The organism is Rhizobium sp. SG741 (assembly GCF_012275435.1).
Taxonomy (GTDB): Bacteria; Pseudomonadota; Alphaproteobacteria; order Rhizobiales; family Rhizobiaceae; genus Rhizobium; species Rhizobium lusitanum.
This window is the reverse complement of record NZ_JAAZQP010000014.1, coordinates 56,833-114,503: the sequence shown is the minus strand read 5'-3', so window position 1 is coordinate 114,503 and position 57,671 is coordinate 56,833. Positions and strand designations below refer to the sequence as shown.

The window sequence follows — 57,671 nt, the reverse complement described above, 5'->3', positions numbered from 1 at the left end:
GCGAATATTGGATTACGCGAGGCGGCGGCGACACCGCCGCTACCCAAGTGTCGGAAACGACGGAATTGCAGCCCGGAGACGTTCTGGACGTTCGCTACAACATTTCCGGAAACCTGGACGGTACGGTGCTGTCCTCGGTCGATCCCACGCAATCCCAATGACAATCAAGACAATCAAACTAAGGTTGGGGAACAATTATGGCAGTTCACGAGATCGGTAAGGGCTTGCGCGGTACGCCATCGGATACCAAGCGCTCGGGGGGCAGCGAATACATCTCGTTTCGCGATATCTGGCGCTTTCTGCAGCGTCATTGGTTGATCTTCACCATTTTCACGTCGGCGGGACTCGGCATCGGTGGCTTCTATATGGCCACGACACAGCCGGTCTACCTGGCAACAACGCGCGTCGTCATGGACCCGGACCAGGGGCGTATAGTGTCCCAGGATGCGTTCACGGGCACTGTCATCATCGAGGCAGCCGAAATTGCCAGCCAAGTCGAGATCGTCAAGTCCGAAGCGACCGCGCGCGCCGTGGTCGAGAAACTCAATCTTAGCGAGGATCCGGAGATCGTCGGAGGCGTGTCGTGGCAAGCGGCCTTCCACGACAAGCTGCGCGCCTTCATCAGCTTTTTCAAGCACGGCGATGCCAGCGTCAAGGCCGTGCCGAGCGACGATGACTTGATGCGCCGCACCATGGCCTCCTTTCTCTCAAGGGTCTCCGTCACCCGGGTCGGCCAATCCTACATTCTTGAGATTGGCTATAGTTCCATCGATCCGGAAAAGGCTGCGCTGGCGGCGAACGCGATCGCCGAGGCCTATATCAAGACGGGGTTGTCGGAACGCGCCTCCGCGGCGCAAAGTGGTGCCAAATGGCTTGAAACACGGCTCATCGAGGTCGGTCGGCAGGCACGCGAAGCGGCCATGAGTGTGGAAGAGTTTCGCGCCAAGAACGGCATTATGGAGATCAGCAACTCTTCATCACTCGATCAGCAACAATTGTCCGAGATCAGCAGCCAGGCAGTCGCGGCGAAGGCGCAGACGGCGGCTGAGTCCGCCAAGCTTGCCACGCTCAACCAGCTGCTGGCGGGCGGCAAGGTCGAGGGCGACGTCGACGAGACAATCAACAATCCCCGCATCCAGAAGCTGCAGGAAGATCTCGGTGTGGCGACCACCAAGCTCAACAACCTTATCAGCCGATATGACGCCGACAATCCCGCCGTTATCGCCGCGCAGCAGGAAATTGACCGGCAGAAGAACGAAATGCGCAAGGAATTTGCCCGTATCCAAGCCGTCTATAGCGCGAATCTTGAGGTCGCCAAGACCCGGGAAGGGCTTCTGGGTGATGAATTGACCTCGCTAAAGGAAACCGGGACGGACAAGAACCTCGCACGCGTGGAATTGTCCGAAATGGAAAGCCGGGCAACGACATATCGCCGCATGTATGAAAGCATTCTCCAGCAATTGATCGGCGCCATGCAGAAGGAATCCTTCCCGCTCGGCAACGTCCGCGTTGTGACGGCCGCCGCCGCACCGCTGACCAAGGCCTGGCCGAAATCGTCCTTTGTAATCCCCTTCTCCGCCATGCTGGGCCTTACGGCCGGCCTGATGGCGGCACTCCTGCGGGATGGCCTGGATCGACGCGTCAGTTCAAGCGAGAAGCTGCGGCGGGAGCTGGGGCTCAGTTTGCTTGGTCATGTCCCCGTCTATACCAGCCCATCTTTCGTGCCCGGTAATATAGTGGCAGGAGGCTCTTCATGGCGGCGAACCATGTTGCCGCTGAGGTCCGTGCTCGACACGCCCTATTCGCAATTCTCCGAAGCGTTGCGTGGCGTCAAGCACTCGATCGATTCCTCCTTCCCGCCCAATGCGCCTATGGTGATCGGCATCACCTCGGTCGGCACCGGCGAAGGCAAGACGACGGTCGCGACCAATCTTGCGCAACTCTATCAGCACGAAGGCGCCTCCGTGGTGCTGATCGATGCCGATTTTCTCAACGCGCGGCTGAGTTGCGTGGCGATGGAATCCGGCATGGATTTCGGGATGGAGGTGCTGAGCGTAAATGATGTGCCGCGCCGCTATGCCGTAGCGCATGAAAGCGGCATGCTGGTTGCGAAGACCGATCATGAGCCCGAGGCCGAGAGGTCCTCCGCGCAGGCCCACGGCGGTGTTCCTGTCGTCACCGTCGACGAGACGGAGAAGTCGGTCGCCTCCTTCCAGCGGTACGGGCACCTGCCTGCCTTGAAGGCTGAGATCGACCTGTTGCGGCGGCGATACAAGGTCGTCATCGTCGACATGTCCGCCTTCGAGGACTCCGCCGATACACGGGTCATCTGCGCCTATCTCGAAGGTATCGTCGTTGTCGTCGGGCAGACCAACAAGATGACGGTCGAGCGGCTGTCTGATGCGCTCGCAAGCTTCGGCACCACGTCGATCAATATCCTCGGCATCATCGCCAACCGCAGCTACGAGAAGCGGCAACATGGCGAACGTCGCCGCTGGTGGCGCAAGTCACGGGGCCGCGAGACGCGCTTTTCCACCAGACGCCTCGTGGGTTATACGGCGGGTCGCCCTCTCAAGGTCGTCGTCGGCATCGCCAGCACCGGCCGGCGGGACATCCTGTCGTCCATCCTTCCCCATATCGCCAACCAGAGCCGCAAGCCGGACGAGGTCGTCGTCTGCCTTTCGTCGCCGGAGGATATCGATCCGAGCTGCCTTCGCAATCTCGACTTCCCCGTGCGGGTGCTCATCTCCGAACGTGGCCTTTGCCGTCAACGCAATCGCATCCTCGACAATATTCGGGATGCGGATATCGTCCTGTTCCTCGACGACGACTTCCTGATGACGCCGACCTATATCGAAGAAGCCGAACGGCTGTTTCAGTTCCAGCCCGATGTCGTCATGTGCACGGGCACAGTATTGGCCGACGGTATCACCGGCCCCGGCATTTCCGTTCGGGACGGCTTGCGGCTGGTCGAAGCCAAGCGCCGACGGCGCTCGGAGCCTACGATGCAGGTTCAGCCGGTCTACAACGCCTATGGTTGCAACATGGCAATCCGGATGGCCATCATCAACGCTACCGGCCTGCGCTTTGACGAGAACCTGCCATCCTATGGCTGGCTCGAGGACGTCGACTTCAGCCGGCTTGCCGCTCATTATGGTCAGGTGGTCAGTGCCAAGCAGCTCGAAGGTGTTCATCTCGGCACCAAGAGCGGCCGGTCGGCCGGTGTCCGTCTTGGCTATTCTCAGATTGCCAACCCCCTCTACCTGATGCGCAAGCGTACCATGAGCGTGCCGCACGCAACGGCGCAGATCGGCCGCAACCTGGTCGCCAATCTCTTCAAAACCTGGCGGCCGGAGCCCTGGGTCGACCGTAAGGGACGGCTCAAGGGTAACATCATGGCTTTCCACGACCTGCTGAAGGGCAGGCTGGCGCCACAAAACATCGAAATGCTGGAATAGCCCCGTGCGCCCCGCCAATCTCGATCGCGTCGTCATCATTAACGATCGCTCCGCCAGGATAGGGGGGGCATCGAACCTTGCAATCCTTTCGGCTGGTTTGCTGCAGGACGCAGGGATCCCGGTAACCTATTTTGCCGGAGATGCCGCCGGCTCCGATCCGCCGGCGGCCGATACCATCAATCTCGACGCCCAGCCGCTGATGCAACAGGCACGTATGCACGCCCTCGTCAGCGGCCTGTACAGCCGGCATGCCTATGCCGCCCTCCAGGGCCTTATCGCCCGCGTCGATACACCTGGCACCATCTACCATGTGCACGGCTGGACGAAGATTCTGTCGCCTTCGATCTTTCGAGCGCTGTGGCCTGTGCGCGAGCGTGTCATCCTGCACGCCCATGACTATTTCCTGTCCTGTCCGAATGGCGGATTTGCCAACTATCGCAAGAATCAGGTCTGTCCGCTGACGCCCATGTCGGTCCAATGTCTGACGACGAACTGCGACAAGCGCGGATACGATGAGAAAGTCTGGCGGTCGGCGCGTCATCTGCTGCGGGAATATTTTTATCCCACACGGCAGATACCCGCCAATATCGTTGTCGTGCACCAGCGCATGCTCGATTATTTCGAGCGCGGCCAGATGCGGACAGCCAATATTGAAATAATCCGCAATCCCGTCGAACCGTTTCTGAAACACCCCATGGATCCCTGGAAGAAACGCGATTTCTTCTTTGTCGGCCGGCTGGAGCCCGAAAAGGGATTTGAAGACGCTGCGATCGCAGCCCGGCTTGCCGGCGTGAAACTCCACGTCATCGGGGACGGTGCCGGCCGCGCGCGTCTGGAAAAAGACTATCCCGAAGTCGTCATTCACGGCTGGAAAACCAAGGATGAGATTCGGGACATCATTGCTCAAGCGCGCGCGCTCGTCGTGTCCTCGCGCGTTCCGGAACCTTTCGGGCTTGCCGCGCTGGAGGCCGTGACCAGCGGCATCCCCGTCATCCTTCCCGATGCAGCGCTTCTGGGCGACGAGCTCGAGGCGCTTGGATGCGGGTTGACCTTTCAGAGCGGCAAGGTGGAAACGCTCGCGAGCGGGATGCGTCGGCTGGCCAATGACGACATGCTGCTTCGTTGGATGAGCGTCAATTGCATCCGCCAGTCCGGCGAGCTGGCGCACACGCCGGCATCATGGCGCGATGCGCTGCTCGTCCTCTACGAGCACATCCTGAAGCGGGCAAACACCACCAGGACGGGCGAAAATGTGCCCGCGCACAGTGATTTTCCGGTCGCCCGTCAGGTTGTCGACGAGACAAGCTAAGCTGGCGGTCAGCCTTGTGTTCGCGGCTCTACGCCAATGGGACTAGGTCAATGCCCGTAGGGTCAATTGTAAAGGGCGATGGCAACTGCCAGCTTTGAGAAAAGGATTCAGCAGGTGGTAAGGGGTCTGAAACATGCTATCGGCTTTTGATGGCTTTGCCCATGGCGAGCAATCGCTTCGCGATTTGAAACGGACAGTACGGCGCAGCCGTTCGAAACGCCTTGTGGACCTTATTCTTTCGGGCGCGGGATTGCTGTTTCTTGCACCGGCGTTTCTCGTCATTGCAGTCGCATTGCTCCTGGTTGACGGCCGTCCCATCATCTATCGCCACACCCGCATCGGCCGTGACGGCCGACCATTTGAATGTCTGAAATTCCGCACCATGCGCAAGGACGCCGACTGGCGGCTGGCGGAACTGCTCGAACGAGATGCGCAGCGAAAACAGGAATGGCTTTCGACACAGAAACTGATGAACGATCCGCGCGTGCACTGGCTTGGGAAATATTTGCGCATGAGCAGCGCGGACGAGCTGCCGCAGCTATTGAACGTTCAGCGCGGCGAGATGAGCCTGGTCGGACCCCGTCCAGTCGTGGCCTCGGAACTCGAACGCTATGGCGCGCACCTCTACTGCTATCTGGCACTGCAACCGGGCATAACCGGCCTCTGGCAGGTCAATCGCCGCGCGGAGACAACCTATGAAGAGCGCGTGCAATTCGATGTGGATTATTACCACAGCCGCTCGCTGCGCATCGACCTGGCTATTCTCATCAGAACCGTCGGCGTCGTGCTGCTTGCCCGCAATGAAAAAGAACGTCTTACCAAATGAAGAACATGGCAACGGCGATCCATACGATCAGGCAGAATATCACGATCATCCAACGAACCGCGTATTTCCGATGCGATGGGCGTGCCCGCCCTTCGATGATGCGATCGCGATCCTGGTTGTCGTCTTTCATACGCTGCTCTGCATGGTGTTTCATGATAGTTACCGACAAGCCCATTCTCTCTGGCCGACAAACCCGATCCGGTCGCGGCTCCCAAGGCGGTATTTTCTATAAAACAAAGTCGTATAGTCTCGGCTTTTCCCTCTTAGACGCAGCACCCCATGGCATGGAATCATGTCCTGAATGGGAACCCTACAAATTTTTTCTGACGCAAAACTGGATTATTCCACCGATATTCACTCAATATAGTACCAATATTGGGAGGCCAAGGGTCGAGAGGGACATATTGTTCTTTCGCGACCTGGGACAGGCGGTGCGCTGATGGACGGCCTGCCGTTGCATCCCAAAATTTCCAGCCGAACCAGAGTGCAGCGGTGGCTTCTTTCCCGCCTGCCATCAATAGTCGGGGACGGTGCTTCGACGCTCGGCTCGAAGGTCGTCTCGCAGATCGTGCAGCTGCTCGTTTTCCTCGTTGCCGCACGCATGCTGGAATCGGCCGAATTCGGCCTTTACGCTTACAGTTCCGCCATCGTGGTCATGCTCGTCGTCATCGCGGAAGGCGGATGGGGCGAGTTCGTGATGAAGAGGGATTGCACCGATCGTGAACTCGATCAGATCGGGACGATATCGATCATCGCCGGCGTGCTGGTCACGATTGCCGGCCTGTCGGCTGCTGCTCTCGCCTGGTTCCTTTTGCCACGATCCGACGAGGCGCTTCTCCTTGTTCTCTTCAGCTGCTGGTTCCTGCCGTCATCACTCTATGTCGTCTATGACGGGCTATTGGTTGCGCGAGGGCTTTTGCGCAAACAGGCCGCCATCCGCATAGCGAGCGAAGTGGTCGGACTTTGCGTGACCATGCTCGGCCTATGGGCGGGATGGAGTGTATTTTCGCTCGCAGCCGGCCGGCTTGCGGCGCAATTGGTTTGCCTCGGCGCGTCCGCCATTGTGCTCAAATGGTATCCAAAGCTCCACCTGACATGGCCTTTCGCGCGGGAGATTCTCGAATTCTCCGGTCATATCCTGTCGAACCGGCTGATCCTCTTCCTGCGCTCCTATTCCGGCACGCTGGCGATCGGCAGTTTTCTAGGCCTTGCCGAGGCAGGCTACTACCGCGTCGCCGAGCGCATTATTGCGGCCTTTTCCGAGCTCATAGGCGAGCCGGCGCGCATGCTTGCCTGGACGCTGTTTCGCCGTTCCGCGATGATACCGGATTCCAACGGAACGCCTAAGCGCGATATCGGCGCATCCGCAACGGCTTTCATGACAGTCCTCATGGCGATTTCTGCGCCGATCTATCTCGGCCTCTCGCTCATCTCGTCCAATCTGATCGACATCGTGCTTGGCGATAAATGGGCGCCGGCGGCAATTCTCGTGACGATCCTGTCGATGAAGCAGGTCCTGCTGACGCCGGGTTACGTCACCGAGGCGCTCCTGTCGTTATCGGGCAATATCCGCCGCATGCCTCCGACCATGCTGCTCAATGCCGCGGCCTCGGTTGGCCTCATCTTGCTTCTGGCGCCCTTCGGTGTTGAAGCGGCCGCCTGGGGCCAATGTGCCGCCGCCCTGATTTCCTTTCTGACGTCGATGCATCTGCAGCGAAACTACGGCGGCCTTGGCTGGGGGCGCGTCATGCGCAAAAGCGGCTACATCGCCGTGGCGATCCTACTGATGGCGGCAACAGTCTATGCGCTCGGCTGCTGCGCCGAAGTCTGGAACATGCGGCGGATCCTGACGCTCATGCTGCAAGTGCTGATCGGAGGAGCGATCTACGTCCTGGTGCTTGCGGCTCTAAAGAAGCTGATCGGAGACACGGCTTCGATCCTGTCGCCCAGCCAACCGTAACGAGGAGATCACGATGACAACCCTATCCGTGTCCGGCAACACACGTTCTATTCTCAAGGGCGCGGCACAGAGGGCTGCACACGCGTTTTCACCCCTGCGGGCGGTAGTCGGGCGCCTACACTATCTTTCGCCTCTTCCACGACGATTTACAGGCGCCTACGGCACCTTTGAGGCGGCCATGACAGCCGCCCGCCGGCAGCCGATGGCCGGCTATGATCACGAGGAAATCGCAAGCGTCTCCTTTGCCAAAATGTGCCAGGTGGCGCCATGGGACTATCCGGTGCTGTTCTGGATGCGGAGCCTGATGCCGACAGTGGATGGTCTCATCGATGCCGGCGGGCACATGGGAACGAAATATCGCGCCTTTCGGCCGTTGCTGTCGCTGGATGGCTCCTTTCGCTGGATCGTCTACGATCTGGCAGCCATCGTTCGAGCCGGCCGAAGCCTGGCCGAGCGTGACGGATTGACCGGCCTTTCCTTTGTCGACCGGATCGAGGACGCCGGCGCAACGCCGTTGTTCCTAGGGTCCGGGCTGATGCAATATCTTGATATGCCACTATCCGATCTGCTGAAGCGCCTGCCAAGTCTGCCGCCCCACCTGATCCTCAACAAGGTTGCCCTTCGCAAGGGCGGAGCCGTTGTTACGCTCGAGCGGATCGGTAAGACTCATGTGCCTTATCATATGCGCGACGAGGCTACCTTTATCGATGATGTAACCCGGCTTGGCTACCGGCTGGTCGATCGCTGGTCGATCCCCTCGCTGTCGCACGTGATCGACACGCATCCGGAGCTGGGACGCAGCGAAAGCGCCGGCTTCTACTTTCGGTTGGACTAGGCCGCGGACTCACAACGCGCAGCCATAGGCGGATACAAACGAGCCTGACGAACGCGCCGGCGTTATCATCAACCCACCGCATCCATGATGACAGCACCGATAGCCTGATTTTGCTTCCGTGTTCGCGGAGCTATAGCCGCATATGCCGTTTGACGCCTCTCGGTCGAAACCGACAAAAGCAGACGATTATGTGCTAATCTCACGAGCTACCAAACGGACGGAGGGTGGTGCCAATGTTGGAAACGGACAAGGTATTCGCTGGCTCGATTCCGGAAAATTACGACCGTTATGTGGTGCCGTTGATTTTCGAGCCGTTCGCCGCGGATCTTGCACAACGAGCAGCGTCCTTTTCGCCAAACGCTGTTTTGGAAATCGCCGCGGGCACCGGGGTTGTCAGTCGCGCGTTGGCGCCAAAACTGTCCGCCGGCGCAAGCTATATCGTCACCGACCTCAATCAACCGATGCTCGACTACGCCGCTTCGCAGCAAGCTCCCGACACCCGCATCAAATGGCGCCAAGCGGACGCTCTGGCGCTGCCGTTTGAAAATGCGGTCTTCGACCTCGTTTGTTGTCAGTTCGGCGCGATGTTCTTCCCCGACCGCTCGGCTGCCTACCGGGAGGCAAGGCGGGTTCTAAAGCCCGGAGGACGTTTTTTGTTCAACGTGTGGGATCGCATCGAGGAGAATGTATTTGCGGATGAGGTGACGAATGCTCTCGCAAAGATTTTTCCGAACGATCCGCCGCGCTTTCTGGCACGCACGCCGCACGGCTACCACGATACGGCACTGATCCGCAGCGAGCTGGAGGACGCGGGTTTCTCCCGTGTGGTGATCGAAACGAGAGCCGAACAAAGCCGTGCATCCTCGCCCCGCCTTCCGGCCATTGCTTATTGTCAGGGAACTGTTCTTCGCAACGAAATCGAGGCCAGGGAAGCGGGAAGCCTGGAGGCTGCGACCGACTGCGCTGCATCCGCGATCGCAGCCAGACACGGTCCCGGCGAGGTTGCTGCCAAGATTCAGGCCCACGTTATCGTGGCTGTGGTCTAGGCGTCGGAATATGCCATTCCGGCACTTCGCGACATGCCGCTGCGAAGCAGCAATTGCGTAGCTTTCGGAATGAAGCGGATATGAACCGAATTTGTGGGTACACGCCCTAGCCCTAGGTGTGATGCGTCGATAACTGCCGGTCGCGGATAGACGCCTTAGGCGACTGCTCGATCTCGTGGCGGCGCTTGATATGATCGGCAAGCCGGATCGCCAGCGTCAGCAGCATCAATGTCGGATTGGCATGGCCGGGTGTGGGAAACACCGAACTGCCGGCGACAAACAATCCGTCGATGCCGTGGACCATGGCGTTGGGATCGACGACGCTGGTCAATGGATCGGTACCCATGCGGGTCGTGCATGAGGGATGGGCCATGTCCATGAAGGCGGCAGCGCCACTGTCGTCGGCTTCGATCCAGTCCGCCAATTGCGGCCGCGGCAAACCAACGCGATCAAATTCGTCCACCATGATTTGGGCGAACCGCTTGATGCTCTCGATTTCGCAGGAGCCGATCTTCCAATCGACGCGTGCCAAAGGCTGGCCAAGCCGATCCCGTTGCTTCGAGAGCGTAACGCGGCTTTCAGGATCGAGCCGTTGTTCCGCCATCGCGTCGAAACGCAGTTCTGTGGAGCGATGCGGCAGACCCCGCTTGCGGATCAGCCGGTTGTAAAGGCCGGACGTAATCAGGGCCGGAGACGTTCCGATCGCGAAAAGATCCTGCATGAATGCCCTGCTGGAACCATGAGCCAAGCGTTTAAGCGCCCCCCAGGGGTCGTGATCGGCGTGGATCTGCACGGGATAGGCAGCGCAATTGGTAAGACCCTCCCGCTCCTGCATTTCGGGGCTTAAGGACAATCCCCTCAGATAGAAATGCGTCCGGCCTTCATGCGTCAGACCGTAGAAATTGAAATGCTCGGCGATGGCGTCGATGTCATGCCCGGTGAAGCTGCAAAGCGAGGTGCGCGGGTGATCGCAAAGATAGCGGCCGACAACGTCATGCTGATTGCCGATGCCTGCACCCATCACCGAATTTGAGGCCAGCAGCAGACGCGCGTTCTCGATACCTCCGCCACAAAGGACGATCGTGTTCGCATGGACGGTCGCCTTTTTGCCGGCGAGGCTTTCCACGCTCAGCGATGTCGGCCTGAGGCCCTGATCGTCGAGATTGATCTGAGTCACCGTCGCGTGCGTCAAGAAATCTACATTTGCCGCAGCGATATCGCAGGCGAGGCGGTTGAAGCGTGTCGGCTCACCGTGTCGATCCAACGTGTGGCTGAATTGCCAGAAGAAGGGACGCAGAAACTGTTCGTCCAAGCCAAGTTCGCTTGGGCGCGAATGGAGCAGGCCAAAGAGCCGTTTATCATAGAAATTGGGGCCAAGGTTGAGCAGTTCCCCTGCCCGATCAAGGGCTGTCAGCAGTTGATAGCGTGCAATCGGCCAACCGGAAAGCGGGAGCCAGGGCCGGTGGGCGAAGTCGATCTCGTCGAAGGCGGCGCACTTGCCGATCCAGGTATGGCTGCTGCCGCCCAGGATACGGTCGCGCAGCTCGAAGGCCGCTACGTCGTTCAGCCATGCCAGGTTGCCGGCATAGCCGCGTCCCGTCGGCTCGACGCTTTTTGAGGCTCGAGGTTCCCCGATATTCTCAACCGCACTCAATGTCTGGGTCTCTGCCTGGTAGTCGGTACCGCCGCTCTCGATGACAAGGACGCGAATCCGTGTGTCGGCAAGCTCTCGAGCGATGGCGATACCTGCCGGCCCACCGCCGATGATAGCCACATCCGCAGCCATCTGAATATTATCTAATATTGATCTGAGATCGACGATCGCCATCATAGTATTCCCGTGTATTCCCGCGTGTTATTTTACTTTCTACCAGCATCGCAGCGATCCGGATAATCGTTCAATTGGCATAGGCGGCGACGACGACTACCGATTTCGGATAGGTATATTCATCGAACATCGCGCCCTTCTTAGTCGGAAAGCCATGCTGAAAACGGCGGGAACAAGCGCTAGGCTCTTCAGGAAAATGTCGATTTCCCTGGGGAGTGAGAGTTATGGCCAAAGTGGGGTTACGTGAATGGTTGGCGCTTGCGCCGGTATTTGCTTCCGGGAAGCTCGCGCGTTACAGCGACGAGACCGGTGGCCCGCTCGGACGCTTTGAAGCTGATTTCTGCGCCAAGTTTGGCGTGCGCCATGCGCTGACGATGAGCAGCGGCACGGGAGCCTTGATTTCGGCGCTGATCGCCGCAGGCGTCGGCCCTGGCGACGAAGTGCTGGTGCCGGCCTATACCTGGATTGCAACGGCCGCCGCCCCATTGGCGGCCGGCGCGGTCCCGATCCTGGTCGATGTTGACCAGACGCTGACCATGGACCCCGCCGACATCCTTCGAAAAATCACACCCCAGACCCGCGCGATCATTCCGGTCCATATGTCGAACATGGTTTGCAACATGGACGCCATCATGCGCATTGCCCGAGAACACAATCTGGCTGTTATCGAGGATGCCTGTCAGGCTGTGGGATTGCGCTACAAGACCAAGCGGGTCGGCACGATCGGCGATTTCGGTGCGTTCAGCTTCAATCAGTTCAAGAATATAAATTGTGGCGAGGGCGGCGCCGTCGTTACGAACGATACGCGCTTGTTTGCGCGTGCGCGGATGTATCACGACATCGGCTCGATGTTTCGCGGCCATCTCGACAATGCCAATGAGCCACCCATGCTCGGCGTGAATTTCAAGGCGAGCCAGATCCAGGGCGCCATGTTGAACGTACAATTGAAACGGCTCGACCCGATGATCGCGCGCATGCGCGAGCGTTACGACGTCATGAGTGAAATTCTTTCGAAGAACAAGCGGCTGCGCATTGGCCCGCACAATGACATCGGCAACGCTGCCGGGCTGCACGTCATTTTCGAAACGTCTGACGATGCCAAGCAATTTGCCGAGGAAAACAAGCGTGGCGTCTATCGCCTCTATGATTCGAGCCGTCACGTCTACACCAACTGGCAGCCGGTCTTGCAGCAGCGCACCGGCCACCCAGCGATGAATCCCTTTCTCTGGACGGATCGCCGGATCGAATATACGCCCGAGTCCTGCGCGCAAACGCTTGATATCTTGAAGCGCACCTGTCGCATCAGCCTTGGCGAGAACTACCCGGTGACCCTGGTCGCCTACATGGCGCGACGCATGGCGAGATCGACGCCACCGACCGCTGGCAGCCTCTTTTACGCAACGACCTAGCATGGAAGTCATTGGCCCCGATACGATCGACGTCTGGACCTGGAGCTTGGACGTGCCGCCGCCTGCACTTGGCGCCTGCACCGTGCTGCTATCAGTTGATGAATGCGCGAGAGCCATGCACTTCGCCCGTGAACGCGACAAGCGGCGTTTCGTCGCCGCAAGGGCGCAACTGCGTTCCGTGCTGGGACGATATCTCGGACTCTCGCCACAGTCGATATGCTTCACCTATGGCGATTATGGGAAGCCGTACCTTACCATCGACGGTACCCCGCCCTTCTACTTCAATCTCAGTCACAGCGCCGACCTTGCGGTCCTTGCCATATCCGATTGCTATGACCTTGGCGTCGATATAGAGGAGATCCGCTTCCTGAAGGAGGACATCGCAAGGCGTTTCTTTTCGCGTAAGGAATATCAGACCCTGCGGGGCCTGCCGGCGGCAACTTACCTTGATGGCTTTTATCGCTGCTGGACGCGCAAGGAGGCATTCGTCAAGGCACATGGACGCGGATTGTCGCTACCGCTCGACAGCTTCGACGTCACGTTCGACGGGTTGGCCGAGCCAAGACTTGAGCGGCTGGAAGGCGATCCGGATGCGCCATCGAACTGGAGCATCCTGGAGCTTGAGACGCCGGTCAATTTTGCCGGTGCCGTCGTCGCCTCGACAAAAGGGCATCCCGTCCATCTGCGTTATCGAGACGCGGACATGTAGCTAGAGCGCTTCCGTTCCAAACAAGGTCACGGCTGCGCTCTATCCTTTTGTTCTTGCGCATTTCCGCACGGAAAACCGCTTCACACTTTTTCAGGAAATGCTCTATGTGCCTAATCTGGCGTCCAGAATGTAACGGCCGTTTGTCGCATCGAAATGATGGCAGCCGCGCAATCCGGGTTTGAATCCGGGTGTGATCGTGCGAATGCAGCGCTCTCGATAATCGTCGAGCGTAAGCTCTTCAATTTCCATGATGTTAAGCCCGTAGCCGTAAACGCCGTTTGTATTGCGCTGCGACGGCCGCAAGAGCCTGCCGTCGTGTTCGAAGATGCGCCCCGCACCCCGCGCCACGGTGCTGCCGATCACGACGGGATTGTGTTTATGCGGTTCGATGCGCGTCAGTTCGGGACCGTCGACCTCGAACACATAGAGCTCGCTGCAGTGGTCCTCATAGGCATGATAATCCGAGAGGTTGGTGAACAGCCACCATTTGCCGTCGTGCCGCGTCAGGACACTATCGGCAGGCGATTGTCCTTCGAGAGCGGTAGCATGAAGTTCCCATTTCAGGGGAAATTGGCTACAGCGCCAAACCTCGAGACGCCGCGCCTGATGGGTTTCCGGTATCATGAAGATCTGATCACCGTCGCGGAACACGCAGGGATAGGAAAGATGATACGGGCGCTCCAGCGCCACGCCGACCTGTTCGACTGTATCACCGTTGAACCGGCCGACGGCGATATGCGCCTTGCGGTCGCCGCGCGCGTAGGCCTCGTAGAACAGATAGCACTCGCCTTCATGCTGGAACAGGAACGGATCGGCCTTGATGCTGCTTTCGGACGGAGGGATTTCGATCGCCTGGCTTGGATCGAAATCGCCGATGTGCCCGCGACCCGTATAAAGTGTCCAGATGGCGGAATCGGAACGAAGTCGAGCCTTGATGGCTCTGAATGCTCTGGCTGAGACCGAACCTGTCAAAATACGGGCGTAGCGAAGGAGATCGCTGAATGATGGGGCGGGAACATCCGGCTGCCCGTAGACGCGAGGCAGGTCGAACTGACGGGTATCGGCCAGACGCGTGAGCTCACGCAGCAGGAGCGTTACACCTCGCTCGCGCACGACGGCACTGCCCCTGGCGGCGCTGAGCTTGATGTTGAATGCCGCTCTGGCGATCTCGACCCTGGCAGCTTCGCTGCCGTATTTCGCATAGAGCAGCAGGTTGGTTGTCGGAGCTTTGGCGAGAATGTCGGCATAGCCGAACCAGTCTGTATCTGCGGACCGCTGGTCGGAAAAATTGAAGGCCCATTCGCCGAACGGCAGCAGGCGGATCGCGTCATCGGGCATGCCTTCCGGCGTCGTGCGTATGACGAGATCGAGGTTCAGGCGCTGCAGGAATGCCGGCGTCATGTTGCCGCCGGTGCCGTCTTGATTGGCGACGGCGTCGTAGCAATCTATGAAATGGCGGCTGGTGTCGAAGTGCTTTGAGACATAGGCTGGCTGTCTGGCGAAGGCTTTCGCCTCCAGCCACGCACCCCACGACAATAGTCGTGAGGTCTTGTGCTCATTGAACGCGCAATGATGGATGAGCACTGCCGCGAGTTCCAAACGCGGATCGGCAAGGATCCGATCGAGAACCATGAGTTCCCAATTCTCGAACGCGCGCCCGTGCGCAATGAGAACGCCAATCCTCAACGGCTTGGTCACATCCATAATTGTGTTTCCTTGCGTGGCCTCGCCCGTTGCCGCCCAAACTGCTGACATCTACTTGCCGATGAGCTTTTGAGAGAAGATCGATGCCAGATCGCGAATACCGTTGCTGGTAAGCGAATCCTCGTGCCAGCCATCGATATCGACGACCATGGTGTCTGCCGCGACGGCCTCGCCCCAGCCAAACAACAACTTGCGAGCCCGGGGATGGTTGGCGCGGCTGCGCAACAGGATCACGCTGGGGTCCCTGACTTGTGCCGGTTTGTAGCGGCGTGCGGCTATCACCAGTAATTTGGTGACAGCGTCGTTGGCCTGCTCCTCAGGGGAATATTCACCTGCCTTGACGCCAAACAGCCTCAGAAGAGCGAGAGAGATTTCGAACTCCTTGAGATAGTCGATCAGCCGAATGCGTCCCAGCAGCAGTTTCTTGGTGAAATAGGCAAGACGCTTGCTCCGCCGCTCCCGACCCCAACGTTTCTGCTCCCGTTTCGGCAGCGACGCGAAATAGCCCGGCGCCCATGCATCGATCATTGCGGTAAAGCCGACCTCGATGCCCTTTTCGCGTAACTGCCGGCTTACCTCCATCGCAACGATGCCGTTGACGCAGAGGCCGACGATCGCAACGGGCCCGGCGCTCGCATCGATTTGCATGGTGTCTATCGCATGGCGTGCGATATCTTCGATCGGGAGATCGGCCAGGCCGCTTTCGAGATCCGCATGAAACATGTTGACGTTGTGGACCGATACCGTAGCTGGCAATTCGTTGGCCAAACGGTAATAGAGAAACGGATGGTTGAGCGTATAAACCGCCGCCGTTCCGGTACCCTGCTTGCAGGTGACTAACTCCCACGGGTTCGCGGCTTCTTCGCGGGACGCCTGCGCTTCCCCACGGTCGAAGATCGCTGCAGCAAAGCCAGCAAACGTCGGCTTTTTGAATAGAAGTTCCAGTGTCGCCGGAGCATTGAACGTAGTTCGGACTGCCGAAAGAAGCCGTAGCGCCAGAAGCGAATGACCGCCGAGCGCGAAGAAATCATCTTCCGGTCGTATCTGCTGAACTTGTAGGATGTCTCTCCAGAGAGCAGCAAGCGTTTCCATTTGTGTATCGGTTGACGGGCTGCTTGCGGTGGAGCCGCCGACCGACGCATCCTTGACGTGGGTCGCTGTTTGCCGCTCAGGCGCAATGAGCGAAGAAAGCGGCGCCTCTGGGTGTTCGAGAGCAATTTCATAAGCTTGCCGCCACAACTGTAAGAGGCTTTCTATCGTCTCGACCTCGAAGAGATCGGCATTGTATTCGATCGACATGCGCCAGCCGGTCGGTCGGCCGATCATGATGAAACTGAGATCGTAGATGACGCCGGGCGATTGCGAGGCCGAGCTGATCAGCTCGAAGCCGCCATAGCGACGATCCTCCAGAAACGCTTTCTGCAGATTGAAATTCACAGAGATCAGCGGATTGCGGGCGGGATCACGAACGGGGTTGATCAGCTCGACCAGCTTGTTGAACGGCATACGCTGATGGTTCAAAACCCCTTCGACCGTTTCGCTGACCGCGTGGATATGCTCGGCGAAGGAAACATCGGAAGCAAAATCGAAACGCAGCACCAGATTGTTGATGAAGACGCCGATCAGATCTTCCAGATCACTGTGCTCGCGGCCGGCGACCTGCGAGCCGAACAGGACGGTCGGGGCCAGCGTCAGGCGATGGAGGACGGCGCTGACGATGGCCGCGCCGTAACTGTACTGCGAAACACGGTGTGCGCGGGCGGCGGCATCCATGCGCTCGCTGAAGGCGAGAGGCTGGGCGATCGACAGGATATTGCCGTGACTGGTCTTGACGGCGCCGCGCGGGCGATCGGGAGCGACCTCGAAATAGGGCGCATCCTTCAGCGTCTCTCGCCAGAACGTTTTTTCCGTCTCGAAGCCGTAGCCTTGCAGGTACTCCTGCTGCCAGAGCGCGTAGTCGCCATACTGCAACGGCAGCTCGGGCAATACCGGCTGCCTGCCGGCATCAATCGCCGCGGCGATTTCACCAACCTCCCGCCCGAGGACGCGGATCGACCAGCCGTCGAAGCAGCTCTGATGAGCTGTTATGAGCAAGACACCGCGCTCGTTTTCGGCCATCAGCAAGGTGACGCGAAACAAGCCGGGCGTGCTCAGGTCGAACGGGGCTTGCGCCGTCTCCTCGCCGATCGACAGGATTCTTGCCTGGCGCTGCTCGGGCGCCATGCCTCGAAGATCGATCACCGACATCTTGAAATTGATCTCGCTGACTGCCTGCTGGAAGGGATGGCCATTCCGTTCGACGAAGCGAGTTCTGAGAATCTCATGGCGCTGAACCACCTTGCGGAAAGCCGCCTCGAGGGTTGACGCCTTGAAGGCGCCGCGGATTTCCCAGCGAACCGCGACATTGAGTGCGGGATTGCCCGGGCTGAGCTGGTCGATAATCCAGCAACGCAATTGCGTCTGCGTGCACGGAAACTCGCCGATGATTTGCGGTTCGGTACGCGAACCGTCGGGGCTGTTGTCAAAGATGCTCATAGTGCTGTCCCCAGGCCGCGGCGTGCGCCGTTACGAAAATCTCGCAAGGATGGAACGTGGAGCTGAATAGGATCGGGTGAAGCCTCTTCCAAGCTGCCGGCAAAGGCCGCCAGCGCCGCAATCGATGGATGGCGAAGCAAGTGCTTTGCCTCCAGCGGCAGGCCATCGTCGCGCATCCGGGCAGCGATGCGGAAGATGGTAAGTGAATCGGCGCCCAGTGCGTAGAGATTGTCGTCGACACCGATGTCGCCGAGATCGAGCACATCTTGCCAGATCGTCAGCAGCCGCTCTTCCATCTCGGTTTTTGGCGGGGCCTTGGTCTGGGCCACTTCACGCTGCGGCACCCCACGTTGTTGCAGCGTCTTGCGGTCGAGCTTGCCGTTGGCGGTATGAGGCAGCTCGCTTTCCATCACCCAGAAGGCCGGAACCATATGAGCCGGGAGGCTGGACTGAGCATGGGCGGCGATATCGGCGGAGGAGATATCCTTGCCGTTGGCGGCCGGCACGATGTAGCAGACGAGCGAGCGGTCACCTTTCTGGTTTTCGGCCAGGACGACGGCGCATTGACGCACGCCTTCCGCTTTCGCGACGACGGCTTCTATATCGCCGAGTTCGATGCGGAAGCCACGCAGCTTGATCTGCTGGTCGCGCCGGCCAAGCAACTGTAAGGATCCATCGGCAAGACGCCGGCCGACATCACCGGTCTTATAGAGACGCTTCGGCTTGCCGACGGTAAAGCAATGCGGGACGAAGGCCTTTTCGGTAAGATCAAGGCGATCGAAATATCCTTCCGCCAATCCATCGCCGCCGATATGCAGCTCGCCGATGACGCCGATCGGCGCAACACTGTTGCTCCGATCGAGAATGTAGAGTTGCGTATTGGCAATCGGGTGGCCAATGGTGATCGGCTGATCGGCATCCGTGATGCGCTGCAACGATGACCAGATCGTCGTTTCCGTCGGGCCATACATGTTCCACAGCTGGCCTCCGATCGCCAACAGCGATCTCGCCAACTCCCGCGGCAAGGGTTCCCCGCCGCAGAGCATTTTCAGCGTCTTCCGCTCCTTGAGACCGGCCTCCACCAGCATCTGCCAAAGCGTTGGCGTCGCCTGCAAGACCGTGGCGTCGTGCTCCTCGATGAGCTTCACAAGTGCGAAACCGTCCTGAACCTGGTTGCGGTCGGCGATGACGACCTTTCCGCCCGATATCAGCGGCAGGTAGAGCTCCAACCCGGCAATGTCGAAGGAGATCGTCGTCACCGCAACGAGCGTGTCTTCGGCGCTGAAGCCGGGTTCCTTTGCCATGGAAAGAAGGAAGTTGGTGAGCGCCCGGTGAGAGACCTCGACCCCCTTCGGCATGCCGGTGGAGCCGGAGGTGAAGATGACGTAGGCCGGACCCGACGTGTCGAAGGATAAGGTCTTCAAGGGCGCGCCGGTCATCGAGCCGATCGCCTTGGCATCCTTGTCAAGGCGGATGACGGGGGTGTTGGCAGCGACCAGTCGAGCCATGTCGTCGCTGTCGCAAATCAGGCCCCCGATGCGGGCGACATCCAGCGTCTGACGCAGGCGCGCCTCGGGATGGGCCGGGTCCATCGGCACATAGACATGCCCTGCCTTCATGACGGCGAGAAGGGCGACGATCATATTTAGCGACCGTTCGACCAGAAGCGCGACACGTCGGCCGGGCTCGGGAATTGCCATCTGCAGGTAAAGGGCGAGCTGGTTCGAGCGGGCCTCGAGTTCTCCGTAAGTCATTGCCTGGCCAGCATGTTGAACGGCGACGGCATTCGGGCTCTCGGCGGCCCTTCTGGCGAAGAGCGAGAACATGAACTGATCGTGGTCGTAGGGCACTGCCGTATGGTTGAGGTCATCGATCAACCAGGATTGCTCCTGTGCCGACAGCAACGGCAGCTCGCAGATCTTCCGATCCATGTCCTTTGCCAGAGCCGCAGCCAGCGTCGAAAAATGGCCGATCCATCGTTCAACCGTGGTGCGGTCGAAAACGTCGCCATTGTAATCGACATCGATACGAATGTGATCAGCAGCCTCGATCATGTTGAAGAACAGGTCGAAGTTGGAGAACGCCTTGGCATTCGGCTCCATCGTTGGCTTGAGGTTGCCGAAGGCCGATCCACCGGCGATGCGCTCCAGATTGAACTGGATTTCGGTGAGGGGCAGGCGCCGCGAGTCGCGTTTTACGTTCAGCCGGCGCACCAGCGTGCCGTAGGTGTAGTCCTGATGCTCGAAGGCCTGAAAAACCAGCTGCTGCGTTGCCTTCAGATGGGCCAGGAAGGGCTCTGCCTGTGCCACTGCCTGACGCAGCGGCAGAAGATTGACGCAATGGCCGACAAGGATCTGCCCGTCGAGCAGGCTCTGACCGGCCGAGGGGATCGCGATCACGATATCGTCCTGACCGGACAGACGCGTGATCATCACCTGCAGCGTGGCGAGCAGCGTGGAAAACAGCGTCGCCCCGGATTTCGCGCCTCTCTTCTTCAGAGCCTTGTAGACATCGGCGTCGATGTAGCCCGTGCAGGTTCCACCGGCGAAACTCCGATATTCCGGCCGAGGCCGGTCGAGCGGCAGGTCAGGCAAGTCCGGAACCGTCTTGAACTGATCGAGCCAGAATTGTTCGGTGACCTGTGATTTCTCCGGTCTGGGGGCGAGGTCCGTCGAGTAGGTGGCGAAGGACAAAGCCGGTTGGAACTGCGGCGCGGTGCCCGCCTGGTAGGCGCCATAGGCGGTCGAGAGTTCATCGACGAAAGTGTTGATCGACCAGCCGTCGCAGATGATGTGATGGGCGGTGAAGACCAGCACATGCTTATCGGCCGCAAGCTTGACGATGCAGGCGCGCGCCAGCGGTCCGTTGATCAGATCGAAGGGTGTATGAGCCTCATCATCGAGGATCTGAGCGAGGCCTGCCTGGTCGACACCATCTAAAGACGGCAGATCGAGCTTGAAACCAGGGATGAACTGAAAGCGCTCGCCGCTCCGATCGAAGCGGATGTGAAGCGCATCATGGCGCGCAACGACCGTGTCGAAGGCCTTGCGGAATGCGTTCTCATCGAAAGCCCCTTCCAGCGTCAATGAGAAGGACTCATTGAACGAACAGGATGCCTCATCGCCTGCCTGGGCCGCCAGCCAGATCTCCGTTTGCGCCTCCGTCAGCGGCGCGGATTGAGGTGGCGAGACGGGTGCCGGGACCGCAGCCCGGATCTGCTCCGGAGGGGCGATGTGATCTTGGATGGGCGTGAAGATCCCGACTGCTTGCATGGCATCGAGACTGTCGCGGAAAGCCTTGGCAATCGCGCGGAAATCTTCCTCGCTATGCGCCGTTGTCAGGAAGCAGGGATAGCCGTCCTGGATGTGGACGCCATTGAGGCGCATCTGGGCATAAAAGAGCGCCCCGAGCGCATCCTGGCTGGAGAAGTCGGTCGCGAACCAGCTCTTGTAACCATGAACGACATCGGCAATGCCGCGCCGGGCAAGATCGGCCCTGATCTCTGCCACCAAGGCTTCCGTCCGCTCGACGACCCGACCGTAAAGGGCTGATCCTTCGCCCTTGATGTGATGCAGGACGGCGTGGGCGGCTGCGAGCGTCAATGGATGACGCACGAAGGTGCCGGCGAAGAAGGTCGGAGCGGTCATGGGGACGGACTCGTCGCCATAAGCCCAGTAGCCTCCATCGAGCGCATCCATGAAGCGTGGGCTTCCGACCAGCACGCCGATCGGCATTCCGCCGCCGACAACCTTGCCATAGGTCGCCATGTCGCCCTTGATCCCCCAGATCTTCTGCATGCCGCCGGGATCGACGCGGAAGCCGGTGACGACTTCATCGAAGACCAGGGCGAATTCGGATTTGGTGGCGATATCGCGCAGCTCGAGGACGAATTCCCGCGGCTGCAATTCCGGATGGCGGCTCTGGATCGGTTCGATGATGACGGCGGCAATCTCGTCGGCATTGGCGCGGATGAAATCGAGGCTTTCCGGCGCGCCATAGCGCAGCACTGTCATATTGGAGACGGACGCCATCGGGATGCCGGAGGCGACCGGCAAGGCAATCGGCTTGTCGGAGCGGTTGCGGCCCTTGACCAGCACTTCGTCGAACTGGCCGTGATAATCGTTGGCAAAGACCACGACACGGTCCCGGCCGGTGACGGCGCGGGCAAGCCGCATGGCAGCCATGACAGCCTCCGAGCCGGTATTGCAGAAGGTGACGCGCTCATGGCCCGTGACCTCGGCGATCATCTTCGCCACCTCGCCGGCCAGCGGCGTCTGTGGGCCGATGGCAAAGCCGCGGTCAGCCTGATCCTTGATGGCATCGATCACGAAATCGGGCGCGTGACCGAAGGCCGTCTGCCCGAAGCCGTTGACCAGATCGACATATTTGTTGCCGTCGACGTCCCAGATGTAAGCGCCTTTCGAATGCTCGCAGACGATCGGGAACACCATTTCCTTCCAGTCCGCCCGGAAGCCCGAAGCCGAGCGTGGATCGGCCAGGTGGCTGCGATGTTCCTGCGTGAAGGTCTTCGACTTGGCGTTCTTGGCTTCATAGGCCGCCGTCAGGTCGGCAATGAAGGCCTGTTTGGTCGCGGAGATCTCCGGTGCCAGGCTCTTTGCGTTCGGGCGATACAGCTTGATGCGTTCGGTGCCGAATTCGCTTTCGACGGTAACGGCAGGGACGCGCTCGGCAGCTGCGGGTGCCGGCATCGGTGCGGGCGGTGCCGCCTGTGGGCTTACGGCTACCGGCTCGGGCACGGAGGCGGCAACGGGTTGAGAATTGCCCTGCATGGATTGCAGCATCAGCAATTGTTGTGCGAACAGGGACTGCGCCATCTGGAGCTGCGACTGCATTACCGTGGCAAGATCCGACCCAGCGCCCGGCATCGCCTGTATTGGAGCGGCGGCAATCGCCGTTGGCATCGGCAGTTGTGCAGGCATTGGTGCAGCCGATGCCGGTGCAACTGCGACAGGTGTCGCGACCATCGGTGGCTCGGGCACCTTTACCGCGTCCGGTGGCATCTGCTCGTCAAGATAGAGCGCCAGATCCGCGACCGAGGGTATCGCGCTGAGCAACTCCCGGAAAGAAACTTTGATCTTGTAGTCTTTCTCGATTCGTTGCGCGAATTGTCCGACGAAGAGTGAATCGAAGCCGAGCTCCAGGAATGTCACCGCCCGCTCATCCGGACCGAGCGTCTCTCCCGACATGTCGCTGAGCAGGGTCAAGAGGCTGGTTTCCAATGTGAGAACGCGGTGGGAAGCGGAGATTGGTGCTGCGACATTCATTGATTTGTTCTCCTCGGCGAGGTTGACGTCTGAGGCGACGGGGATGGTGATGGTGGGATTGCCTGGCATGGCGCTGATCTGCTGTGCCGACGCCCGTCGTGCCGATGCGGGGGCGTCGATCCAATGGCGCTGGCGTTGGAAAGGATAGGTTGGCAAGACCAGTCGCTGTTTGGCGGCGATCGGGAGAGCTGGCCAGACGAGCGAACAACCCGCCATCCAGAGCTTGCCATGTGCTTCGGCGAGCGTTTCGGCCGCAGCGGAAGCGCGGTCGTGTTCAGGCAGTGATTGCACCACCGCCGCCAGATCGTCACGCGCGATTGTCTGCGCGGCAAAGACGGAAAGCGTGCGCCCCGGGCCAACTTCAAGAAGGATTGGCTTGCGGTCACGGCATAGCGTCGCCAGACCATCGGCGAAGCGGACAGTGTCGCGGCAATGCATGGCCCAGTAGTCGGGCGAGGTTCCTAGTTCCCCTGTCTGCCAGTCGCCGGTGACGCAGGAGATGAAGGGCATGGTGGCAGTGCCATAGGTAACCTTCTCCGTTTCCTGACGCAGTGCCTCGGCGGCGTCGTTCATCATCGCGGAATGGAAGGCATGCGATGTGTGCAGGCGGCTGAAGGCGATATTGGCGGATTCGAGTTCGCCGCAAACCCTATCGATATCGGCAAACGGCCCCGAGATGACGCAGAGTTTCGGCGCGTTGATTGCGGCGATTTCGACTTCGCCCCGCAAGTATGAGCTGGTCGTTTCGACATCCGCGCGAACCGAAACCATGGCTCCCTGCGGCTGATGCTGCATCAGGCGCCCACGATTGGCGACCAGCCGCAAGCCGTCTTCGAACGAGATGACGTTGGCAAGCGTGGCGGCAACAAATTCGCCGACGCTATGGCCGATCATGGCATAGGGCTTCACGCCACGACTGAGCCACAGCCGTGCCAGCGCATATTCGACAAGATAGAGGCAGGGTTGGGCGATGCGCGTCTCGCGCTGCTCATCGGTGATCGCCTGGGTTACCGGCCCGGTATGGCAGATGTAGTCGCGCAGATCGAGCCCGAGCGTCATCTTCAGAAGCTCGGCGCCACGATCGATCCAGCGGGTGAATTCGGGTTCCGACCTATAAAGGCCAGCGCCCATGCCGACATATTGTGCGCCTTGCCCTGGAAACATAAACGCGACGGGCGGTTCGTCCGCTGCAATGAAAGACTGATAGTTCTCCGTTGTCAGCCGACCGATGGCGTCTTCGACACTGCTGGCAGAGATAGCGAGGCGATGGCTGAACTCGCGGCGCCCTTCCTGAAGCGTATGGGCAAGCTGCATCACGGAAATTTTCGGGTTCTTGGCGAGATGATCGCCAAGAGCGGCCCGCATCGTCGCGAGGGCGGGCTTGCTGCGCGCCGAGAGCGGCAGAATATATCGTCTTCCAAGCTCTTCGGCTTGAAGGCGCCTGCGCGGCGGCTCTTCTAGGACAACATGGACATTCGTGCCGCCCACGCCGAAAGAGCTGACGCCGGCCCGCCGGGGACCTTGCCCCTGTGGCCAGTCGATCATTGCTGTCGGGATGTAGAAGGGGCTGTGGTCGAGATCGATGTGCGGATTGGGTTGCTTGTAGTTGGCCATCGGCGGGATCTTGGCGGAGCCCAGCACCAGCGCCGCCTTGATCAGGCCGGTGACGCCAGCGGCGGCGTCCATGTGTCCGATATTGCCCTTGATCGAGCCAAGTGCACAACTTGCGGCCGTCGGCGGATTCTGTGCAAAAGCCCTCTTCAGCCCGTTGAACTCGATGGGGTCGCCAAGCGGTGTCGCAGTGCCGTGACATTCGACATAGCCGATTGTCGACGGCTCCACGGCGGCATTGGCGAGTGCTGCGGCGATTGCCTCGGCCTGCCCCTCGGCGCTCGGCGCGACGAAGCCGACCTTGTCGCTGCCGTCATTGTTGATGCCATAGCCGCGAATGACCGCATAGATATGGTCGCCGTCGCGCAGTGCATCTTCCTGACGCTTCAAAAGAACGACGCCGGCGCCGCTTGCAAACACCGTTCCGGCAGCGTTCGCGTCGAAAGGTCGGCATGTTCCATCCGGAGAGGCCATGCCGCCATCCTGGTACATATAGCCTCGCCTTTGCGGAATGGTGATCGACACCCCACCGGCCAGCGCCATGTCACAGTTATAGGTGAGCAGATTCTGGCAGGCCTGCGACACGGCCAGAAGCGAGGTCGAGCAAGCCGATTGTACCGTGAAAGCAGGGCCGCGAAGATCGAGCTTATAGGCGACGCGCGTTGCCAGCGTATCATTGAGAGCGCCAACAAGCTCATGGAAGCAGCCGATCTGGTAATTGGAGGTGAATTCCTCCGCCTTGGCGCGGTCACGCAGAACATTGTTGATGAGGTAAGTCGGCATGGAGCATCCGGCAAAGACGCCGATCATGCCGTTGTAGCGCTGCGCATCGTATCCGCCGCTTTCAAGCGCTTCCCAGCAGATTTCCAGGAAGACCCGATGTTGCGGATCGGTCACCGCCGCCTCCCGCGGAAACATGCCGAAGAACTCCGCATCGAACATCCCGACATCCGGAAGATGAGGTCTTGCCGCAACATAGTTCGGCTGCGACCGCTCTTCGTCCGTGAAGGCGTCTTCGATCTCGTCCGGCGAAAAACGCGAAAAGACGTCCCGCCCTTCGCAAACCAATTGCCATAGCTCGTCCACCGAAGGCGCGCCGGGGAAGCGACCGGACATGCCGATAATGGCTATGTGCCCGGAACCCTGCCCGGCCAGATCCTCACTATCCAAGAAATCAGGCTCTTCGCCCTGGCCATGGTGACTTGCCTTCATGAGGAGCTCCTGCGGAATTGGGATATTGCCTTTTGCTGAAGTGCAGCGCGCTGAGCGGCCGCCGCTGCTCGTATCGGGTCCGGAGCCTTACCGTCGAGGTGACGCGCCAATTCCCGGATCGTCGGATGGCGGAACAGCGCGACCACGTCGATGGGATGGTCGAGCTCCGTTTCCAGGCCGGCGTGGATCTCCATCAACTGAAGGGAGGTTCCGCCGAGATCGAAGAAGTTCCTGTCGATTTCAACTGAGCCGAGGCCCAATGCGTCCTGCCACAGCGTTGTCAGCAGCTCTTCCGTCCGGCTTTTGGCAATTGCGCCCATGGGCGTCGCGATGGGTTCAATTGCCGGCGGAGTAAGCTTGGAGCGATCGACCTTGCCGGCGGGCGTCAATGGCAAAGCATCGACGATCACGGCGGCGCTCGGGATCATATAGGCCGGAAGTACCGCGCGCAGCGCCGCCATGACGCTCGGCCCCAGATCGGGACCCGCGCCCGCGCGATCCTCTTTCGGGCACAGATAGGCGACGATCCGTTTCAGATTTGGACCCTGCTCATGACAAAGAACAATGCCGTCGGCAAGACGCGGATCGCGTCTCAGCGCCGCCTCGATCTCATCCAGTTCGATGCGCTTGCCATTGATCTTGACTTGACGGTCGCGGCGACCCTTGAAGGCAACCGTGCCGTCGGCCTGCAGGAAGGCGATGTCACCGGTCAGATAGTAGCGGGTCCTGCCGTTTTTCGTGTCGATCGTCACGAACTTCTCGGCCGTCAATTCGGGCCGCTTGAAATAGCCGATCGCCAGGCCGTCGCCCGATATCGCCAATTGACCTTCGATTCCCCGGCCAACCTCGCGCAATTCCTCGTTGAGGACGGCGATACCGGTATGCGCGATCGCCTTGCCGATCGGCAGTTCCTTGTCGGAGAAGTTCGGAAGCACCTGGAACGCGGTCGCAAAGACGGTCGTCTCCGTCGGGCCATAGGCATTGGTGAGCTTGCAACCGGGATGACGCTCAAGAAAGCGCCGGGCATGAACCGCCGATCCGACGTCGCCGCCGAACAGAACATGGCGAAGCTTCGGCAGAGGTCCGCGGGCGTGATCGGCGAACACGTTGAACAGCCCGGTCGTCAGGAAGGTGATGCTGACACCGGTCGTCCGCATGAAATCGCACAGCCGGGCGACGGAGAGGCTGGTGTCCGGCATGATTGCCAAGGCGGAGCCGTTGAGCAGGGCTCCCCAGATTTCGAAGGTCGAGGCGTCGAAGGCGATGGTGGCGGTGTGAAGAACGACGTCTTCAGGCCGAAAGTCGACATAGGTCTGATCGAGCACGACCCGCGCAATGCTGCGGTGGGAGATCATGGTGCCTTTCGGCCTGCCGGTCGAACCGGACGTGTACATGACATAGGCGAGATCGTCGCCGCCGACCTTGACGGCTGGGGCGGGAGCATGGGCTCGATTTGCCATCTCCGCGATGATGGCGCCGGCCTCGATAACCCTTGCGGCCATGCTGGGAACCGAGCCGAGCGTTTCGCCATGGGCTGCATCGGCAAAAATGACCTTCGGCTGACATTCGCCGATGACATGGTCGAGATGCTCGATTGGAAAGGCGGGATCGAGAGGCAGGTAGGCGCCGCCGGCCTTGAGAATGGCCAGCTTGCAGATGATGGCGTTGAGGCTGCGTGGAAGGAACAGGCCAACGATATCTGCCTTCCGGACGCCGAGCTTTATAAGATACGTCGCAAGCGCGTCGGAAAGCCGATCGAGGTCGCGGTAGCTCACCGTGGTGTCGCCGAAAACCAGGGCCGTTGCCTGTGGCGCGGCCTCTGCCTGGGCGTGCACCATGTCGTGAAGGCAGCGGTTGCGATCGTAATGCATACTTGCAGCACCAACTGCATTTTTAAGAGACTCGCGATCGATCATTGCTACCCTCCGGGTTGTCTTGCGGCCGGCGCTGGCACGACATGCGTGCCTCATCGCCATCCGCAGAATTTCACGCTGCCGGAAAATCACCAGTTGATCATTGGGATGACCATTGCCACCCACAAAAGTCTTAAGCCTTAGGTGATGTAGCCATTTCGTCGAAAGAGATCGAAGGAGCAGTTGCAACCTGACCGAAAGCATTATGGACGGCGCCGGCAAGAGGAACGCACCGATTTCTGGCAGGGATGTGGAGGTTGCCGCGGCGTGGAGCGCACGCGGGCCAGGAGACGGTTTGGGGAGGGATATTGTTGCGGCGACAGCTACTTGAACTGGTAGGCCCTGACATAGTCGACGAACATGAAGGAAGGATCGGAGGCGACCATCCGCGTCACTCCCTCGACAATGCCGAGATCGACGAGAATATACATGGGCTGGCGATGTTCCGGCAGAACCTTGGTTTTCCAGACCAGCGCGCCGTCGAAATACATGCGAATGAAGTCGGAATCGATCTTCACCCCATAGCTGTGCATTTCCGAGGGGCTTGCCGCCCCAAAGACCTTGATGCGGGCATAATCGGAATCGTGTCGGCCGTCCTTGTGCCAGACGTGAACGGTCGATGAGTAAGCGCCCGGCTTGTCGCCATAATATTCGATGACATCGATTTCGGCGGTGGATTTCGATCGGTCCTTGCCGATCAACCAGAAGGCTGGCCACACACCCGGGCCGTCGGGCAAGCGGGCACGCATTTCGAAATAGCCATATTGCTGAGAAAAGCCATTGCCCTTGCTATCGACGGAGGCAAGCAGGCCCGAGCGCCAGACGCCCTTGCCATCACGCGCCGCGGTAATGCGCAACATGCCGTCTTCGACCGTGAAGGGAAAGTCGCCGTTCGGATCGGAGAAGCGCGCGCCGCCAAAGTCGCCGTTCCAGGGCGTATGAGCAATCCAGCGAGTGCCCGGCCCCCAAGCGGAAACGCTCAGGTTGTCGAAATTGTCCTCGAATGTCAGCGCCATAGCGCCAAGGTCGAGCCCATCTCCGGTATCACTGGCATGTGCGGCCGGAATACCTGCGATTGCGGCAAATGCCGCTACGAGCCCGGCGCGGAGAAATGTGCGGCGGTCGTTCGAGCATGGCCAGATATGTCTGCGCGAGGTGTGATCCATGTTGCCAGCATGAACGGCGCAGCTCGTCCGGCATAGAACGTTTTTCGGCTAGCGCGTCCACCAAAAGGCTTAGGCATGGCGGAAATACAGCAGCATACCGGCATGATAGCTTGTGGCAACAATGAGGCAGGAACTCGGGGATACAACCTATGAATTTAATGGGACTGGTGACATTGATCGTTGGCATTGCGATGCTGGCCGCACCTGTGCGGTGGTCGTTCGTTGTCATGATACTGTCGACGATCTTCGGCGCAGCCGCGGCCTTCAGCGTGCCCGGCCTCGGCGGCGCATCGGTTCTGGTGCCGAGCCTCTTTCTGTTATTTTTCACGGCACGGTTGTTCATGGCGCATGGAGAAGGGCCGTTCCTTGCCGCCCTGGCACCCCCGCGTCCGGGCTTCCTCCTACTGCTTCTGACCGCCTTTGGCCTGGCAACGGCCATTTTCTTTCCGCGCCTGTTTCAGGGCGTGACGCAGACTATGTCGGTCGAGCGGTCAATCGGCGCACGTAATCTCATTGCGCTGGTGCCGCTGAAATTCTCGTCGAACAATATTACCCAATCCGTCTATGCGGTGGGGGGCCTCATCTGCTTCGCCGCGACCTTTGCCTTCTTCCGAAGCAACGGCACCCCTGGAATCCTGATCAACGGCATTTTGGTTGTGGCGAGTGTCAACCTCGGCTTCGCGCTTGCCGATATCGTCACCCATTTCACCCACACCGATTTTCTTCTCGGCTTCGTCCGAACGGCCAATTACGCTCTGTTGACCGGCGCCGAGAAGGGTGGCCTCAAGCGGATTTCAGGGACGTTTCCCGAAGCTTCCGCCTTTGCAGACTTCACGCTTGTTCTCTTTGCTATGACAACCAGCCTGTGGCTGAGCGGTATCCGCTCCACCACGACAGGCATTGTCGCCGGGCTATTGCTTGCAGCGCTGATCCTTTCGACGTCGGCGACAGCACTGGTTGGGCTCGCTGTCTTGCTGCCGATCCTTTGTCTGCAATCCTTTCTGGCTTCTCGTCGCGAACCGGGCGCGGGGCGACCTGTCATGATTGTGTCGATTCTGGCGGCGATGCCGCTCGTCGTATTTTTCGTCTTGATCGTCATGCCTGATCTTGCTCACAACCTGCATGATTTTCTCGACGAGATGCTCTTCTCGAAGGCCGACAGCCAGTCCGGGCGCGAACGCTTTATGTGGAACGCCATGGCCTACCAGGCATTCCTCGACACGAGTGGCTTCGGCGCCGGCCTCGGCAGCGCCCGGGCGTCGAGTTTCGGCCTCGTGCTCCTATCCAATGTCGGGGTCATCGGCACACTGATGTTTGCAAGCTTCGTCGCCATGCTGATGGCAGCCGACACGCGATCCAGACATTTGCCGTCCCGTAAGGTTTCCGCAGTTGTGCGCGCGGCCAAAGCCGGGCTCATTACCGTCCTGATTTCGGCGGCAACCTCCGGCACGGTCTATGATCTGGGATTGATGTTCTACATCCTTGCAGGCGGCATTTCCGCCCTGACAGCGACAGCAAGCCAGATGAGTATCGCGCGCAAGCCGCAGTTCGGTATTGTCGGAGAACTGCAATGAAGATTGTCGTCTTCAACGTCAAATACAGCGAAAATCTGGGCGACGGGCTTCTGGCGCAATGCGTCGAGACCGCGTTGAGGAACAGGGCGGACCATATAGAAGTCGAGACCGTCGATCTTGCGGGGCGACAGGATTTCGGGACAGGCCGCGGCGGGCAACGCCGATATGCGCTCAAGCTGCTACAGCGGCTACCTGTCTTCGCGCGGCAACGGTTGGTTCGCTTCATGCTGGAGCGGAAGTTGCGCAAACTCCATGACCAGTGGGACGCCAAGATTGCGGCGGCGGATGCGGTGGTGATCGGCGGCGGTAACCTGTTCCAGGATGACGATCTCAATTTCCCATTGAAAGTCGGCCAGGTCCTTGACTGCGTCTGTCGCCACAATCGGCCACTGGCGATCTACGCAGTGGGCGTCAGCGAGCGCTGGTCGAAGAAAGCGTATGATCTCTTCGCTCGACTGAAGCAGGCTCCGCTCGTCCATCTTTCCGTGCGTGACGGCTTCGCCCAAGATAATTGGCGCGAGCATTTTCCTGAAGGGCCAGCCGCCAAGATTGTTCGCGATCCGGGATTGTTGGTCCAGGCATTTTCCGGCCATGAACGTCGCATGCCATCGCAAGGGCTCCAACCGACGGTCGGCCTCTGCGTGACGGATCCTATGATCCTGCAGCGACACGCCAGCCGGAACATGTCGAAAATCCCATTCTGCAATATTGGAGATTATCGGGATCTGATCGGACTACTTCTTGATGATGGTTATCGGGTGATCCTGTTCTGTAACGGCGCCAAAGAAGATCAAGTCTTTGCCGAACAGATTCGGAATTCAGTCTCGATGCATCGAGTCATTGCAGCCGGAATGTTGGATCTCGCTGAACGCCCGCGGATTCCAGATGATTTGGTCCGGATACTTCATTCGACCGACGTTATTCTGGCACACAGGCTGCATGCTTGTATCGCCGCCTATGCTCTGAGGATTCCGCATGTAGGACTGGGCTGGGACGGGAAGGTCGAAGGCTTCTTCAATTCGGTGGGGCGAGAGGCATATTTCGTCGGCAACGCAGCATTGTCCCCCCCTCATATCGCTTGGTTGTTGAAAGCCGCGGAGTCCGAGGGAATCGAATCGAATCGTCATCGTACCACTGTGGCCGAAGCCGAGGCCGGAATCATGAATATGCGCCGACATCTGATCGGGGATGACTTGCAGGCCATGCACAAAGTATAATCAAGGAAGCCACATGTAATACTTTAATGTGAGTTTCTTCGCTCAGATTTTCCTAGTTCACCATCCTATTTTATTCTTTACAGAAAGTGTATTTCATATACTTATAATAGTGCAGCGCGGTCATGATTGTAGATCGATTTCGATCAAAGACACATCTGATTTTATATGATATAAAATTGCCGCGGATAGCGAGATTTATATTTGCGAATGGTCTTTTTGAACGTTCAGGATATGCTTTCGGTTTGAGGGGCCGATATCATGGCAGCGCAGATCTCGATCGATCATATACAGAGTTTAGGTGGCGTTCCGCGTACCTTTGCTGCCGGTAACATCATCTGCGATTATGAGAGCGATGCGCCACGCCTCCTCTTTATCCAGGAGGGATGGGCGGCCTCCAGCAAAATGATGCCGAATGGCACGCGCATCGTCACCGAATTCATATTGCGCGGCGACATGGTTTCGACCCCGCTGACCGTGCTCTCACGCGAGACGGTACAGGCGATCACCAATGTCAGCGTCATAGTCTTTCCGGACTTCACATCGCTTCCGAAGATCGAAGCGCCCGCCTCTTTCTATCGCGTTGTCCTCACGGAATTAATGCGACGCCAGGCCCGTATGTCCGAAGGGCTTGCCAATATCGGCCGGCGCGATGCAATGGAGAGAACCGGTTATCTTTTACTCGAGTTGGCGACCCGGATTGGAGCCTCGCGGCAGCATCGGAATTCCGACGGCTTCGACTGCCCATTGACGCAAGCCGACATCGGCGACGCCGTCGGTCTATCGACCGTACATATAAACCGTGTGCTCAGGGATCTGCGCGAGGCAGGCCTTCTTTCGTTCCGCAACGGTGTCGTTGCGTTTCTCGATCGTCAACGCCTCATGGAGCTCGTCGATTTCGATGAGTCCTATTTTGATAAGCATGTGATGTGAACAAGTCGGCCAAGATTATTGTTGTATTCGAGTTGTAAGAATTCGTGACCTCAATATTCCTAGTTTTTATTAACATATGTTAATGCGCGCAAAAATATATAAAGTAATAGTTTGTAATAAGATAAACCTAGATTGAGGGGAGCAATATGAAGCAAGAAGCAATGCTGAAATTTAGACAAGGGCTTTGCTATCCAAAGAATAGAAGTATTCGGGCGGTCACAAGAAGAATAAGGGTCACACTAAAGGTTGGGGGTATCGACCATGAACGGACAGTCATTAACGAATGAGAAATTCGCTTCAGAAACAGCAGCTCGCATCATTTCAGTTCGAACACCGGATTCATTGAGGCCGTTTGTTGCCTCGGGCATCGCCGGCGCGGCAGAATCAGAGGACTATGTCCTTCTGATCGATTCCAGGGCTCTAGACCGCGAGTGCCTATCAAGAAGCCTCACAGACTATGACGACAGCATGAATATCGTCACCGTAGCGTCGTTCGAGGAATGGCAGATACGGGACATGCAGGTCGCACCGTCAGCCATTCTCTTCATGATTGGCGGACGCAAAGTTTCCGACTCCGAAATCAGCACGAAAATTTGCGCCTTGGTGGAGAGATTCAAGGCCAGCCCCGTGATCGTCGGCGCCGACAGCGACGAGCTCGCACAGCTTTTGCAAGCGCTGGAATGCGGTGCCCGCGGCTATATTCCGACCAGTGTCGATGTCAAGGTCGCAGCGGAAGCGGTGGCCCTTGCCCGTGCGGGAGGTGTATTCGTGCCTGCCAGCAGCATTCTGGCTGCCAAGGAGTCGATTACTCCCGCCGCGAGCAAGAATTGCTGCCTCGACAGTCTGTTTACACCGCGCGAGGTCGTCGTTGCCGAGGCGCTGAGGCGCGGCAAGGCAAACAAGATCATTGCCTATGAAATGGACCTCTGCGAGAGCACCGTGAAGGTTCATATCCGCAACATCATGAAGAAGCTCAATGCGACGAACCGCACGGAAGTTGCCTACAAGATCCGGGAACTCGTGCAGTAACGCTTTGATCGCGCCGGCGAGCTTTGGTTGCTGCCCACCATGTGGCATCGCCAAAGATAGCGATCGTCGGCGTGAACTTGATATGGCGACAGACGAAGCGGCCTCAGCCAAGGCATGCGTCATCGCCAACGTCGGTTTTTGCGCCTTGAAAAGATTTGAGCCGCTGGGCAGGTCGACGCCGGTCCGCTAGCGCAGCGCTACAATTTCATGACATTCCGGCGCTTGTCGGTTTCATTCTATGCGGCATTCAGGTGAATGCAGCCTAAGAATTTCAAATGGACACCCGACTGCGGCGGAGACTTGAGCTTGCCCGTGACAAAGGTCAGCCTCTGCGATTTTCTCTTCTTACAGTTCTTTTTGAAGCGGAGAGCGCATGGGCGGTTTTCGTTGCGCCAACGCGGTCTTGCTCTGGATCATAGAAGCATATTTGCTGTCTGTCAGATCGCTTCCCGGCATTGTGGGCGACATCTCGTTCTCGGCGATCCGCCGAATGGAAATTTCCACTGCAAAGGATCGAAACGAAGCGCCGGCACCTGTCCGCCAAGCCTTCGAGCTTCAGGGAATATGTTTCCTTCGCGGCGGCAAAGGACGAATCTCCGTCGGATTGGGCGTAAATCACAGCCATGATTGGGATGGATTTTTCCACACACCGGCGAACGACTACGATGGCCTCGCCGCCCGAGCAGGATGCGCATCCGGTTCGATACTGATCTGGTCGCGCCCCTTCATTTTGGCAGCGTAAAGTGCGAGATCGGCTCTTCGGTAGAGCTCACCGACATCGTCGCCACCCACGGCACAGGCAATACCGGCGGAAAACGTATAGCGAAAACCAGCGTGCTCAGGTAGCGGCCGTGACTGCCGCACCGCGAGCAGCATACGATGGACGATCACCTCCGCCTCGTCCGGGGTCGTGTTCGGAAGAATGAGAACGAACTCCTCGCCGCCGACCCGCCCGAAAATATCCGTCCTGCGGACCAGTCTTTGCAGCGTGATGGCGAAATCCTTCAGGATCAAGTCGCCAAAAGCGTGGCCGAAGCGGTCGTTGATGTATTTGAAATTGTCGAGGTCCAGCACGGCAAGACATCCAACCGGCTCCGCAACACCGCCATGACTGCGCACCAGCTCGTCAAGCTTGGACATGACGAACCGCCGGCTGGGAATCCCTGTCAATTCGTCTGTCTGTGAAGCTTTGAGCGCGAAGTCGCGATCTTGCCGGAGTGTTCTTTCATCGGACCGGATGGAGGTGATGTCGCTTGCAACACACAACATCCAGCCGCTGGGCTGCATGGTCTCCGTCATCCAAAGCCAGCGGCCGTCATGGAGATCCGTCTCGAATGCCCGAAACCCGCTCTTGCCGCGCCTGGCCAGCATTGTCAGCAACCAGCTCTCGAAATCGTCGGTCTTGATGATCGTCCCGCGACCAGCATGGAAGTTGCGCCGCATGAGCTCTGGCCATAGCGGATACTCATCCTCCTCTATGAACCACGCCGAGCGAAACGCGCGGTTGGTAAAGCGAACACGATCATCCTGGTCGTAGACCGCAACCAGCACCCCCGCAGCTTCCATCAACTGCGCAACCTGTAGCATCGTTTCATTATCGACCAAGGCCGTCATGCCCTCAGAATGGATCGTCTCCGCCCAAGCTTTAATCGCGAGCGATGAAAAAACAAATAGGCCGGCCATGCAAAACTAAACAAGCGCCCAAGACCGGGCGGGAAACTTCCCACGCTCATCGTGATCTGCACACGGCCTGTGGGCGAAAGTCATACCGCAAACGTCAAATTGGCGAAGCTCGATTTAACGCTTCCCCTGTCTCAATCGTGACATCGTCGAGCGGGCAATCGCACCAAAAGAGGCTGGATTGCCGGGTGCTAGTCAACGATCGCCGGCCCGGCTCTCGCGGCTGCCTCTATGAGATCGGCATGGCTTGGTGCCGGCGTCGCGATCAGGATCGCATCGACATTTGGGGACTTGACGACGTCGGCAACCTCGGCGCCCGTGCGGTCGTGAGGCGGCCAACCACGCCTCGATGCACGAACGAATGCGGCCGGGCTGAAACATGTTTCAGCCCGGCCGCGTGATCGAAGGCTCTTAGCGCCGACGTTAGGATGCCAATGCGTAGAGACGGGACCCGGGGACAGCGGCACTGCGTGTCTTGAACCGCTGCACCAGGTCCGCGAGGTTTTCCGTCTCCTGCGTCAGGCTCTGGGCAGCCGCCGTGGTTTCCTCCACCATGGCAGCATTCTGCTGAGTGACCTTGTCCATCTGATCGCCGGCGGCCGAGACCTCTCTCAGGCTGGCGGCCTGTTCACGCGCGGCAACCGCGATTTCCGCAACCGTGCTGCTCATCGCGCTGACTTGCTCGACGATCTGCGCAAGCGACGTTCCGGATTCGCCGACGAGTTCCACGCCTGCCTTGACCTGCGCGGAAGAGGTCGAGATCAACGCTTTGATCTCTCTCGCGGCACTGGCCGATCGCTGGGCGAGCTCACGCACCTCCTGGGCGACGACGGCAAAACCCTTCCCCGCCTCGCCGGCTCGCGCCGCTTCCACACCCGCGTTGAGGGCAAGAAGATTGGTCTGGAAGGCGATCTCGTCGATGACGCCGATAATATTGCCGATCTTGGACGATGAACTCTGGATTTCCGTCATGGCCGCGATCGCACGGGCGACGATCGCCCCGCCGTTCTCGGCATTGGCGCGCGCGGTCGCCACCGCGTTCTGAGCATGACTTGCCCCCTCCGCCGTGCCATTGACGCCGCGCGTCACATCGCCGAGGGCTGCCACCGTTTCCTCAAGCGAGGCAGCTTGCTGTTCCGTGCGGCGGGCAAGATCGTTGGAGGCCGTCGAGATTTCCGAAAGGCCAGATTTGATCGTGCCGACTGCGCGGATGACGGAATCGAGAGCCTCTTCCAGACTGGAGACCGAGTTGTTGAAGTGATCCCGAATACGGACGTAACGACCGTCAACCTCGCCGACACGCACGGTAAGGTCGCCCTTCGAAAGTGCATCGAGACCCAGAGAGATCTGCTGGAAGGCGTGCTCCATCACCTGCGCATCGGCAAGCCGCTCGGCTTCCTGGCGCAGGCGCTCTTCTTCGGCCGCAAGGCGAGCCCGTTCGGCATTGGCTTCCGCCATTAGCTTGCCGCGTCCCGTCTCCTGGAAGACCTTCAGCGAGCGCGCCATGGCGCCGAGCTCATGACGATGCTCGGTACCGTCGACCACCATTGTGTCGTCGCCGCGAGCAAGCCGCTCCATCGTCTGCGCCATATTGCGCACGGCCGAGGAAATCAGCTGACCGACGAAATAGGCGAGCACGAGGCCAATCACGATCAGCAGCCCGCTGAACATGAGTGTCGAGCGCGTGGCGGAGGCAACCGTCGTCTCGACCGAGCCATCTAGCGTCTTCTGTCCATCGATGACCGTGGCCTGCAGATTCTGGAAGCCCGTTGCGATTTTCGGTGCCAGAACATCAAGTTCGCTCGCACGGATCTTGTTGGTCTGCAGCAAGATATCCCTCACGTCGCCAAGACGGCTCGTGTAGTTCTGCATCAACTGACCAGCGCCCAGAACGCGCTTATGCTGCAGTTCACCCTTTGCCACCTTGGCGGCGGTGTCGTTCAAAGCCATCGCGTCGTTCAGCGCCGATTGCGCGATGTCGTAAGATGCTAGATCACCGGAGTAGATGAAGCGCTCCGAGAAATAGAGGCTGCGATTCAAGGCCTCGAGCGTTGCGGCGGTCGCATGCAGGAGAGCGACGTCGTTCTGCCGCCAGGCGCTACGCATGACGTCATTGAGCGCGATACTGGTCCAGGGGCCGAACTCGGTAACCTTGGAGATCAAGGCTTCGCGCCTTGCATGCAGGGAGACGATCTGCTCGAAGGCCGTGCCATAGGCCGCAACATCCTGGCGGATGCTTGCCATTCCTGTCTGCAGAGCGTTGTTTTCGGCAAAGCGCTGGTCGTCGGCGGCAAATGCCTTAACCCCGGCACGGAACCGGCTCACGACATCCTGCGTCGGGGTGGATCGGAAAGCTTCCACCGACATCTGGATTTCGTGCAGCTGATTGCTGTAGTCGGAAATAGCAAGGCTCTGGCCAGCGGTGCTGCGGTAGGAAGAGAAGATAGACGAAAGTCCGTCCATGCCGGAAATCGCACTGACCGAGAGTAGGCTCATGAGCAGGATCAGCGGCAGGAAACCAGCCGTTATCTGCGCGCGGATGCCAAGTTTATTCCAAAAGCGCAACATCATAATCCTCGTTTGCTCACTGGGTCTTCGGCAAGTATTGGGCGATGTTCTGGGGCGTGACGAGCTCGAAGGGCACGTTGTTTTCTCGTGGCACCTTTTGCCCGCTTATGAGCTTGATTGCAGCATCGACCGCTGCAGCGCCCTGGCCGGAGGCACTCTGAAGGATGGTGACATCCAGATCGCCCGCTTGCATCGCCGCCAGCGCATCATCGGTCGCATCGACGCCTGCGACGACGATGTCCTTCATCGACATGCCGTTTCGCTTCATGGCACGGATCGCGCCGACCGCCATCTCGTCGTTATTGGCGATAACAGCGTCGAACTTCACGCCAGCCGACAGCCATTCCTGCATTTGCTGATCGGCGTAGTCGCTCGACCAATAGGCCGCCTGCCGCTCCACGATCTGGAGACCTCTGCAATCAGGCGTGGCGATGACATTGTCGATGTCCTGAGTGCGTGCCCGCGCGGCTGCGTGGAAGGGTTCGCCCATCAGCACCACGACGCGTCCCTTGCCTTTCAGGAGCGAGCAGACTTCCTTCGTCTGCATGGTTCCCGATTCCGCTTCGTTTGACGCGACCACGACCTGGTTTTCCGGGAGATCCGACAGGTTCGAGGGGACGTTGTTGATATAGACCAGCGGAATATGGGCATCGGCGGCAAGCTTGGTCATCTGCGGGCCGAGGTCGCCATCGGAAACGGCCAGGATGATGGCGTCGACCTTATCGGCTATGAACTGCTGGATCTGCGCCTTCTGAGCCTCGTTGTCGCCCTTGGCGTTCTGCACGACAAGTTTCAGCCCAGGAATCGTCTTTCCCTGCGAAAGGACTCCGTTGAGCAATGCGGTTCTGAATTTATCCAGACCGGACATCGACACGCCGATCGTCTGTGCGCTTGCAGTCGAGGCGGATATCGCCATCACGAAAGCAGCAAGTATGGCTTTTCTCATTATCCATCTCCATAAGACGCGCACCGCGTTGAAGATTTATAATGAGTTTTTAGTTAAATTTTACTTTACGATAACCAATCTAATTAAGAATATCATAATGTATTCAATGCAATCAGCACAATATGTTATTTGCAAAAAGCTTTTCTTTGGTTGTATTGTTCGCAGGCAATATTCTCCATTAGAGAAAGATTGCGTATTGGCCCACTCTATTTAATCTTCGAGGTCTTCGTTGCTTTGGACTGGAGCTGGATGGCCAAGCTTCAAGAGCGCAGCCGTTCGAGGCGCCTTACAGGTAGCTTCCGCAGTACGGCCGTAAGTTTCCCTCAATTCCAAAGTCCCCCCACTTTCGTCATTGCCGACAGAGGTGAACCTCTTCGTCACAAACAGTCGTATCTGAGGCGCATCCTCCAAACGGATGATGCAAAGGTCAAGCGTCCCTTTTCCCATTCGGCTCTCCCTGATTGCAGCCTTGCAACGCCTGTATGATTCAACAATGTCAATAGACCCCGGAGTTCGCGGGTTGCCCGAAGAGCGGACAGAATTTTCGTGGTCGCCAAAATGACCATTTCCTAAGTCTGAGAGCCTGAAGCCGCTCTATCCCATGGCAGACCGGATGATTTTCGAAAGGCGCAAAAGGAACTTAGGTCTCGACGAGGCGACAAGCTTCCAGGACAGAACGGCTTTCGCCATGCGGCGAGGCAGGATGCCTGCTGAGAGAAACCAGGCTGCCTGCATCGCACGACGTCGTAGGGATGTCTTCATTTCCAGACTTGCGACCGCCCCGGCAGTCGCCAAGGAGAACCTGGAATCATCGGTTATGGGGTGCTGGTCCCTATCGATGCAAAGGGATGCCAAACGCTCTTCCAAATGAACGGGATCGCGGAGCCCGATATCCGGCGGCACCTCCAAGCCGATCTCCGTTGCCTGATCCGACAAGGCTTCCAGCCGATGAAAATCATGCTGTATGCGCCAGCGCGCGCGTTGGCCCAGCTTTTCGGCGAAGACCGAATGGTTGGCTCCATGTATGCGGTAGGCGCCAAGGCAGTCGTCGATCGATGTCACGTCCCCATGCAGCGGCGCGACGGTTGCCAGATACCCGTCGGCCCCTTGCCTGAAATCCTGCTCCGGAACCGGCATGATCCTGTCCAGGACCGAGCGCTTGAACGCCAAACCGCTCGTGACGGTCGTCTGATAGCGCCCCTTCCGCAGCAGCTTCGGGGTGACGTCACCGGAATCGAACGGCAGCTCCGAAGGCGGAAACACATCCTTTACGTGCATATGTTCATCGACGATATGCAGCCTGAACTGCATCTGGGCAGTCTTCTCTTCCCAAGCGTCGACGACCTCGGATATTGCGTTTGGATAGAGATAATCATCGGCATCGAGAAACAGCACGATCTTGCCGCTGCTCGATGCAAAGCCGGTGTTGAACGCAGCGGCATGCCCGCCGTTCACTTCCCGCAGACGGGTCTTGATTCGCGGGCCATAGGACGCAACGACATCGGCCGTGTCGTCCGTTGAAGCATCATCGACGACAATGACTTCCGTATCGTCGTAATTCTGCTCCAGCGCACTATCGATGCTGCGCCGGAGAAAGCGGGCGTAATTGTAGTTCGCAATAACAATGGAAACTGGAACACGGTCTTGGATGGAATACATCGCATTGAACCTCGCAGATTTGCTTTGGTTGCGGCGAACCTTCTCATTCAGGTCCTTATGGATAGGTAGGTTCCCGGCAAACGCAGCGTTTGGGACGCAAATGCTGTCTCAGAGACATGCCGAGCAACAGGTGCCAGGGATCATGCTCGATCCGTTTGCACCTCTGCGAGCCTCTTCAGTTTTGTGGCTTTTGAATGACTGGCCAAGAAATAGGACTGCCTTGACGATGCATTCTTCGAATAGGCGGGTGTTGCGACGACTGCGCGCGTTTGATTAGCGTGGACACAACGACTGGATGCTATTCTACTCGCAACACGACAGGTGCATCCTGCCCATGGGTAGCTAGGATGGCCTCATGACTGCCCGTTCGGGTGGGTTAAATAAACTTCTAGTAGATGGTAGAATAAACGCTACCGGGTCGGATGCCACCCCCAACCCGGCCAGTGCCGCGTCCGACGAGACTACACCCCCAGCAGTGTCGTCGGACGCACCCATGCACAGGCGATGGGTCATCCAAGCTCTTGAAAACAATTATGCCGTCTTTGGGAAGGGCCAGGCGGGGACACTCCGCAATACCGGCCCTTTGTATTTTGCGCGAACACTTAGATCGCAGATCGCGTAACCCCAGCTGACCAGTTCGTTCGATACGTCGTCACCGAGATTGCTTAACCGGGTAGGTGCGCCCGTAGGGGGCGAGACTTGCAATCGCCCCTCGGTGGAAAGGGGCAACGCATCAATAAGGTTCATGGACCATCGCCTCGTTGTCGGGGCAGGCAATTGCCGCGACCAGGATCATCAAGTCTTCAATGCGAGAAGAGAAGACGATCCTTTGCGGCTTGAGAACCCGCCGTGTAGAAGCGACGAAACCAGGCATCTTGCCCGGCAGCCGGGGGTCGCGCGAGCGTCAAGCTGTTGGGCGCGCCCGAACCCTGCATTGCGGCACGAAAATGCAGATGGTCGAATATCCGCAGGGCCTCGATGGCGTAGGATGTCGCAACCCGCTGATCCTCGATCATGACAAGATTGTCGCCATTGCCCGTTTCGCCGCTCGGCGACAGATTGGACGATCCGGTGAACACCTTGGCGGTCGGCAGGTTGAAATCCGTCACGACGAACTTGTCATGCTGATGAATGCCGTTTCCACCACCCCATTCGGTCTTGAAGGGCTCCGGCGCGTGGCTTGCGAGATAGCTGAAATCCACCAGGCCGACAGTGCCGTCGGGCTTGCGGATTTCGAGCCCCCCTTCCTTATCGGAAATGCCATAACTGAACACGTCCTTGCCCATCAGCCGATCGACCGCCTGGCGCACCGAGCCCGAGCGAATCTGATTGAGGAAGGCGATCGCATAGAACACCGACGACGACGCCTGGTCGATCGCCGCACCCACGGGACTGAGCGACAGATCGCTCGACTTGTGCGGCGAGAAGCAGAAATGCGCGGCAGGCATGCCGGCGGCCTGAACGAGGTTCCACTTGCTGCTTATGCTGTCCTGACTGAAGGCCGCCAATCCCTGGAAGGCCAGATCGAAAGCACGGCCAAACAGTTCGGCCGCGTCGCTCGAATGAAAGACGAGGGCATTGTTTGCCTGTATGTAGAGACCGCGGTAACTGAAATTGGTGGAGCCGAACAGCACCTTGATGGGTTGGCTGCCGCGCCGGACGACAAAGACCTTGTTGTGCTGCAAGGTCTTGAAATGCATCCGTTTTACGGCATTCGACCCGGCCGAGGCGGCGAGGCGCGCAGCCGCCTGCGATTCAGCGCTGCCTGCTGGCTTGTGTGATCCCGAATCGTCTATGATGGCGCGAACCCGCGCACCGCAACTCTCAAGTTTTGCAACGATGTCGCGTTCGTTGAAATCATAGGCGAAGACATCGATGGCGAGATTGGGATCGTTCACCACCTCGTCCAACAGACCGAATATGAGGTCATAGGCTTCGAAGCCGAGCCATTGGTAGACGTCGCCCTGCACCTTCGTAAATGTCAGGCCCTGATCAGGATCGCTCGGGATTACATTCGGATTGTTGCCGAATTTATCGGCATAAGCCTGCGAGGAGGCGAAGTTGCGGGTGAAACCGACGTCGAGATAATCGCTGTACGTCATGTGGTCGAGCGAGATCGGAAGGTCGGCGACCTGATCGCCACTGCGCAATGCGCCGGCGGCGTTCATGTGCATCTTGGTCACCCTATAAAGATAGTCGCCATCCGTTGGATCATAGGGAAAATCGATCCAGCGGAACTTCTGGAAGGGCGCAGAGGTCGACGGAAAATTGCGGAAGCCGTCGACGCCCTTCCCTCCAGGGGTATTGTAGTCAAAATTCAAGCGGTTCTTCAGGGCAGCATAATCGGCCGAACCCGGACTCTTCACTTCGATCGCGAAGCCGACGAAATCGTCCTCGGGGTCGGTAACGTCCATCCCGATGAGACACATGCGTTCGCCTCGCCAGAGCTTTACCGCAAGGCTGCCGTTGGTACCTGTGTTCGCAAAAGCCATCTCAATCCCCTCGTTTCGTTGTAAAGAAGGTGATGCTCGTCTCACATGCGCGGCTGCTGAAGGCTGCGAAGGCCTGTTAAGATCAGACTAGAATGGTTCGGACACGTCCGAGACAGTGGGCACGCCATCGCGGAAATCAGCGACAAGAACCAGATTGAACACGGTCGGCACCCATGGATCGGGATAGCTTCCCTCGGGCGCGCCAAGCGCCTGCATCAATCCGGGAATATGACCATGATGCCAACAGATCAGGATCGTGCCGCCGTCAAATTTACGCTCGGAAAGCAGCGCCTCGGCCAAGGCAGCATAGTTCTCATCGGCATAAGGTGTGTACAATTCGAGGCCCAAGGCATCGGCGAGAGGCTGCACCGTCTGAACGGGTCGCTCGCCGTGTTTCGATATGGCCGCGGCGAATATGAAATCGGGGGGACCAAAGGTTTCAGGATACCAGGTGACAAGGGCTTTAGCCCGATCCTGACCTTCAGACGCCAGATTTGGATCGGCCTGGTCGCCGGGCTTTTCGGCATGCCGCATGATCAATATTTTGACAGGCGCCATTTCATCCCTCCTTGGCTGCTGTCACCCTCCATCACTACCTTAGACTGGATTTACGATATTCGCTCTGCAACCAAGAGCAATGGCAATTGTTGGGTTTAACAAAAGTTTCATCTGGCTGCAGTCTTTGCAGCAGCCAGATGACTTGCTGCCTTGGACGTCGCCGCGCCCGTAGAGACCAAAGCTCCGGCTCATGGTGGCGTGGCTCCCGGCGCATTGGGAACCGGCGCAGGCTTTTGAGGACTTCCAGGCGTGTTGGCAGCGCCGGAACCTGTTTGCGTCGACCCGGTTGCGGTCGAGGTCTGCGATTGACCTTGCTTTGCATTCGTTGCGCCGACGCTCGGCGATGCCTTCATGGTTGCCGCCGTATAGAACTGAAAACCACCGAAAATGATAAGGATGACAACAAGCACGCCGTAGACTGTGCCGACAATTTTCCGAACCCGATTATAGTCCGACACGCTCTTCTGGATCGGCGTCTCGCTGAACTCCTCGATTTCAGAGGCCGTGAGCACCTGGTTCAATCGCAGGGTCCATATTGTACGGGCCTTGTCCTGGCCTGCGAAGTAGCTGCCGTTCACGAATGTCTGGACGCGAAACGACAAGATCAGGAACGCAGCGGCGCCAATGGCAAATAGGCCAGCAATCCAGGCGTTGGGCGTCCTCGAGGCGTCGGAGAGAATCTTGATCACGAAGGGCGTTGTCGCAACGGCTAGATCCTTCCACAATGCGCCCGTCATATCCTGCGCTCGCTGGGTCGCTTTCTGCGCTTCGTCCACGACTGTCTTGCGCAAGTCGGCAAGCGCCTTCAACGTTTCCTTGCTGCCGGCCTTTACATAGGCCGCGTAGGCTGCCTTCGCGGATTCAAGACTCCCGTCTCCGAATGCGGCGAGTGCCCCTTGACGATAGCTGCGCGCCCACTCCGCCGCGAGCAGCACGTGACGGGTCTCCGTGTCCCTTTCACCGCCTGTAAACACCCAAAGCACACCGTCACTAAGCCGCTCAAACAGCACAACCAACTCGGCAGCGGAGGCGCTGACCTTTCGGCTGGGCGGACCGGAAAGCTGATAGACCGTGCTGGCAGCGTCCTTGTAAACCTGGTCTGAAAGCGCCGCCATCAGTCGGGGAGCCGCCAACAAGCGCCAGGCCGCGAAGGTGGGCGAGGATTGCTGCGGATGATCCTGGAGCAGCCACGGTCGTATGTCCCCGGGCACGAGCCCTACGCTGCTGGCATCATGACTTATACTTCGAGGATTGGGAAATTCCGTCGCCCGATCGAACGGGATTGGAGGCTGCTCGGTCCAAGGCTGAAACCTCGCACCATAGGAGGTGAATGCCTGATCCGCGGTCAGGTCTGCAACGCACACATGAAGGCAGCTATCCAGGTTTTTTGCCGGGCTGATCAAGGATTTTCCGTAGAAAAGCCGGAGAACGGCAGCATCCATAGCCTTGTTGAGCGTAATGGCGAAAACCGTGTTCGCAAGCGGCACCTCGTCGTCATTGAGGGCGGTGTCCGTCCCCTCTCGCCTGATGGTGACGGAGCTGAGAAAGGCAGGAATATTGGCGCGCAACCTCTGCCACTCTGCACGCAAACCCGCATCATCAAGTCTTGCCCTGATGGTGATCAGCTCCGCGTGCTCTTCGACCTCCTTCGTCGGACGCGTGCGAAGAATAAGATCGAGGATTTCAGTTGGGGTCATCGGTTTCAACCACCAGCTTGTCATGGATGATAATCATGCCGTCGTCGGTCTTTTCGATCAGCGCGCGGAATTCGTTCGGAACCCGGATCTCGATACCGTTTGCGGTCTTGTAGTACAGGGTCTTTGGTCCCTTCACCTGATCGGGAACAAGCTTCATCGGTACCCCTGAGATTCGCTCGACGCTGAGGGCACGGTTGAACTTGCCGAGCAAGGCGTTGTCGTCCGCAAGCTTGTGCCCGACGACTGTCTCGAGAAACGACCGCTGATCTTCGCTATCGATCCTGCCGCCACCCGAAGCAGCGTCGTAGGTCCGCTTGGTCAATTCCTTGACCACCTCGCCATCAACGAGCTCGGGATTATCGCCGATCACCTTGCGCGTCACATCCACGAGCTTCTTCGTCAGCTCCGCATCGCTCAACGTCTGGCGCGCGCCAAGAAAGGCTTCGAAATATTGCGCGACCTTTTGCTGGTTGCGCCTGTCCAGCACCGTTAGCTCGCCACCCTTGTCCGTGAGTTTGATGAGGGCCGCCTTTTGCAGCGCCGCCTTGTTCTGGACGAAAGTTCGCTGAATGGCTTCAAGGCTGACCGTCTTTCGACCGCCACTGCCATCCTTCAGGTCGTAGGCGACAACTGTTTCATCGTCATATTTGAGAAGCGCGAACGATCGCGTTGCTTTTGCCTTCAGGACAAATAGCAAAATCGCACCTTCAGCCGCGGTCCCGCCATGATGGCTTTGAAAATCCTCGGCCAGCTTTTCGCTTTCCTCCTGGAAGAGCCCGCCGTTCGATGCGATGCGGCCAAGACGATCGCGCGTCGAAGATGCATCCGAAAAAGCATAGGGCAAGCCACCATTTACAGACCTGATGCGGTCGACGAAGAAACTCTCGAACTCGCCGGGATTGACTTCCTCCAGTTTGACCAGGCCGTTCTTCGGCCCGACCAGGTGGAAGATCATCCTTTCGATCTTGAGCTCATTCAATTCGCTGTCATCGAAAAAAGCCATGCGCCCCTCCCAAACCTACCGGTGAACACTCAGAAAACAGGATCAAAGTGATATAAGGCGATCATCAAGCCTGGATGACGTTGCTCGTGCAGCCATGCTTTGTGCCACATGCCGAGACACATGGTACGGTGCTCAATGGTACTGCCGGCGCAGCCGTCCAGCCGGCGACGGCGCTTTCAAGATGCACTGCCAAATTCGCCCCGTTCGAGTGAGACGCCGTTGCCAGAACATCGCCGCCCGCGACAACCTGCGCCGGTGTGGTGAGCGACCATGCTCCGTGTCTCCATCCGGCACCGTCGTGTGCGGTGACCGCGACCGCCGTCGGGTGGCTGATCGACGTCTTTCCGTGCTTGTTGTCCGGCCCAAAGCTGTAGAACAGCCTTGCATGCAGAGCCATCGCAGCGGGAGGCGCCCCCTTATGGCTCATATCGGCGCCATGATGAGGGACCGTCAGCGCCGTCAAGGTATAAGCCGGGCCGGCGCCGATCTCGCTATAGCCTGCGTCGCCCGTCAAAAGCCAGCTGGCTTGATAATTATCGTCGTCAAGATAGCAGGCGATCCCGCTGCCGTTTCGCGAGGTGCCGCTGCAGCGCTTGATCGATAGGGTCTGCCCAGGGCCGTTGCTGATCGACCGTACCTTCCCCGGCGCTCCGGACCAGATATGGAGCGTGCCACCATTCTTGAGGATGCGGTGAGCAAATGCGTGATGGCGCGGCCCCAGATTATTTTGGCGCGGCGCAAGCCATTTTCTTGCCCTTGCTCCATGATCGCTGTTTTCCCCGGCCCAATGATCGGTATCCCAATGCGACAGGACAATCGAAGGAGAACCGCGCCAGCAAAACCGAAGCGGCCTTGGTCGTGTTTGACGATTGCCATAGGCGCCCGCGCCGAGGTCGAAATACAGCCGGGCGGTCTCGGAACTATCAAGCAGACCGATAGCGCTGCCCTGCCCGATATCATACATCGCAAGCATGTCGATCGTACCGACACCGGACAGAATAGCGTCAACGTCCCCATCGGCAGCGTCAGGCCACGCATCCACGTCGAATGCATTCGACAGTGCCGCCGCCGTATCGCCCGTAACCTGCAACAAAGCGAGCAGGTGCGCTATAACCGGGGCTGCCAGTAGCGATCCGTAGACATCGACGGGAAAACGTCCTGTGTCACCGAGCTCGATATCGAGCCAATCCTCTTCCCCGATAGCGATCAGGACGTCCCAATATCGATCACCCTTCTTCGACGTTACCTCGATGTTGTATATCGGCATTTCATCGAAGGGGTCTTTAGGGGGACCAAGGTAACCTTTAAACAATTGTGCCCAGAAATCGCGCATCTCGTCGCGCGTATCAACGGGCTTTCCCAAATCCATCCGTTCATTGAGCGGAAATCCGAACCAGCCAGCATCGACGGCGTCAAACGAGAAAACCGCCTCTTGCGCCGTCGTTAAGTCGTCCGGCTCGTGATGGTCGAGGCGAGCGTAAGATCTCAGCGGAAAGTCCGGCCACGCATCCTCGGGATTGATTGAGAAGATCCGATTCATTGCCCTTCTCCTGCAATGCCGAAATCCGCCCTATATTTGCTCGTCATGCAAGAATAAGCAAGTTTATATTTCGCGCGGAAATAATTATCTTACCTGCCGATAGTATCTAATTTTCAAAATTCAGTTGTATTCGCAGCATCCTACACAGGCTGATTGGCCTGATCGGATGACAGCCGGCAAGCCGGCCTGGAGATTGCCTCGGCGCACGCTTTCTGAGTTTCCGGAAGTCACACCAATTCACCTGCGATCTATCTTCGGTCAACTTCGCCGTCAACTCGCAGGCAATACACTCTGCGCCTAGGGGCGCAGGTCATTCGACGGATCACAAACCTGTAACTGGCATGGGCGTCCGCCAGCGGAGTTCAGGGCAAGGCGCTCGGTAAGCTTGCTTGGGCAGCGATCCGGGCCATCGACAAATCTGTCAAACAATGGGACGCCGCGTGGAGATGAGTAGTGAATAACCACAGCTCCACGCTGACGAATGGCCGTTTGAAGTGACTCACAGCTTGCGGCAACGGAGGGAGCTCCTGCCTCCGCAACGGCAGGCGCAATACATATCGCGAAGACGAGCATGCCAATCGAATTTTTCATGTTGATCTCACAATTGTCGTTCGAGAAAGTTGCAGACAACAAAGCATATGGAGAACCATGGAGCACTCCGTTTATTGCTGCGAAACCGATATTGGCCGGATAATACTCGAATAAATTACAGCTCACATTGGAATGTCAAATTTTGACGAACCGGTCTGCCGCGCCCGGGATACCCAGGCGCGGCGTCCTCGATCATTTAACCTGAGTGACGACGAGCTTGCCGTTCACGCGCTCGGCAACGAACTCGATGGCTGCACCTTCCTTGAGCTTTTGCAGCAGCGCGGGGTCTTCAACGCGGAAGACCATCGTCATTGCCGGCATATCGAGGTTCTTCAGATCCTCATGCTTGATGGTAACCTTCTTCGCCTTGGCATCGACCTTGTTGACCACGCCCTTGGTGAATTCCTGAGCAAATGTCCCAAAGGCTGTGCTCAGCAAGAGCAAGGTGGCAATAGCGGTCGTGATTGCGATTCTCATATCTTCGTTCCTCCGTTCAATTGTTATTTCGCCGCGACCATGACATCGCCATGCATGCCGGCCTCGTAGTGACCCGGCACGAGGCAAGCGAACTTGAACTGGCCATCCGTCGTAAACTTCCAGATGATGTCACCGGATTGACCGGGAGAGAGCCGGATCGAATTGGCGTCAGCGTGTTCCATTTCCGGGAATTTCTCCATCTGCACCTTGTGCTCGAGAATCTTGTCCTGCTGATCAAGCACGAACTCGTGGTCGACGGTTCCGGCATTCTTGAGCGAGATTCTGACGGTCTGATCCTTGCGCACCTTGATGACATCAGGGGTGAAGATCATTCTGCCGTCTTCCGTCTCTTTCATGGTGACGCGGATGGTCTGTGTCGCCTTGGCCTTATCGCCGGCCTCGCCGACGGCCATCTTTTCGTCATGGCCGCCGGCGTGACTGCCAGAGGCGACCGCAGGGCCGGCCAGGGCGGCGAACACGAGCGCGAATGCATATTTCTTCATGGTAGATCCTTATGTGTGTGATGGGAGATAGCAGCGCTCAGCCCTTTGTGGGCTTGGGCGTGATCTGCGTTTTGGCGTCTTTGATCTTGGTCGCGTCCGGCACTTCGCCGGTCCATTCCCAAGCCTGCGTTCCGGGTGGGTTTTCGTACCAGCCCGGATCGGAGTAATCGTCCGCGGAGACGCCCTCGCGGACCTTAACGACGGAGAACATTCCGCCCATCTCGATGGGGCCGTGCGGACCCCAGCCAGTCATCATGGGGATGGTGTTCTCGGGGATGGGCATTTCCATCGCGCCCATGTCGGCCATGCCCTTGGTGCCCATGGGCATATATTCGGGCTGGAGCTTGCGGATCTTCTCCGCCACTCCCCTTTTGTCGACGCCGATGAAGGTCGGGATGTCGTGGCCCATCGCATTCATCGTGTGATGCGATTTATGGCAATGGATCGCCCAGTCGCCGAGATATTTGGCGTCGAATTCGTAGGCCCGCATCGCACCGACGGGGATGTCGATGCTGACCTCCGGCCAGCGTGCCTCGGGCCTGACCCAACCGCCATCCGTGCAGGTGACCTCGAAATCGTAGCCGTGCATGTGGATCGGATGATTGGTCATCGTCAGATTGCCGACGCGGACGCGAACACGGTCGTTTTTGGAAACCACCAGCGGGCTGATGCCGGGAAAGACCCGGCTATTCCAGCACCACATGTTGAAATCGGTCATTTCCATGACCCGAGGTACATAGGAACCCGGATCGATGTCGTAGGCATTGAGCAGGAACACGAAGTCGCGGTCGACCGGCATGAACTTCGGGTCCTTGGGGTGGATGACGAAGAAACCCATCATGCCCATGGCCATCTGAACCATCTCATCCGAATGCGGGTGATACATGAACGTCCCCGATTTCACGAGATCGAACTCGTAGACGAATGTCTTGCCGACGGGGATGTGGGGCTGCGTGAGGCCGCCGACGCCATCCATTCCGGACGGCAGGATCATGCCGTGCCAGTGGACGGTCGTGTGTTCCGGCAGCTTGTTGGTGACGAAGATGCGAACCCGGTCACCTTCGACCGCCTCGATCGTCGGTCCTGGCGATTGACCGTTGTAGCCCCAGAGATAGGCCGTCATGCCGTCCGCCATCTCGCGTTCCACCGGCTCGGCAACCAGATGGAATTCCTTGACGCCATTGTTCATGCGGTAAGGAAGCGTCCAGCCGTTCAAGGTGACCACCGGCTGATAATCCGGGCCTGAGTTGGGATGAATTGGCGGCTGCATCTCGGCCGACCCCATTGTCGGGGCATCCGGCAGGCCCATTGCCGATGTTTTCGTCCATGCTGCGGTTGAAAGCAGGGCGGCACCTGCTCCGATGATCTGTCTTCTGTTGAACATGTTCGGGATCCCTAGTGTCCTGCGCTGCCGGCATTCGGTGTCGACGCGGTTTCGCCCGGCCCGGCCGCCTCGCCGGAGCCGCCGCCATAAATCGCCGGCATGAGATTGGCGTCCGCCAGCCAGAAGTCGCGCTTGGCGTTGACGGAGAGCAGGATGGAGTTGATCTTGTCGCGCGTGTCGGTCAGCAGCTCGAAAGTGTTCGAGATCATCCCGTTGTAGGTCAGGAGCGATTCTTCCTCGATCTTCGTTCTGAGCGGTACGACGTTGTTGCGATAGTGCTTGGCAATCTCGTAGTTCGATCGATAGGCCTCATAGGCTGACCGAGCTACCGAGCGAACGTTGACGGCCTTTTCCGCAAGCTGGTTTGCGGCGCGCATGTAGGCCAGCTCGGCTTTTCGCGAGCGGGCCTTGCCGGTATCGAAGATCGGTATCGCGAATCCCAGCTCGACCTGGCCGGACGTCTCAACCTTCTTCTTGCCGTCCTCGATTGTCCGTTCCGTCTCGAAGCCGGTCAGGATTTCTAGGTCCGTCACATATCGGGTGGCCTCCGTCAGGCCGTAGGATTTGGCGGTGGCATCGAGCTCCCATTTTGCCATCTGAAGGTCGACGCGTTTTTGAAGCGCTTCGGCTTCGATAGTGTCTCGTTTAATCAGCGTCGTCGGAAGAGCAGGAAGCCTGTTGGGTATCTGATAGTCGGTCGAAGGGCCCCATAGCCCCATCAGCCGCGTCAGCTCTTCCTTGCTCAGCCTGGCCGCCAGTCGAGCCTGAGCCGTCTGCCCCGCAAGTTCCGCTGCGAACACATGCTCGCGGGCTTGCGAGCCCTTGGTCATCGCGCCGGTTTCGCCAAGCTTGGATGCCAGCTCGGAGGACGCATCCGCGGCAAGCTGAGCACGCTGGAGCTGCCCCACATTCTCTGCCGCGGCGACGGCGTTGATCCAAGCGCGGCGGGTATCCGCAGCCAGTTTTAAGGTCGCGACTGCAGCTCCCAGCCTCGCCTGCCGGAACCGAGTGCCGGCAATCTCGACATTCTTCTTATGGGTAGCCAAAGCCAGAATGTTCGTGGCGATCATGCCTTCAATGGTCTTGAAGGCCTCCAGTTCCGGGGCTCCCAAACCACTGGTTGCAATCGAGACCTTGGGATTGATCAGCATGGTCGATTGCCAGGCGTCGGCGGCGCTGTCGCCGAGATCCGCATAGGCTGCCTGCAGCCCCTTGTTGTTAAGCAGGGCGATCTGAACGGCGGTCTCGGCATCCAGAGGCCGCTTGCCGATCAAGCCCTTTACCTCGTCGGAAACGGCCTGCGCCTGAAGCTTGTTCTGTATCCACACGGCATGCTTGGCAGTCGCGGCGCCTGCGGTATTGGCGACCGTCTCGAAACCCGCTTCCCGTTTTGCATATTCGGTGGATATGCATCCGCCGAGAATAATCGGGAGCATGAGGAGGGCCGCGTTCTTGAGGCTGAACGTCATGATGCATCTCCTTTTGAAGGAGACTGCAACTCGTTTTGCCTTTTCCACTGTTTCGGATCGGCGGGTTGGCGTGCGACATATCCGGTGAGCGGAGTGCGATATTGGATCGACCGTGCCGTCGAGAGAAGGTCTTCGTCCGGCGTGGGAACGTCAGTGGGAGGCATGGATGAGCAGCCGCCGACGATCAACGGCAGTGCCACCACCAGAATGGTAGGTCTCATGTTCTTTTCCGAATAGGAGTGTGTGTCCGGAAGGTCGTCGGCTCAACGAAGCCGATAACGATCCGATGCAGTGCCCAAGACAGGCAGTCTCGCTATTCAGATAGTCGGGGGGCGGTGAAGCGTCGGCAGTTCGCCAAACGAGCGCTGGTCGTTCATGAACTCGCGGATGAAGGAAACGACAAGGCCGCCGAGCCTGGGCTCGTCGCACATGATCGCGAAGCCGCCGCAGAAGTCCTTGCAGCATTCCTTCTTGACGAGTTTCACAGCGCCCTCATCATCCGAGGAGGCAGAACCATGACGATGGTCGTCAGCGGATGCATGCTCCATATGATGGCCGTTGCTCGACGGTGTCACATCGGACATGGTCTTCTGGATTTCAGGAAAAGCCGAACCGTGCATTGCAGCGTTGGCGCTGGACATGGTGTATCCCGCCAGCGATACGATGATCGCCAGCCGCACAAAAACCAGTATTGCGCTCTGTGCAATTCTGTAGGTTCTGTCCATGCCGCGACGATTACTATTAAAGCCCCCCAATTACAAGAACAGCGACGGCGATGTCACATTGTTTTAATGACCGAAGATGGCATCGGTTCGTAAAGCCAGGCGGGCACAGCACCTAGGACAAGACTGCTACCTCATCCTTCACCTTGGGAGAATTCCAGCTTTCAGCCTTTACAATCGGCTTTGTCGGCTTTTGGGGCGATAGGGAGACAATTGCTATCGCCGCGCAAGCCTACGCGTCCTTCCATCTGGAAAACGTCGCTGCCTGTCCGCACCTGATCCCATCACGATCGACGAGCTGCCAGACAATACCGTCCTCGATCCAGAAACGCCGCCCGGATTTCGCAATCCTCAGCCCACGATAGTCGGAAATAAAGCCATTGCGCGTCACCGCATCCAACAACCGCTGGCGTTCCGCGCGATTGGGAAGCTCCGCCGAAAGACGTGAAGGCAGGGTCACAAACTCGTCCCATGGATATTCAAAGCAATTTTGCCCGGCTTTGTTGGCATAGATGAAGCGCGGATCGGCGTCCGTATTGTGGGCCACGACCACGAAAGGAGCCTCGTGGTAGAGCCAATCCGGTCCGAACTCCTCGTTGACCAGAGAAACCCCAACGATGCGGTGAAAGCTCTCCGTCAACAGTTTGAAGAATGCGTGATCAATCGATAAATTCACGCCATTCACTTTGGGCTCGCTAACCATTCATTCCCTTCCTGTCATCATGGGCATCGCTGGTGAATACACCCCTCTCCTGCCCTATCGGCAAGCAGGATTGCAGCCGGCGGCAGAAGGCCGCACCGCTCAGGCCATCCATTTGCGGTGCTCGGCAAAGCGTTCCACGAGGAGGTCGATGAATAGCCGCACCTTGGTCGGCAGATGGCTTCGGTTGGGGTAGATGGCATTGATGGTGAACTCCACGGGGCGGTAGTCCGGCAACATGCGAACGAGCCGGCCTGCTGCGATCTCCTCGAAGACGATGAAACTCGGGGCAAGGAAGATCCCCTGGCCGTTCGCCAGCAGATAGCGCAGCATCTCGGGGCTGTTGGAGACGACATTGCCGGAAACTTTGACGCTTTGCTGCCTGCCGTCGGCGTCCTCAAAATGCCATTCGTCTCCATAGGGATAATAGGCGTATTGCAAGCAGTTGTGTTCGGCGATCTCGGCCGGTGTCTTCGGCATGGGATGTGCATCGCGATAGGCCGGCGAGCAGACGAGCATATGACGCCAGGGCGTGAGCTTGCGCACGACCAGCGTGGAATCCGGCGGCGACACCGCGCGGATTGCAAGATCGTAACCCTCCTCGATCATGTCGACCATACGCTCGCTAACACTGAAATCGAGCGAGATCAGCGGGTAGAGCGCCATGAATTCGCTGACGACAGGTAAGAGGAAGCGGACAACCGCCGTGCTGGAATGGATCTTCAACGTACCGCGCGGCGTGGTGGCGAGCGCGCCGGCCGCCTGGTCGGCCTCCTCGAGATCGGCGAGAATCTGCGAGGAGCGCTCGTAATAATATTTGCCGGTTTCCGTCAGGCTGACCTTGCGCGTGGTGCGGTTCAAAAGCCGCACGCCGAGGCGATCCTCCAGCGATTGCACATGGTTGCCCACCATGGTGACGGACATGTTGAGCCGGCGGGCGGCGGCGGAAAAGCCGCCGCATTCCACCACCCGGCCAAAGACTGCGAGGCTGGTCAGCCGATCCATATTGCCCTCGGATTATCCGCTGAGAGTTGATGATCCTTCCAGATTTAAGGAGATTATCAGAAGGACCGTTCGGACGCATCTTCATCGCATCAAACAGGACCCCATGCAAATGGGGCCGCGATATCGAAGGAGAAGGACAATGGTCGAACTACCCCGCAACGAGGCGTTCAGAAACGCAAGCCAGGCCGAGGCCGCTCCGGCTGGCGAAGTGGGAAAGTCTCCCGTCGCCGAGGCTCCGCATGCACCGGTTGCCGAGGCGCCCGCCTCTGCCGCTGCTACGGCCCCCAAGGCCGGCCGCAAGCTCATCAAGCGCGGCGTGCTTGCCGCCGCACTGCTGGCCGGCGTCGCCTTCGGTGCCGACTTCGGCTACCACTACTGGACGGTCGGCCGCTTCATCGAATCCACCGACGATGCCTATGTGAAGGCCGATTACACCACGATCGCCCCGAAGATCGCCGGCTACATCAAGGAGGTGCTCGTCAACGACAATGACACCGTCAAGGCCGGCCAGGTGCTTGCCCGCATCGACGACCGTGACTTCCAGGCCGCTCTTTCCCAGGCAAAGGCCGATCTCAAGGCCGCCGAGGCCGCGATCGCCAACATCGATGCGCAGATATCGCTGCAGCAATCGCTGATCAACCAGGCGAAGGCGACGGTTGACGCTTCGCAGGCCTCGCTCGATTTCGCGCAATCGGATGCCGCCCGCTCGGCCCGGCTGATCAGCAATGGCGCCGGCACGCAATCGCGCGTCGAACAGACGCAATCGACCCGCGACCAGGCTACCGCCGCCGTCGAGCGTGATCAGGCCGCCCTGGTTGCGGCTCAGAACAAGGTGCCGGTGCTGCAGACCCAGCGCGACCAGGCCGCCGCCCAGCGCGACCGCGCCGCCGCGGCGGTCCAGCAGGCGGAGCTCAACCTTTCCTATACGGACATTGTCGCCGCCGTCGACGGCACGGTCGGCGCCCGCTCGATTCGTCTGGGACAGTACGTCACGTCAGGCACGCAACTGATGGCGGTCGTCCCGCTGCATTCGGTCTATGTCATCGCCAATTTCAAGGAGACGCAGTTGACCTATGTGCGTCCCGGCCAGTCGGTAGAGATCAAGGTCGACAGCTTCCCCGACGTCGCCATCAAGGGCCACGTCGACAGTCTCTCGCCGGCGAGCGGGCTGGAATTCTCGCTGCTGCCGCCGGACAATGCCACCGGCAACTTCACCAAGATCGTCCAGCGCATCCCGGTGAAGATCGTCATCGACGACGAACACCCGGCAGGGCTGCTGCGTTCCGGCATGTCGGTCGAGCCGGAAATCGATACCAAGGCCGCGCAAACCGCGCCTGCCAACGCCGAAGGATTATCCAGTCACGCTGGATGATCCTTCCCATTCTTCGCCGATTATCATCTCAACATCGTCATGAGATTATTTCCGCATCAGTCGGAAGGAGAAGCATCATGGCCACTCTTCAGATCGCCGCAAACAACAATTCCGCCGCGGCAGCCGCCCCGGTCGCCCGACCCGCCATGAGCCCGCTGCGCATGTGGACCGCTGTGATCGGCTCCACGCTCGGCGCCTTCATGGCCGTCTTGAACATCCAGATCGTCAATGCCTCGCTTGCCGACATCCAGGGCGCTATCGGCGCTGGGACGGATGATGGCGGCTGGATCTCGACATCCTATCTGATTGCCGAGATCGTCGTCATTCCGCTCAGTGCCTGGCTCGCCCGCGTCTTTTCGGTCCGCATCTATCTGCTGACCAATGCCATCCTCTTCCTCCTCTTCTCGGTCGCCTGCGCCTTTGCGGCAAACCTGCAGCAGATGATTGTCCTGCGTGCCATACAAGGCTTCTCCGGCGGCGTCCTGATCCCGATGGCGTTCACCATCATCATTACGATGCTGCCGAAACCCAAACAGCCGATAGGCCTTGCCCTTTTCGCCCTTTCCGCGACCTTCGCGCCGGCCATCGGCCCGACTATCGGGGGTTACCTCACCGAAAACTGGGGCTGGGAATATATCTTCTACGTCAATCTGGTGCCCGGCGTTCTGATGGTCGGCATGCTCTGGGCGTCGCTCGACCGTGCGCCGATGAACCTTTCCCTGCTCGCCAAGGGCGATTGGCCGGGTATCATCACCATGGCGATCGGCCTTGCCGCGCTGCAGACCGTGCTTGAGGAAGGCAACAAGGATGACTGGTTTGGCTCGCCGTTCATCGTGCGCCTGTCCGTCATCGCCGCGATCTCGCTGACACTCTTTCTCATCATCGAGCTCCGGGCCGCCCATCCGCTGCTCAATCTGCGCCTGCTGGTACGTCGCAATTTCGGCTTCGGCATCGTCGCCAATTTCCTGCTCGGCATCGCGCTCTATGGTTCGGTCTTCATCCTGCCGATCTACCTCACACGCATCCAGGGCTACAATTCCGAGCAGATCGGCATGGTGCTTGCCTGGACCGGCATTCCGCAGCTGATCCTGATCCCGCTGGTGCCGCGGCTGATGAAGCGCTTCGATGCCCGCCTGTTGATCCTCGTCGGCTTCGCGCTCTTTGCCGCTTCGAACTTCATGAATGTCTACATGACCGGCGACTATGCCAGCGATCAGCTCTTCTGGCCGAACATCGTGCGCGCAGTCGGCCAGGCGCTGGCCTTCACCCCGCTCACCGCGATCGCCACCGCCGGCATCGAACAAGAGAATGCCGGCTCGGCCTCGGCGCTCTTCAACATGATGCGCAATCTCGGCGGCGCAGTCGGCATCGCGGCGCTGCAGACCTTTCTGACCAAACGCGAGCAGTTCCACTCGAATATCCTGACGAATTCGGTCTCGGTTTTCGAAGACGCCACCCGCGACCGCGTCGCCAGGCTCACCGGCTATTTCATGAACCATGGCGTCAGCGACCAGGCGCTTGCCACCCACAAGACAGTCGTCGCTATCGCTTCCAGCCTGCGCAAACAGGCCAACATCATGGCCTTCAGCGACACTTTCTTCCTGCTCGGCGTAGCACTCGGTGTCGCCCTGCTTGCCAGCCTGTTCCTCAAGAAACCCGGTCACCTCTCCGGTGCCGGCGCGCACTGAGCGCCGCACCTGAAACAGGAGGAGATAGTCATGACCATGCTGCTAGACATGCCCGAAACCG

40 protein-coding genes and 1 pseudogene (2 of these 41 only partly in view) are annotated in these 57,671 nt (G+C 58.8%); 16 read left to right on the top strand and 25 right to left on the bottom strand.

The window, feature by feature from the left end; all coding sequences use genetic code 11:
- The 4 genes from FHT29_RS28495 to FHT29_RS28480 form a co-directional block, all read left to right on the top strand.
- Positions 1 to 161: the 3' portion of a polysaccharide biosynthesis/export family protein gene (locus FHT29_RS28495; protein WP_348644905.1), read on the top strand. 1,120 nt of this gene lie to the left of the window's left edge; 161 of the gene's 1,281 nt are visible here — the last part of the coding sequence; its start codon lies off the left edge, out of view; the stop codon is at positions 159 to 161.
- Positions 162 to 197: 36 nt separating this feature from the next.
- Positions 198 to 3,458 (top strand): glycosyltransferase, encoded by a 3,261-nt coding sequence (locus FHT29_RS28490; RefSeq protein ID WP_112442710.1) that lies wholly within the window; start codon positions 198 to 200, stop codon positions 3,456 to 3,458.
- A 4-nt stretch (positions 3,459 to 3,462) separates the two neighbouring features.
- Positions 3,463 to 4,767, top strand: coding sequence for a glycosyltransferase family 4 protein (locus tag FHT29_RS35105; protein ID WP_047562004.1), 1,305 nt, complete (start codon positions 3,463 to 3,465; stop codon positions 4,765 to 4,767).
- A gap of 133 nt (positions 4,768 to 4,900) precedes the next feature.
- Positions 4,901 to 5,593, top strand: coding sequence for a sugar transferase (locus FHT29_RS28480; RefSeq protein ID WP_168600671.1), 693 nt, complete (start codon positions 4,901 to 4,903; stop codon positions 5,591 to 5,593).
- Here the strand turns inward: FHT29_RS28480 and FHT29_RS28475 are convergent.
- Entirely contained in the window at positions 5,583 to 5,747 is a 165-nt protein-coding gene (locus FHT29_RS28475; protein WP_156143626.1) for a hypothetical protein, read from the bottom strand. The two genes, FHT29_RS28480 and FHT29_RS28475, sit on opposite strands and share 11 nt — an antisense overlap.
- A 330-nt stretch (positions 5,748 to 6,077) precedes the next feature.
- On the opposite strand from FHT29_RS28475, the gene FHT29_RS28470 reads away from it, so the two are divergent.
- The 3 genes from FHT29_RS28470 (at position 6,078) to FHT29_RS28460 (ending at position 9,434) form a co-directional block, all read left to right on the top strand.
- Positions 6,078 to 7,553, top strand: a complete 1,476-nt coding sequence (locus FHT29_RS28470; RefSeq protein ID WP_348644904.1) for an oligosaccharide flippase family protein — start codon at positions 6,078 to 6,080, stop codon at positions 7,551 to 7,553.
- 28 nt (positions 7,554 to 7,581) lie between these two features.
- Positions 7,582 to 8,388, top strand: a complete 807-nt coding sequence (locus FHT29_RS28465) for a methyltransferase, TIGR04325 family (protein ID WP_348644909.1) — start codon at positions 7,582 to 7,584, stop codon at positions 8,386 to 8,388.
- 233 nt (positions 8,389 to 8,621) lie between these two features.
- A complete protein-coding gene (locus FHT29_RS28460; RefSeq protein ID WP_168600669.1) occupies positions 8,622 to 9,434 on the top strand; it encodes a methyltransferase domain-containing protein in 813 nt (270 codons plus the stop codon).
- Between the two features lie 112 nt (positions 9,435 to 9,546).
- Here FHT29_RS28460 and FHT29_RS28455 read toward each other — a convergent pair whose 3' ends face one another.
- The gene (locus tag FHT29_RS28455; protein WP_234903923.1) at positions 9,547 to 11,220 is read right to left on the bottom strand and encodes a GMC family oxidoreductase; all 1,674 of its coding nucleotides are present in this window, start codon (positions 11,218 to 11,220) and stop codon (positions 9,547 to 9,549) included.
- Positions 11,221 to 11,486: 266 nt separating this feature from the next.
- On the opposite strand from FHT29_RS28455, the gene FHT29_RS28450 reads away from it, so the two are divergent.
- The gene (locus FHT29_RS28450) at positions 11,487 to 12,671 is read left to right on the top strand and encodes a DegT/DnrJ/EryC1/StrS family aminotransferase (RefSeq protein WP_037201170.1); all 1,185 of its coding nucleotides are present in this window, start codon (positions 11,487 to 11,489) and stop codon (positions 12,669 to 12,671) included.
- A 1-nt stretch (position 12,672) separates the two neighbouring features.
- Positions 12,673 to 13,380 (top strand): 4'-phosphopantetheinyl transferase superfamily protein, encoded by a 708-nt coding sequence (locus FHT29_RS28445; RefSeq protein ID WP_168600668.1) that lies wholly within the window; start codon positions 12,673 to 12,675, stop codon positions 13,378 to 13,380.
- 102 nt (positions 13,381 to 13,482) lie between these two features.
- On the opposite strand, the gene FHT29_RS28440 is transcribed toward FHT29_RS28445, so the two are convergent.
- From FHT29_RS28440 to FHT29_RS28420, 5 genes are all read right to left on the bottom strand, one after another.
- Entirely contained in the window at positions 13,483 to 15,084 is a 1,602-nt protein-coding gene (locus FHT29_RS28440; protein WP_047561997.1) for a hypothetical protein, read from the bottom strand.
- Positions 15,085 to 15,135: 51 nt separating this feature from the next.
- Entirely contained in the window at positions 15,136 to 17,619 is a 2,484-nt protein-coding gene (locus tag FHT29_RS28435; RefSeq protein WP_168598043.1) for a condensation domain-containing protein, read from the bottom strand.
- Entirely contained in the window at positions 17,616 to 25,727 is an 8,112-nt protein-coding gene (locus FHT29_RS28430) for a non-ribosomal peptide synthetase/type I polyketide synthase (protein WP_168600667.1), read from the bottom strand. Before FHT29_RS28430 ends, FHT29_RS28435 begins: the two co-directional genes overlap by 4 nt.
- Positions 25,724 to 27,643, bottom strand: coding sequence for a non-ribosomal peptide synthetase (locus FHT29_RS28425; RefSeq protein WP_168600666.1), 1,920 nt, complete (start codon positions 27,641 to 27,643; stop codon positions 25,724 to 25,726). The genes FHT29_RS28430 and FHT29_RS28425 overlap by 4 nt, the downstream gene beginning before the upstream one ends.
- Before the next feature lie 320 nt (positions 27,644 to 27,963).
- Entirely contained in the window at positions 27,964 to 28,806 is an 843-nt protein-coding gene (locus tag FHT29_RS28420) for a glycoside hydrolase family 16 protein (protein WP_047639068.1), read from the bottom strand.
- A gap of 149 nt (positions 28,807 to 28,955) precedes the next feature.
- Between FHT29_RS28420 and FHT29_RS28415 the strand changes: the two genes are divergently transcribed.
- The 4 genes from FHT29_RS28415 to FHT29_RS28400 all read left to right on the top strand — a co-directional run bounded on the left by FHT29_RS28415 (position 28,956) and on the right by FHT29_RS28400 (position 33,556).
- Complete coding sequence (locus tag FHT29_RS28415) at positions 28,956 to 30,380, top strand: O-antigen ligase family protein (protein WP_168600665.1); 1,425 nt, start codon at positions 28,956 to 28,958, stop codon at positions 30,378 to 30,380.
- Positions 30,377 to 31,597: a polysaccharide pyruvyl transferase family protein gene (locus FHT29_RS28410; protein WP_168600664.1), complete on the top strand. Its 1,221-nt coding sequence runs from the start codon at positions 30,377 to 30,379 to the stop codon at positions 31,595 to 31,597. Before FHT29_RS28415 ends, FHT29_RS28410 begins: the two co-directional genes overlap by 4 nt.
- 258 nt (positions 31,598 to 31,855) lie before the next feature.
- Positions 31,856 to 32,527: a Crp/Fnr family transcriptional regulator gene (locus tag FHT29_RS28405; protein ID WP_168600663.1), complete on the top strand. Its 672-nt coding sequence runs from the start codon at positions 31,856 to 31,858 to the stop codon at positions 32,525 to 32,527.
- Positions 32,528 to 32,995: 468 nt separating this feature from the next.
- Positions 32,996 to 33,556, top strand: coding sequence for a response regulator transcription factor (locus FHT29_RS28400; protein WP_348644903.1), 561 nt, complete (start codon positions 32,996 to 32,998; stop codon positions 33,554 to 33,556).
- A 660-nt stretch (positions 33,557 to 34,216) separates the two neighbouring features.
- Here FHT29_RS28400 and FHT29_RS28395 read toward each other — a convergent pair.
- The 18 genes and pseudogenes from FHT29_RS28395 to FHT29_RS28310 all read right to left on the bottom strand — a co-directional run bounded on the left by FHT29_RS28395 (position 34,217) and on the right by FHT29_RS28310 (position 54,550).
- On the bottom strand, positions 34,217 to 35,143 hold the full coding sequence (locus FHT29_RS28395; RefSeq protein WP_168600707.1) for a GGDEF domain-containing protein: 927 nt from the start codon (positions 35,141 to 35,143) through the stop codon (positions 34,217 to 34,219).
- A 290-nt stretch (positions 35,144 to 35,433) separates the two neighbouring features.
- Positions 35,434 to 35,559 (bottom strand): annotated as a pseudogene (locus FHT29_RS34750) (Gfo/Idh/MocA family oxidoreductase); the annotation flags it as partial.
- A 100-nt stretch (positions 35,560 to 35,659) separates the two neighbouring features.
- Positions 35,660 to 37,804 carry a methyl-accepting chemotaxis protein gene (locus FHT29_RS28385; protein ID WP_113108799.1) on the bottom strand — a complete coding sequence of 715 codons (2,145 nt, stop codon included), beginning with the start codon at positions 37,802 to 37,804 and terminating at the stop codon, positions 35,660 to 35,662.
- A gap of 16 nt (positions 37,805 to 37,820) precedes the next feature.
- Complete coding sequence (locus FHT29_RS28380) at positions 37,821 to 38,750, bottom strand: substrate-binding domain-containing protein (RefSeq protein ID WP_047552433.1); 930 nt, start codon at positions 38,748 to 38,750, stop codon at positions 37,821 to 37,823.
- 594 nt (positions 38,751 to 39,344) lie between these two features.
- Positions 39,345 to 40,409: a glycosyltransferase family A protein gene (locus tag FHT29_RS28375; protein WP_037196950.1), complete on the bottom strand. Its 1,065-nt coding sequence runs from the start codon at positions 40,407 to 40,409 to the stop codon at positions 39,345 to 39,347.
- Positions 40,410 to 41,212: 803 nt separating this feature from the next.
- Positions 41,213 to 42,901, bottom strand: coding sequence for a phospholipase D-like domain-containing protein (locus FHT29_RS28370; RefSeq protein WP_168600661.1), 1,689 nt, complete (start codon positions 42,899 to 42,901; stop codon positions 41,213 to 41,215).
- Between the two features lie 87 nt (positions 42,902 to 42,988).
- Entirely contained in the window at positions 42,989 to 43,459 is a 471-nt protein-coding gene (locus FHT29_RS28365) for a histidine phosphatase family protein (RefSeq protein WP_168600660.1), read from the bottom strand.
- A 188-nt stretch (positions 43,460 to 43,647) separates the two neighbouring features.
- Positions 43,648 to 45,156, bottom strand: coding sequence for a hypothetical protein (locus tag FHT29_RS28360; protein ID WP_168600659.1), 1,509 nt, complete (start codon positions 45,154 to 45,156; stop codon positions 43,648 to 43,650).
- Positions 45,143 to 46,159: a nucleoid-associated protein gene (locus tag FHT29_RS28355; RefSeq protein ID WP_168600658.1), complete on the bottom strand. Its 1,017-nt coding sequence runs from the start codon at positions 46,157 to 46,159 to the stop codon at positions 45,143 to 45,145. The genes FHT29_RS28360 and FHT29_RS28355 overlap by 14 nt, the downstream gene beginning before the upstream one ends.
- A gap of 64 nt (positions 46,160 to 46,223) precedes the next feature.
- The gene (locus tag FHT29_RS28350; protein WP_168600657.1) at positions 46,224 to 47,699 is read right to left on the bottom strand and encodes a metallo-hydrolase/oxidoreductase; all 1,476 of its coding nucleotides are present in this window, start codon (positions 47,697 to 47,699) and stop codon (positions 46,224 to 46,226) included.
- A 783-nt stretch (positions 47,700 to 48,482) separates the two neighbouring features.
- Positions 48,483 to 48,767, bottom strand: a complete 285-nt coding sequence (locus tag FHT29_RS28345; protein ID WP_047552444.1) for a copper-binding protein — start codon at positions 48,765 to 48,767, stop codon at positions 48,483 to 48,485.
- Positions 48,768 to 48,790: 23 nt separating this feature from the next.
- Positions 48,791 to 49,270, bottom strand: coding sequence for a plastocyanin/azurin family copper-binding protein (locus tag FHT29_RS28340; protein ID WP_168600656.1), 480 nt, complete (start codon positions 49,268 to 49,270; stop codon positions 48,791 to 48,793).
- Between the two features lie 37 nt (positions 49,271 to 49,307).
- The gene (locus FHT29_RS28335) at positions 49,308 to 50,654 is read right to left on the bottom strand and encodes a copper oxidase (protein ID WP_168600655.1); all 1,347 of its coding nucleotides are present in this window, start codon (positions 50,652 to 50,654) and stop codon (positions 49,308 to 49,310) included.
- A gap of 11 nt (positions 50,655 to 50,665) precedes the next feature.
- Complete coding sequence (locus tag FHT29_RS28330; RefSeq protein WP_168600654.1) at positions 50,666 to 52,123, bottom strand: TolC family protein; 1,458 nt, start codon at positions 52,121 to 52,123, stop codon at positions 50,666 to 50,668.
- Positions 52,120 to 52,344, bottom strand: coding sequence for a hypothetical protein (locus FHT29_RS28325; protein ID WP_080760433.1), 225 nt, complete (start codon positions 52,342 to 52,344; stop codon positions 52,120 to 52,122). The genes FHT29_RS28330 and FHT29_RS28325 overlap by 4 nt, the downstream gene beginning before the upstream one ends.
- Before the next feature lie 96 nt (positions 52,345 to 52,440).
- Positions 52,441 to 52,848, bottom strand: a complete 408-nt coding sequence (locus FHT29_RS28320; protein WP_168600653.1) for a hypothetical protein — start codon at positions 52,846 to 52,848, stop codon at positions 52,441 to 52,443.
- Between the two features lie 229 nt (positions 52,849 to 53,077).
- Positions 53,078 to 53,548: an MEKHLA domain-containing protein gene (locus FHT29_RS28315; RefSeq protein ID WP_168600652.1), complete on the bottom strand. Its 471-nt coding sequence runs from the start codon at positions 53,546 to 53,548 to the stop codon at positions 53,078 to 53,080.
- Positions 53,549 to 53,647: 99 nt separating this feature from the next.
- Positions 53,648 to 54,550 (bottom strand): LysR family transcriptional regulator, encoded by a 903-nt coding sequence (locus tag FHT29_RS28310; RefSeq protein ID WP_168600651.1) that lies wholly within the window; start codon positions 54,548 to 54,550, stop codon positions 53,648 to 53,650.
- A 139-nt stretch (positions 54,551 to 54,689) separates the two neighbouring features.
- On the opposite strand from FHT29_RS28310, the gene FHT29_RS28305 reads away from it, so the two are divergent.
- The 3 genes from FHT29_RS28305 to FHT29_RS28295 all read left to right on the top strand — a co-directional run.
- Positions 54,690 to 55,922, top strand: coding sequence for an HlyD family secretion protein (locus FHT29_RS28305; protein ID WP_168600650.1), 1,233 nt, complete (start codon positions 54,690 to 54,692; stop codon positions 55,920 to 55,922).
- Between the two features lie 77 nt (positions 55,923 to 55,999).
- Positions 56,000 to 57,610, top strand: a complete 1,611-nt coding sequence (locus FHT29_RS28300) for an MDR family MFS transporter (RefSeq protein ID WP_168600649.1) — start codon at positions 56,000 to 56,002, stop codon at positions 57,608 to 57,610.
- Between the two features lie 30 nt (positions 57,611 to 57,640).
- On the top strand, positions 57,641 to 57,671 hold the start of the coding sequence (locus FHT29_RS28295) for an adenylate/guanylate cyclase domain-containing protein (RefSeq protein WP_168600648.1). Its footprint extends 1,175 nt past the window's final position; 31 of the gene's 1,206 nt are visible here — the first part of the coding sequence; it begins with the start codon at positions 57,641 to 57,643; its stop codon lies beyond the right edge, outside the window.

Excerpts from the sequence above, each read along its gene's own strand:
- FHT29_RS28395 (WP_168600707.1), bottom strand. The coding sequence starts at position 35,143 with ATGCTACAGGTTGCGCAGTTGATGGAAGCTGCGGGGGTGCTGGTTGCG.
- FHT29_RS28310 (WP_168600651.1), bottom strand. The coding sequence starts at position 54,550 with ATGGATCGGCTGACCAGCCTCGCAGTCTTTGGCCGGGTGGTGGAATGC.
- FHT29_RS28330 (WP_168600654.1), bottom strand. The coding sequence starts at position 52,123 with ATGACGTTCAGCCTCAAGAACGCGGCCCTCCTCATGCTCCCGATTATT.
- FHT29_RS28450 (WP_037201170.1), top strand. The coding sequence starts at position 11,487 with ATGGCCAAAGTGGGGTTACGTGAATGGTTGGCGCTTGCGCCGGTATTT.
- FHT29_RS28455 (WP_234903923.1), bottom strand. The coding sequence starts at position 11,220 with ATGGCTGCGGATGTGGCTATCATCGGCGGTGGGCCGGCAGGTATCGCC.
- FHT29_RS28380 (WP_047552433.1), bottom strand. The coding sequence starts at position 38,750 with ATGAGAAAAGCCATACTTGCTGCTTTCGTGATGGCGATATCCGCCTCG.
- FHT29_RS28365 (WP_168600660.1), bottom strand. The coding sequence starts at position 43,459 with ATGGCGCCTGTCAAAATATTGATCATGCGGCATGCCGAAAAGCCCGGC.
- FHT29_RS28300 (WP_168600649.1), top strand. The coding sequence starts at position 56,000 with ATGGCCACTCTTCAGATCGCCGCAAACAACAATTCCGCCGCGGCAGCC.
- FHT29_RS28340 (WP_168600656.1), bottom strand. The coding sequence starts at position 49,270 with ATGAAGAAATATGCATTCGCGCTCGTGTTCGCCGCCCTGGCCGGCCCT.
- FHT29_RS28405 (WP_168600663.1), top strand. The coding sequence starts at position 31,856 with ATGGCAGCGCAGATCTCGATCGATCATATACAGAGTTTAGGTGGCGTT.
- FHT29_RS28480 (WP_168600671.1), top strand. The coding sequence starts at position 4,901 with ATGCTATCGGCTTTTGATGGCTTTGCCCATGGCGAGCAATCGCTTCGC.
- FHT29_RS28425 (WP_168600666.1), bottom strand. The coding sequence starts at position 27,643 with ATGATCGATCGCGAGTCTCTTAAAAATGCAGTTGGTGCTGCAAGTATG.
- FHT29_RS28440 (WP_047561997.1), bottom strand. The coding sequence starts at position 15,084 with ATGGATGTGACCAAGCCGTTGAGGATTGGCGTTCTCATTGCGCACGGG.
- FHT29_RS28385 (WP_113108799.1), bottom strand. The coding sequence starts at position 37,804 with ATGTTGCGCTTTTGGAATAAACTTGGCATCCGCGCGCAGATAACGGCT.
- FHT29_RS28400 (WP_348644903.1), top strand. The coding sequence starts at position 32,996 with ATGAATATCGTCACCGTAGCGTCGTTCGAGGAATGGCAGATACGGGAC.
- FHT29_RS28315 (WP_168600652.1), bottom strand. The coding sequence starts at position 53,548 with ATGGTTAGCGAGCCCAAAGTGAATGGCGTGAATTTATCGATTGATCAC.
- FHT29_RS28435 (WP_168598043.1), bottom strand. The coding sequence starts at position 17,619 with ATGAGCATCTTTGACAACAGCCCCGACGGTTCGCGTACCGAACCGCAA.
- FHT29_RS28445 (WP_168600668.1), top strand. The coding sequence starts at position 12,673 with ATGGAAGTCATTGGCCCCGATACGATCGACGTCTGGACCTGGAGCTTG.
- FHT29_RS28360 (WP_168600659.1), bottom strand. The coding sequence starts at position 45,156 with ATGACCCCAACTGAAATCCTCGATCTTATTCTTCGCACGCGTCCGACG.
- FHT29_RS28410 (WP_168600664.1), top strand. The coding sequence starts at position 30,377 with ATGAAGATTGTCGTCTTCAACGTCAAATACAGCGAAAATCTGGGCGAC.
- FHT29_RS28475 (WP_156143626.1), bottom strand. The coding sequence starts at position 5,747 with ATGAAACACCATGCAGAGCAGCGTATGAAAGACGACAACCAGGATCGC.
- FHT29_RS28325 (WP_080760433.1), bottom strand. The coding sequence starts at position 52,344 with ATGAGACCTACCATTCTGGTGGTGGCACTGCCGTTGATCGTCGGCGGC.
- FHT29_RS28335 (WP_168600655.1), bottom strand. The coding sequence starts at position 50,654 with ATGTTCAACAGAAGACAGATCATCGGAGCAGGTGCCGCCCTGCTTTCA.
- FHT29_RS28355 (WP_168600658.1), bottom strand. The coding sequence starts at position 46,159 with ATGGCTTTTTTCGATGACAGCGAATTGAATGAGCTCAAGATCGAAAGG.
- FHT29_RS28375 (WP_037196950.1), bottom strand. The coding sequence starts at position 40,409 with ATGTATTCCATCCAAGACCGTGTTCCAGTTTCCATTGTTATTGCGAAC.
- FHT29_RS28370 (WP_168600661.1), bottom strand. The coding sequence starts at position 42,901 with ATGGCTTTTGCGAACACAGGTACCAACGGCAGCCTTGCGGTAAAGCTC.
- FHT29_RS28420 (WP_047639068.1), bottom strand. The coding sequence starts at position 28,806 with ATGGATCACACCTCGCGCAGACATATCTGGCCATGCTCGAACGACCGC.
- FHT29_RS28350 (WP_168600657.1), bottom strand. The coding sequence starts at position 47,699 with ATGAATCGGATCTTCTCAATCAATCCCGAGGATGCGTGGCCGGACTTT.
- FHT29_RS28305 (WP_168600650.1), top strand. The coding sequence starts at position 54,690 with ATGGTCGAACTACCCCGCAACGAGGCGTTCAGAAACGCAAGCCAGGCC.
- FHT29_RS28490 (WP_112442710.1), top strand. The coding sequence starts at position 198 with ATGGCAGTTCACGAGATCGGTAAGGGCTTGCGCGGTACGCCATCGGAT.
- FHT29_RS28415 (WP_168600665.1), top strand. The coding sequence starts at position 28,956 with ATGAATTTAATGGGACTGGTGACATTGATCGTTGGCATTGCGATGCTG.
- FHT29_RS28320 (WP_168600653.1), bottom strand. The coding sequence starts at position 52,848 with ATGGACAGAACCTACAGAATTGCACAGAGCGCAATACTGGTTTTTGTG.
- FHT29_RS28345 (WP_047552444.1), bottom strand. The coding sequence starts at position 48,767 with ATGAGAATCGCAATCACGACCGCTATTGCCACCTTGCTCTTGCTGAGC.
- FHT29_RS28460 (WP_168600669.1), top strand. The coding sequence starts at position 8,622 with ATGTTGGAAACGGACAAGGTATTCGCTGGCTCGATTCCGGAAAATTAC.
- FHT29_RS28430 (WP_168600667.1), bottom strand. The coding sequence starts at position 25,727 with ATGAAGGCAAGTCACCATGGCCAGGGCGAAGAGCCTGATTTCTTGGAT.